This is a genomic window from Mesorhizobium shangrilense, assembly GCF_040537815.1.
GTDB lineage: Bacteria > Pseudomonadota > Alphaproteobacteria > Rhizobiales > Rhizobiaceae > Mesorhizobium > Mesorhizobium shangrilense.
On the sequence record NZ_JBEWSZ010000006.1, the window covers coordinates 1 to 54359 of the forward strand.

General features: G+C 62.6%; 61 protein-coding genes, 1 other RNA gene and 1 pseudogene (1 of these 63 running past the window's edge). 25 read left to right on the forward strand and 38 right to left on the reverse strand.

The genetic code is table 11. From position 1 onward, the window contains the following. Positions 1–176: 176 nt before the first annotated feature. The 9 genes from ftsH to ybgC all read right to left on the reverse strand — a co-directional run bounded on the left by ftsH (position 177) and on the right by ybgC (position 10196). Entirely contained in the window at positions 177–2105 is a 1929-nt protein-coding gene (ftsH, locus tag ABVQ20_RS33475; protein WP_354464104.1) for an ATP-dependent zinc metalloprotease FtsH, read from the reverse strand. 105 nt (positions 2106–2210) lie between these two features. Further along, positions 2211–3620, reverse strand: a complete 1410-nt coding sequence (tilS, locus tag ABVQ20_RS33480) for a tRNA lysidine(34) synthetase TilS (RefSeq protein WP_354464258.1) — start codon at positions 3618–3620, stop codon at positions 2211–2213. A gap of 51 nt (positions 3621–3671) precedes the next feature. Then, the gene (gene ybgF, locus ABVQ20_RS33485; protein WP_354464105.1) at positions 3672–4766 is read right to left on the reverse strand and encodes a tol-pal system protein YbgF; all 1095 of its coding nucleotides are present in this window, start codon (positions 4764–4766) and stop codon (positions 3672–3674) included. A 230-nt stretch (positions 4767–4996) separates the two neighbouring features. Then, entirely contained in the window at positions 4997–5503 is a 507-nt protein-coding gene (gene pal / locus ABVQ20_RS33490) for a peptidoglycan-associated lipoprotein Pal (protein ID WP_354464106.1), read from the reverse strand. A gap of 232 nt (positions 5504–5735) precedes the next feature. Further along, on the reverse strand, positions 5736–7040 hold the full coding sequence (gene tolB / locus ABVQ20_RS33495; protein WP_354464107.1) for a Tol-Pal system beta propeller repeat protein TolB: 1305 nt from the start codon (positions 7038–7040) through the stop codon (positions 5736–5738). A 39-nt stretch (positions 7041–7079) separates the two neighbouring features. Further along, the gene (locus ABVQ20_RS33500) at positions 7080–8237 is read right to left on the reverse strand and encodes an energy transducer TonB family protein (protein ID WP_354464108.1); all 1158 of its coding nucleotides are present in this window, start codon (positions 8235–8237) and stop codon (positions 7080–7082) included. Between the two features lie 7 nt (positions 8238–8244). Beyond that, positions 8245–8700 carry a protein TolR gene (gene tolR / locus ABVQ20_RS33505; RefSeq protein ID WP_354464109.1) on the reverse strand — a complete coding sequence of 152 codons (456 nt, stop codon included), beginning with the start codon at positions 8698–8700 and terminating at the stop codon, positions 8245–8247. A 9-nt stretch (positions 8701–8709) separates the two neighbouring features. After that, entirely contained in the window at positions 8710–9420 is a 711-nt protein-coding gene (gene tolQ, locus ABVQ20_RS33510; RefSeq protein ID WP_354464110.1) for a protein TolQ, read from the reverse strand. A 302-nt stretch (positions 9421–9722) separates the two neighbouring features. Beyond that, positions 9723–10196, reverse strand: a complete 474-nt coding sequence (ybgC, locus tag ABVQ20_RS33515) for a tol-pal system-associated acyl-CoA thioesterase (RefSeq protein ID WP_354464111.1) — start codon at positions 10194–10196, stop codon at positions 9723–9725. A gap of 133 nt (positions 10197–10329) precedes the next feature. On the opposite strand from ybgC, the gene ABVQ20_RS33520 reads away from it, so the two are divergent. Beyond that, the gene (locus ABVQ20_RS33520) at positions 10330–11580 is read left to right on the forward strand and encodes a glycoside hydrolase family 5 protein (protein WP_354464112.1); all 1251 of its coding nucleotides are present in this window, start codon (positions 10330–10332) and stop codon (positions 11578–11580) included. 24 nt (positions 11581–11604) lie between these two features. Here ABVQ20_RS33520 and ABVQ20_RS33525 read toward each other — a convergent pair whose 3' ends face one another. The 8 genes from ABVQ20_RS33525 to ABVQ20_RS33560 form a co-directional block, all read right to left on the reverse strand. After that, on the reverse strand, positions 11605–12501 hold the full coding sequence (locus ABVQ20_RS33525; protein ID WP_354464113.1) for a metallophosphoesterase: 897 nt from the start codon (positions 12499–12501) through the stop codon (positions 11605–11607). Between the two features lie 152 nt (positions 12502–12653). Next, a complete protein-coding gene (gene ruvB, locus ABVQ20_RS33530) occupies positions 12654–13691 on the reverse strand; it encodes a Holliday junction branch migration DNA helicase RuvB (RefSeq protein ID WP_354464114.1) in 1038 nt (345 codons plus the stop codon). 43 nt (positions 13692–13734) lie between these two features. After that, positions 13735–14352: a Holliday junction branch migration protein RuvA gene (gene ruvA, locus ABVQ20_RS33535; protein ID WP_354464115.1), complete on the reverse strand. Its 618-nt coding sequence runs from the start codon at positions 14350–14352 to the stop codon at positions 13735–13737. Positions 14353–14362: 10 nt separating this feature from the next. Continuing rightward, on the reverse strand, positions 14363–14782 hold the full coding sequence (locus ABVQ20_RS33540; protein WP_354464116.1) for a type II toxin-antitoxin system VapC family toxin: 420 nt from the start codon (positions 14780–14782) through the stop codon (positions 14363–14365). Further along, positions 14760–15029 (reverse strand): AbrB/MazE/SpoVT family DNA-binding domain-containing protein, encoded by a 270-nt coding sequence (locus ABVQ20_RS33545; protein WP_354464117.1) that lies wholly within the window; start codon positions 15027–15029, stop codon positions 14760–14762. The genes ABVQ20_RS33540 and ABVQ20_RS33545 overlap by 23 nt, the downstream gene beginning before the upstream one ends. 56 nt (positions 15030–15085) lie before the next feature. Further along, a complete protein-coding gene (ruvC, locus tag ABVQ20_RS33550) occupies positions 15086–15595 on the reverse strand; it encodes a crossover junction endodeoxyribonuclease RuvC (protein ID WP_354464118.1) in 510 nt (169 codons plus the stop codon). A 74-nt stretch (positions 15596–15669) separates the two neighbouring features. After that, on the reverse strand, positions 15670–16200 hold the full coding sequence (gene rcdA / locus ABVQ20_RS33555; RefSeq protein WP_354464119.1) for a protease adaptor protein RcdA: 531 nt from the start codon (positions 16198–16200) through the stop codon (positions 15670–15672). Positions 16201–16575: 375 nt separating this feature from the next. Continuing rightward, positions 16576–16953 (reverse strand): hypothetical protein, encoded by a 378-nt coding sequence (locus tag ABVQ20_RS33560; RefSeq protein WP_354464120.1) that lies wholly within the window; start codon positions 16951–16953, stop codon positions 16576–16578. Between the two features lie 349 nt (positions 16954–17302). Between ABVQ20_RS33560 and ABVQ20_RS33565 the strand changes: the two genes are divergently transcribed. Continuing rightward, positions 17303–17854, forward strand: a complete 552-nt coding sequence (locus ABVQ20_RS33565; RefSeq protein WP_354464121.1) for a DUF2269 family protein — start codon at positions 17303–17305, stop codon at positions 17852–17854. A 4-nt stretch (positions 17855–17858) separates the two neighbouring features. Here ABVQ20_RS33565 and ABVQ20_RS33570 read toward each other — a convergent pair. Together ABVQ20_RS33570 and ABVQ20_RS33575 are read right to left on the reverse strand one after the other, a co-directional pair. Beyond that, positions 17859–18622, reverse strand: a pseudogene (locus ABVQ20_RS33570) (sulfite exporter TauE/SafE family protein). A gap of 88 nt (positions 18623–18710) precedes the next feature. Further along, entirely contained in the window at positions 18711–19163 is a 453-nt protein-coding gene (locus ABVQ20_RS33575) for an Lrp/AsnC family transcriptional regulator (RefSeq protein WP_354464122.1), read from the reverse strand. Between the two features lie 132 nt (positions 19164–19295). Here ABVQ20_RS33575 and ABVQ20_RS33580 point away from each other — a divergent pair, with 132 nt between their 5' ends. The 10 genes from ABVQ20_RS33580 (at position 19296) to ABVQ20_RS33625 (ending at position 27909) form a co-directional block, all read left to right on the forward strand. Then, positions 19296–20201, forward strand: a complete 906-nt coding sequence (locus ABVQ20_RS33580; protein ID WP_354464123.1) for a DMT family transporter — start codon at positions 19296–19298, stop codon at positions 20199–20201. Positions 20202–20272: 71 nt separating this feature from the next. Beyond that, positions 20273–20869: a PH domain-containing protein gene (locus tag ABVQ20_RS33585; RefSeq protein ID WP_354464124.1), complete on the forward strand. Its 597-nt coding sequence runs from the start codon at positions 20273–20275 to the stop codon at positions 20867–20869. A 91-nt stretch (positions 20870–20960) separates the two neighbouring features. Further along, positions 20961–21608, forward strand: coding sequence for a thiamine phosphate synthase (locus ABVQ20_RS33590; RefSeq protein ID WP_354464125.1), 648 nt, complete (start codon positions 20961–20963; stop codon positions 21606–21608). Next, complete coding sequence (locus ABVQ20_RS33595; protein WP_435528476.1) at positions 21580–22653, forward strand: tetratricopeptide repeat protein; 1074 nt, start codon at positions 21580–21582, stop codon at positions 22651–22653. The genes ABVQ20_RS33590 and ABVQ20_RS33595 overlap by 29 nt, the downstream gene beginning before the upstream one ends. 103 nt (positions 22654–22756) lie before the next feature. Continuing rightward, the gene (gene efp / locus ABVQ20_RS33600; RefSeq protein WP_013529127.1) at positions 22757–23323 is read left to right on the forward strand and encodes an elongation factor P; all 567 of its coding nucleotides are present in this window, start codon (positions 22757–22759) and stop codon (positions 23321–23323) included. Between the two features lie 80 nt (positions 23324–23403). Beyond that, on the forward strand, positions 23404–24204 hold the full coding sequence (locus ABVQ20_RS33605) for an inositol monophosphatase family protein (protein WP_354464126.1): 801 nt from the start codon (positions 23404–23406) through the stop codon (positions 24202–24204). A 58-nt stretch (positions 24205–24262) separates the two neighbouring features. Continuing rightward, complete coding sequence (trhA, locus tag ABVQ20_RS33610) at positions 24263–24982, forward strand: PAQR family membrane homeostasis protein TrhA (RefSeq protein WP_435528477.1); 720 nt, start codon at positions 24263–24265, stop codon at positions 24980–24982. Between the two features lie 185 nt (positions 24983–25167). Beyond that, a complete protein-coding gene (locus ABVQ20_RS33615; RefSeq protein ID WP_354464128.1) occupies positions 25168–26193 on the forward strand; it encodes a MotA/TolQ/ExbB proton channel family protein in 1026 nt (341 codons plus the stop codon). A 1-nt stretch (position 26194) separates the two neighbouring features. Beyond that, positions 26195–27226 (forward strand): peptidoglycan -binding protein, encoded by a 1032-nt coding sequence (locus ABVQ20_RS33620; protein ID WP_354464129.1) that lies wholly within the window; start codon positions 26195–26197, stop codon positions 27224–27226. A 248-nt stretch (positions 27227–27474) separates the two neighbouring features. Next, positions 27475–27909 carry a hypothetical protein gene (locus ABVQ20_RS33625; protein WP_354464130.1) on the forward strand — a complete coding sequence of 145 codons (435 nt, stop codon included), beginning with the start codon at positions 27475–27477 and terminating at the stop codon, positions 27907–27909. A 167-nt stretch (positions 27910–28076) separates the two neighbouring features. On the opposite strand, the gene ABVQ20_RS33630 is transcribed toward ABVQ20_RS33625, so the two are convergent. Continuing rightward, positions 28077–28430 carry a DUF1304 domain-containing protein gene (locus ABVQ20_RS33630; RefSeq protein WP_354464131.1) on the reverse strand — a complete coding sequence of 118 codons (354 nt, stop codon included), beginning with the start codon at positions 28428–28430 and terminating at the stop codon, positions 28077–28079. 189 nt (positions 28431–28619) lie between these two features. On the opposite strand from ABVQ20_RS33630, the gene ABVQ20_RS33635 reads away from it, so the two are divergent. The 3 genes from ABVQ20_RS33635 to ABVQ20_RS33645 all read left to right on the forward strand — a co-directional run bounded on the left by ABVQ20_RS33635 (position 28620) and on the right by ABVQ20_RS33645 (position 31586). Then, on the forward strand, positions 28620–30107 hold the full coding sequence (locus tag ABVQ20_RS33635; RefSeq protein WP_354464132.1) for a carboxypeptidase M32: 1488 nt from the start codon (positions 28620–28622) through the stop codon (positions 30105–30107). Positions 30108–30187: 80 nt separating this feature from the next. After that, the gene (locus ABVQ20_RS33640) at positions 30188–30766 is read left to right on the forward strand and encodes a TetR/AcrR family transcriptional regulator (protein ID WP_354464133.1); all 579 of its coding nucleotides are present in this window, start codon (positions 30188–30190) and stop codon (positions 30764–30766) included. A gap of 76 nt (positions 30767–30842) precedes the next feature. After that, the gene (locus ABVQ20_RS33645) at positions 30843–31586 is read left to right on the forward strand and encodes a 3-oxoacyl-ACP reductase family protein (RefSeq protein ID WP_354464134.1); all 744 of its coding nucleotides are present in this window, start codon (positions 30843–30845) and stop codon (positions 31584–31586) included. A 22-nt stretch (positions 31587–31608) separates the two neighbouring features. Here the strand turns inward: ABVQ20_RS33645 and ABVQ20_RS33650 are convergent, their stop codons facing one another. Continuing rightward, positions 31609–33408 carry an ABC transporter transmembrane domain-containing protein gene (locus ABVQ20_RS33650; RefSeq protein WP_354464135.1) on the reverse strand — a complete coding sequence of 600 codons (1800 nt, stop codon included), beginning with the start codon at positions 33406–33408 and terminating at the stop codon, positions 31609–31611. Between the two features lie 206 nt (positions 33409–33614). On the opposite strand from ABVQ20_RS33650, the gene rpmE reads away from it, so the two are divergent. Further along, positions 33615–33836, forward strand: coding sequence for a 50S ribosomal protein L31 (gene rpmE / locus ABVQ20_RS33655; RefSeq protein ID WP_354464136.1), 222 nt, complete (start codon positions 33615–33617; stop codon positions 33834–33836). A gap of 103 nt (positions 33837–33939) precedes the next feature. On the opposite strand, the gene ABVQ20_RS33660 is transcribed toward rpmE, so the two are convergent. Next, complete coding sequence (locus ABVQ20_RS33660; protein WP_354464137.1) at positions 33940–34581, reverse strand: TetR/AcrR family transcriptional regulator; 642 nt, start codon at positions 34579–34581, stop codon at positions 33940–33942. Positions 34582–34690: 109 nt separating this feature from the next. Between ABVQ20_RS33660 and ABVQ20_RS33665 the strand changes: the two genes are divergently transcribed. Beyond that, entirely contained in the window at positions 34691–35524 is an 834-nt protein-coding gene (locus tag ABVQ20_RS33665; RefSeq protein WP_354464138.1) for an NAD(P)H-binding protein, read from the forward strand. A gap of 1 nt (position 35525) precedes the next feature. After that, positions 35526–36005 (forward strand): anthrone oxygenase family protein, encoded by a 480-nt coding sequence (locus tag ABVQ20_RS33670; RefSeq protein WP_354464139.1) that lies wholly within the window; start codon positions 35526–35528, stop codon positions 36003–36005. Positions 36006–36032: 27 nt separating this feature from the next. Here ABVQ20_RS33670 and ABVQ20_RS33675 read toward each other — a convergent pair whose 3' ends face one another. The 3 genes from ABVQ20_RS33675 to ABVQ20_RS33685 form a co-directional block, all read right to left on the reverse strand. Continuing rightward, positions 36033–36341 (reverse strand): Rdx family protein, encoded by a 309-nt coding sequence (locus ABVQ20_RS33675; RefSeq protein WP_354464140.1) that lies wholly within the window; start codon positions 36339–36341, stop codon positions 36033–36035. Then, positions 36338–37087: a YebC/PmpR family DNA-binding transcriptional regulator gene (locus tag ABVQ20_RS33680; RefSeq protein ID WP_115140860.1), complete on the reverse strand. Its 750-nt coding sequence runs from the start codon at positions 37085–37087 to the stop codon at positions 36338–36340. The genes ABVQ20_RS33675 and ABVQ20_RS33680 overlap by 4 nt, the downstream gene beginning before the upstream one ends. A gap of 214 nt (positions 37088–37301) precedes the next feature. Beyond that, a complete protein-coding gene (locus tag ABVQ20_RS33685) occupies positions 37302–37625 on the reverse strand; it encodes an ArsR/SmtB family transcription factor (RefSeq protein WP_354464141.1) in 324 nt (107 codons plus the stop codon). Between the two features lie 51 nt (positions 37626–37676). Between ABVQ20_RS33685 and ABVQ20_RS33690 the strand changes: the two genes are divergently transcribed. Then, positions 37677–38159, forward strand: coding sequence for an SRPBCC domain-containing protein (locus tag ABVQ20_RS33690; protein ID WP_354464142.1), 483 nt, complete (start codon positions 37677–37679; stop codon positions 38157–38159). Between the two features lie 20 nt (positions 38160–38179). Further along, entirely contained in the window at positions 38180–38542 is a 363-nt protein-coding gene (locus ABVQ20_RS33695; RefSeq protein ID WP_354464143.1) for a VOC family protein, read from the forward strand. A gap of 12 nt (positions 38543–38554) precedes the next feature. Here ABVQ20_RS33695 and ABVQ20_RS33700 read toward each other — a convergent pair whose 3' ends face one another. The 5 genes from ABVQ20_RS33700 to ABVQ20_RS33720 all read right to left on the reverse strand — a co-directional run bounded on the left by ABVQ20_RS33700 (position 38555) and on the right by ABVQ20_RS33720 (position 41575). After that, on the reverse strand, positions 38555–39316 hold the full coding sequence (locus ABVQ20_RS33700; RefSeq protein WP_354464144.1) for a TerC family protein: 762 nt from the start codon (positions 39314–39316) through the stop codon (positions 38555–38557). 78 nt (positions 39317–39394) lie between these two features. Then, on the reverse strand, positions 39395–40219 hold the full coding sequence (locus tag ABVQ20_RS33705) for a TIGR00282 family metallophosphoesterase (RefSeq protein WP_227344717.1): 825 nt from the start codon (positions 40217–40219) through the stop codon (positions 39395–39397). 63 nt (positions 40220–40282) lie between these two features. Next, on the reverse strand, positions 40283–40870 hold the full coding sequence (locus ABVQ20_RS33710) for a 5-formyltetrahydrofolate cyclo-ligase (protein WP_354464145.1): 588 nt from the start codon (positions 40868–40870) through the stop codon (positions 40283–40285). Positions 40871–40968: 98 nt separating this feature from the next. Beyond that, positions 40969–41124, reverse strand: a non-coding RNA gene (gene ssrS / locus ABVQ20_RS33715) — 6S RNA. A 25-nt stretch (positions 41125–41149) separates the two neighbouring features. Beyond that, positions 41150–41575, reverse strand: a complete 426-nt coding sequence (locus tag ABVQ20_RS33720) for a DUF4345 domain-containing protein (protein ID WP_354464146.1) — start codon at positions 41573–41575, stop codon at positions 41150–41152. Between the two features lie 139 nt (positions 41576–41714). Between ABVQ20_RS33720 and ABVQ20_RS33725 the strand changes: the two genes are divergently transcribed. Further along, positions 41715–42554, forward strand: a complete 840-nt coding sequence (locus ABVQ20_RS33725) for an AAA family ATPase (RefSeq protein ID WP_354464147.1) — start codon at positions 41715–41717, stop codon at positions 42552–42554. Here the strand turns inward: ABVQ20_RS33725 and ABVQ20_RS33730 are convergent. Beyond that, entirely contained in the window at positions 42532–44064 is a 1533-nt protein-coding gene (locus tag ABVQ20_RS33730; protein WP_354464148.1) for an MFS transporter, read from the reverse strand. The two genes, ABVQ20_RS33725 and ABVQ20_RS33730, sit on opposite strands and share 23 nt — an antisense overlap. Positions 44065–44205: 141 nt before the next feature. Between ABVQ20_RS33730 and ABVQ20_RS33735 the strand changes: the two genes are divergently transcribed. The 4 genes from ABVQ20_RS33735 (at position 44206) to msrB (ending at position 47286) form a co-directional block, all read left to right on the forward strand. Beyond that, entirely contained in the window at positions 44206–45069 is an 864-nt protein-coding gene (locus ABVQ20_RS33735; RefSeq protein WP_354464149.1) for a LysR family transcriptional regulator, read from the forward strand. A 64-nt stretch (positions 45070–45133) separates the two neighbouring features. Next, positions 45134–45580, forward strand: coding sequence for a GNAT family N-acetyltransferase (locus ABVQ20_RS33740; RefSeq protein WP_354464150.1), 447 nt, complete (start codon positions 45134–45136; stop codon positions 45578–45580). A gap of 7 nt (positions 45581–45587) precedes the next feature. After that, entirely contained in the window at positions 45588–46778 is a 1191-nt protein-coding gene (locus tag ABVQ20_RS33745) for a vWA domain-containing protein (RefSeq protein WP_354464151.1), read from the forward strand. Positions 46779–46881: 103 nt separating this feature from the next. Continuing rightward, positions 46882–47286 carry a peptide-methionine (R)-S-oxide reductase MsrB gene (gene msrB, locus ABVQ20_RS33750; RefSeq protein WP_013529102.1) on the forward strand — a complete coding sequence of 135 codons (405 nt, stop codon included), beginning with the start codon at positions 46882–46884 and terminating at the stop codon, positions 47284–47286. 102 nt (positions 47287–47388) lie between these two features. On the opposite strand, the gene ABVQ20_RS33755 is transcribed toward msrB, so the two are convergent. From ABVQ20_RS33755 to ABVQ20_RS33785, 7 genes are all read right to left on the reverse strand, one after another. Further along, positions 47389–47700: a hypothetical protein gene (locus ABVQ20_RS33755; RefSeq protein WP_354464152.1), complete on the reverse strand. Its 312-nt coding sequence runs from the start codon at positions 47698–47700 to the stop codon at positions 47389–47391. Between the two features lie 7 nt (positions 47701–47707). Then, a complete protein-coding gene (locus ABVQ20_RS33760; protein ID WP_354464153.1) occupies positions 47708–48148 on the reverse strand; it encodes a hypothetical protein in 441 nt (146 codons plus the stop codon). Positions 48149–48198: 50 nt separating this feature from the next. After that, the gene (locus ABVQ20_RS33765; RefSeq protein ID WP_354464154.1) at positions 48199–48459 is read right to left on the reverse strand and encodes a DUF2312 domain-containing protein; all 261 of its coding nucleotides are present in this window, start codon (positions 48457–48459) and stop codon (positions 48199–48201) included. A gap of 157 nt (positions 48460–48616) precedes the next feature. Beyond that, positions 48617–52075: a pyruvate carboxylase gene (gene pyc / locus ABVQ20_RS33770; protein WP_354464155.1), complete on the reverse strand. Its 3459-nt coding sequence runs from the start codon at positions 52073–52075 to the stop codon at positions 48617–48619. Between the two features lie 300 nt (positions 52076–52375). Further along, positions 52376–53491 (reverse strand): branched-chain amino acid ABC transporter substrate-binding protein, encoded by a 1116-nt coding sequence (locus ABVQ20_RS33775; protein ID WP_354464156.1) that lies wholly within the window; start codon positions 53489–53491, stop codon positions 52376–52378. Positions 53492–53628: 137 nt separating this feature from the next. Further along, on the reverse strand, positions 53629–53976 hold the full coding sequence (locus ABVQ20_RS33780; RefSeq protein WP_354464157.1) for a DUF6867 family protein: 348 nt from the start codon (positions 53974–53976) through the stop codon (positions 53629–53631). 18 nt (positions 53977–53994) lie between these two features. Then, positions 53995–54359: the 3' portion of an ABC transporter ATP-binding protein gene (locus ABVQ20_RS33785; protein WP_354464260.1), read on the reverse strand. It continues 364 nt past the right edge of the window; the window shows 365 of its 729 coding nt (coding positions 365–729); its start codon lies off the right edge, out of view — the gene reads right to left on this strand; the stop codon is at positions 53995–53997.

Below are 54359 nucleotides of genomic sequence, written 5' to 3' on the forward strand. Positions count from 1 at the left end.
CAGCGGCCGGAGTGGGGGGCTGGCGCCGCCACATGCGATTGCCTGCCCGCAAGGGGGAAATTGGCCATCGCTCCGGCTTTCGCCAATCGCCGACGTTGCAGGTCGCGGGCTCTCCGACCTCCAAAACAAAAACGCCGCGGACAAGCCGCGGCGTTTGAAACGAATGAGGTACCTGCTCAGCCCAGCGGCTGCGGCTCCATGCCGCCTTCCGGCTCCGGGCCCTTCTTGCGCCGGCCACCCGACTTGGGCACGGCCGAGCCACGGCTCGGCGGCGTATCGTCGCCAAGGTCGCGCGCGGGCTTCTGGCCAGCGATCAGCTGCTTGATTTCCTCGCCGGAGAGCGTCTCGTATTCGAGCAGCCCCTGCGCCAGCGTGATCCATTCCTTCTTCTTCTTTGTCAGGATGGTCCTCGCCGTCGAATAGGCCTCGTCGATCAGCCGGCGCACTTCGGCGTCGATGATCTGCGCCGTCTCTTCCGAGACGTTCTGCGTACGCGCCACCGAGTGCCCCAGGAACACTTCCTCCTGGTTGTCGCCGTAAGCGACATGGCCGAGCTTGTCGGAGAAGCCCCAGCGCGTGACCATGGCGCGCGCCAGCTTGGTCGCCTGCTCGATGTCGGAGGAGGCGCCCGAGGTGATGTTCTCCTTGCCGAACTTGAACTCCTCGGCAACGCGGCCGCCCATCATGATGGCCAGACGCGAGATCATGTACTTGTAGCTCATCGAATAGCGGTCGCCTTCCGGCAGCTGCATGACCATGCCCAGCGCGCGGCCGCGCGGAATGATGGTCGCCTTGTGCAGCGGATCGGCCGACGGCACGTTCAGCGCCAGGATGGCGTGGCCGGCCTCGTGGTAGGCGGTGAGCTCCTTCTCGGCCTGCGTCATGGCCGACGAGCGGCGCTCGGCGCCCATCATGATCTTGTCCTTGGCGTCCTCGAACTCGGCCATGGTGACGAGACGCTTGTTGCGGCGCGCCGCCATCAGTGCGGATTCGTTGACGAGGTTCATCAGGTCGGCGCCGGAGAAGCCCGGCGTGCCGCGTGCGATGACCTTGAGGTCGACATTCGGCGCCAGCGGCACGTTGCGCACATGCACCTTCAGGATCTTCTCGCGACCGACGATGTCGGGGTTCGGCACCACCACCTGGCGGTCGAAGCGGCCTGGTCTGAGCAGCGCCGGATCGAGCACGTCGGGCCGGTTGGTGGCTGCGATCAGGATGATGCTCTCGTTGGATTCGAAACCATCCATTTCGACCAGCAGCTGGTTCAGCGTCTGTTCGCGCTCGTCATTGCCGCCGCCGAGGCCGGCGCCGCGATGGCGACCGACAGCGTCGATTTCGTCGATGAAGATGATGCAGGGCGCATTCTTCTTGGCCTGGTCGAACATGTCGCGGACACGGCTGGCGCCGACGCCGACGAACATTTCGACGAAGTCCGAGCCAGAAATGGTGAAGAACGGCACATTGGCTTCGCCGGCAACCGAGCGCGCGAGCAGCGTCTTGCCGGTACCTGGAGGGCCGACGAGCAGCACGCCGCGCGGAATCTTGCCGCCCAGCCGCTGGAACTTCTGCGGATCGCGCAGGAACTCGACGATCTCTTCAAGATCTTCCTTGGCTTCATCGACACCGGCGACGTCCTGGAAGGTGATGCGGCCGTGCGCCTCGGTCAAGAGCTTGGCCTTCGACTTGCCAAAACCCATGGCGCGCCCGGACCCGGATTGCATCTGGCGCATGAAGAATATCCAGACGCCGAGGATGAGGATCATCGGCAGCCACGAGATCAGGTAGCCGAACAGCGAGTTGGAGCCGTCGGTCTCAGGCCGTGCATTGATGGTGACGTTCTTGTCCTGCAGCCTCTGGACCAGCTGGGGATCGCCGGGCGAATAGGTCTGGAAGCCGCTGGAATTGTCGGTGTAGGTGCCGGAGATGCGGGCGCCCGCAATGGTCACCGTCTTGACCCGGCCCGCCGCGACATCCTGCAGGAACTGCGAATAGGGCACATCGCTCGACGCTCCACGCGTCTGCGGCGTCTGGAACAGATTGAACAGGGCTATGAGCAAGACCGCTATGATCGCCCAGAGCGCTAGGTTGCGATAGTTCGGATTCATCAATTGTCCCGTTGGCGTCCGCGGGCGGACACGTGTCTTGAGAGGAAACTTGAGCCTAACATAGGGAGAGCGCCTCCCCTTGCCAAGCATAACAGCACGTCTCGGTTAAGCTTTCGCCCATGATCGGCCGGCACTGTGGCCACTGAAAGGCAAGGGCGGAATGGAGGGTGCGCCGGTCAGCTCCGCAACGGCACGCGCCGGGGCCAGATCGAAGGACGGCAGGAAGCGGGCGAAAGGCGCGACGGCCGGTCGCACCGCGATTGCCGCCAGATCCGGTTTGCTTCCGGGCAGGCCAAGGCATTGGCCGGCTCGCCAAAGCGCCGGTTCGGCGGCCAGCCCAGCCCGCAAAAGTCCCGGCGGCCCATGATCTTCCGGCACGACGATCTTTCTTGCCGCCATCATGCCGAGCGGCGCGATCAAGAATGCGCTGTTGGTGTCGCCCAATGTGATCCGCCGGCGCCCATCCCAAGACGGTCCATCCCAGGACGAAATGTCCGAAGCAGCGGCAGGGAGTGGCAGGCCGCGAATCTCACGCCGCAACCACACGCCGTTCCGGCGCGCGTCGATGACCGTCCGCGACAATGTAGCGCAAAAAGAGCCGTCCTTCAGCCGGTCGAAAAGCGCTTCGCCGCGCATCCGGTCCGGCAGGAACGAAACCCCGCCAACGGTCGCCAGCAGGATGCGCAGTGCATAGACAGCCGCCCGGTCGTCGCCGGATCTGGCAAAGTCGGGATCGAGGCGGACAAGCCCAGGGCCTGGCTGGCTGGCAAGGTCGCGGATCAATGCAGCCGCACGAAGCCCAAGTGCCGTGCGTCCGGTCGCGGCGCTGGCGGCCACCGCCATTGCATCGCCCCATGCTGCCTTGTCTTCGGCAAGGATCGTCCGGATGCGCGGCCGCTCGAAGGTTTCATCGGCATTGGTCGGATCGTCTGCCCAGCCGACATGCTGGCGCCGCAGGAAGTCGCGCAGCGCCTGGCGTCTCGTGCCCAGAAGCGGCCGCAGAATCCAGCATCGCCAGTCGTAAAGCGTGGCTGGCGCCATGCCTGCCAACCCACGCCCCTCTTCGCCGGCCGGCCCCCCTTCGCCTGCCAGTCCCTTCCCTCGCGCTTGCCGCATCAGCACGGTCTCGGCCTGGTCATCGGCGGTATGGCCGGTCAGGATCAGGCCGATGCCCTCCGATCCAGCGGCCTCGGCCAGCAACCTGTAGCGTGTCGCGCGCGCGCGCGCCGGCAAGCCGGTCGAAGGCTTGCGGCCGGACCAGGTCAGCGTGCGATGGGAGATGTTGCGCGCTGCGCAGAGCTTTGCCACGGCCTGCGCCTCCGCCGCCGAGGCCGGCCGCAGATTATGGTCGATCGTCACCGCCAGCAGCTTAGTCGCCGGTGCGGTGCGGTACAGGTAGTCTTTGAGAAGGAGAAGAAGGGCGGTCGAATCGCTGCCGCCGGACACGGCAACAACGGCGCCGCTGGTAAAATCGATCTTCGAAAGATCCGAAATGTCAGGCCCGGTGTCGAGCATCAATGCATGTCGCCCAAAAATGGTCCCGGTTCTGGGACAACGGCATGCAGGCTAGCACGCCGCGAGCGCTCTTTCCTGCTTCACCCGCTCCTTGAGCGTCGGCGATATGTCTGGGTAGCGCTTGCCGATCTCGCTGAAGGTGGCGCAGGCCACATCGTGCTGCTTGAGGCCAACCAGCGACACACCGAGCTTGAGCAGCATGTCGGGGGCCTTCTTGGCCTTTGGATAGTCCTTGCTGGCGGCCAGGAAAATCTCGGCCGCATCGCGGTATTTTTGCTGGCCTAGCAGCGACTCGCCCAGCCAGTAATGCGCATCCGCCGTTCTCGGGTCCTTTGGGAAGCGGGTGATGTGGTCGCGAAAGCCTTGCTCGGCGGTGCCATAGTCGCCCGACAGGATGAACTGGTAGGAGTTGCGGTACAATTCCTCCGCGCTGTTGGTGGTGGGCAACGCCGCAACCACCGTGCCGTCGGACTTGCCGGTCTTGGCCCCACCGGCGGCGGCACCCGCGGCCGGTGCCTGCGCCGGCGCTCTGGCCTGGCTGTGGCCTTCGGCATCGATGACGTTGCCGTTCTTGTCGACGGTGATGGAGCCGAACGTCTTGGCCGGCGCTCCCGTTCCAGGAATGACCGTGCCGGGATCGCCGCTGGGCGATTCGACGATGACGTCCTCGATGGTCTGTCCGCCGCCCGACGCATTGCCTGCATCGGCTGGCGCCTGCGTCGCGGGTGCCGCCGCGACGTTCTGCTCGCTGTCGGTTGTCGCGTCGGATTTCTTCTGCGGATCCGTCTTCTTCCCGGACGCCGGCTGGCCGCCTTGCGCGCCACCTTCAAGCTGCTGGAAGCGGAACTCGTTGTCTTCCTGCTGCTTGCGGATCTGCTCCTGCATCTGCAGGACCTGGAAGTTGAGTTCCTCGATCTTGCCGTTCATCTGCCGCAGCTGGTCTTCCAGCGAGGCTGTACTGGCTGACTGTGCGAGCTGAACCTGGTCCGGCTGCTTCTTCTCGCCAAGGATGCCGGGCAGCTGGATCGTCGGCAGGTGGAAGGAAAAGCCGCTGTCTGCTGGTTGCCCTGTGCCACTGGCCAGGGCGGTGACGCCTGATAGGAGCAGCAGCGCAAGCGTGCCGCTCAAGACCGATCTGAAATGCATGTGCCTCTCGCCGTAGAATCGTTAGCCTGTTTTTGCGCCCTTCCAATCAGAATAGGACCAGCCAAGCGCCCTCGGCTCATAGCAGGACGTGAGACTTCGGCCAAATTTTGTTTCAAAGGCCCCGACAAGAAAAAGGCGGCCTCACGGCCGCCTTTCGCATCACTGTGTTGCATTTTTGCCGACATCGGCGCCACGCGTCCCATTGGACGCTGAAGCGCTGGGATTGCGCGTTAGGAGCCAGCGCCACTGAGGGTGGTGACGGCGCGACGGTTCTGCGACCAGCAGGAGATGTCGTCGCAGACCGCGACCGGACGCTCCTTGCCGTAGGAAATGGTCTTCAGGCGGTTGGACGCAACACCCTTGGAAATGAGGAAGTCGCGAGTCGCGGCGGCGCGGCGGGCACCGAGCGCCAGATTGTATTCGCGGGTGCCGCGCTCGTCGGCATGGCCTTCGACGACGATGGCGTACTGCCTATACTTGTTCAGCCACTGGGCCTGGCGCGCGAGTGTCTGTTGGGCGTCGGCCCGGATCGAGGTCGAGTCCGTGTCGAAGAAGATACGGTCGCCGATGTTGACGGTGAAGTCCTGTGCCGAGCCGGGCGTTGCCGCGCCGGCGCCGTTGAGGCCGAGATCACCGGGGTTGTTCAGCGTCTTCTTCGAGGCGCAACCCGTGATGGCGAGCATCGCCACCAGCGCGATCATGGCCGGGTTTCTGGTAAGTGCTGCGATACGGCCCATGCCGCCTCTCCTTCGCAATTCGAGTGAATTCATTGATCAACCAGTAACCACGTTTGGGTTAACCGACGCTCAAGGAACACGGTTAATATTCTGTTTCGGCTGCCGTCCGCAGCCGGTCCAATCGAGGTCACATTTGGCGCGGACCGTAGGCGTAAATGCGGCCAAAACGCGACCAAGGCATGGAAAGAGGCCCGAAAGGGCCCTTTCCGAAGTCATTGTGCTTTTTGGCAAACTATTCCAGCAGCGGTGACCAGGCCGGATCCGATGCGAAATTGGCGGTCGGGATCGGCTGTTCATTGCGGCCGGTGAGGTCGACCGAAACAAGCTTCGGACCGCCGCCGGAGTCGCGGAAGAACATCAGCACGCGGCCATTCGGCGCCCAGGTCGGTCCTTCCTGCTGGAAGCCGGAGGACAGGATGCGCTCGCCAGAGCCGTCGGTCTTCATGACGCCGATCTGGAATTCGCCGCCGGTCTGCTTGGTGAAGGCGATGAGGTCGCCGCGCGGCGACCATACCGGCGTCGAATAGACGCCGTCGCCGAAGGAGATGCGGGTCTGGCCGGAGCCGTCAGCGCCCATCACGTAGATCTGCGCGCGTCCGCCACGGTCGGAGGTGAACACCACCTTGCTGCCGTCCGGAGAATAGGATGGCGAGGTGTCGATGGCGGTCGAATTGGTCAGCCTCGTGGTCGAGCGGCTTCTCAGGTCCATGGCGAAGATGTTGGAATTGCCGTCGTCGCGCAGCAGGCTCATGATCACCTTCTGGCCGTCGGGCGAGAAGCGCGGCGCGAAAGTCATGCCGGGAAAATTGCCGACCAGTTCGCGCTGCCCGGTCTCGATCTGCAGGAGATAGACCCGAGGCTGGCCGCTTTCGTAGGACATGTAGGTGATTTCCTGCCGGTTCGGCGAGAAACGCGGGGTCAGCACGATCGCTTTGCCATCCGAGAGGTAACGCACATTGGCGCCGTCCTGGTCCATGATGGCAAGACGCTTCTTGCGCGCGTTCTTGGCACCGGATTCGTCGATGAAGACGACGCGCGTGTCGAAATAGCCCTTCTCGCCGGTTAGCTTCTCATAGATCGCATCGGCGATGATGTGAGCGACACGGCGTTGATTGGCGTCATTGGCGAAAAACTGTTCACCAGCCATCTGCTGGTTACCAAAAATATCCCAAAGTCGGTATTGAGCGCGGATGCGGCCATCGGCCTCCTTGCTCACGCTGCCTGTCACCAACGCTTGCGCATTGATGATCTTCCAGTCGTCAAAACGGGGTGGAGCATCTGGGTTGGTAATCTTTTCGACAAACGCGCTCTTGTCGATCGGCGCGAACAGTCCAGATCGTTTCAGGTCGGCTGTGACGATCTCCGATATCTGCGCGCCGAGCCCTCCCTGAAAGTCGGGGATGGCGATCGGCATCGGCTCGACATTGCCTTTGTTGACGTTGAGCTCGAGGGTTGCTCGAGCAGGCAAGGTGACCACAGCATTGATGCCCATCGCCATCGCGGCGACCATCAGGAGCGGCTTGAGGATGGATTTCATGTCTTCTCGCTTCTCTTGCTGATTTTTTGGGTGCTCGGGCTACAGGCCAAGCATCGCTCTTGGATCGAAGTTGACGCGAACATCGGACCATATGTCTTGCTTTCCTGCAGGAACCTGCAGCCCAGTGACATCGCATTTCTGCACGGCGCGAATTGCACTGCTGTCGAACTGGGCATTGCCGCTGGATTTCTCGACAGTCGGGCGGCCCTCCAGCTTGCCGGAGGCATTCAGGCTGAAACGAACCACCACGGTGAAATTCTCCGAACCTTCCAAGCCAACTGGAAGGGTCCAGCAACCACCGAGCTGATCTTCCAATGCCCCTTGCTCGGACTTCGATAGCTTCTGGCCCTGGTTCTTGTCAGCGCCGAGAGACGCTTGCTGGGTCGAGCGCTTGGCGCCGCCGCCGGACGGCTTCTGCTTGTCGAGGAGAGCTGAAATCTCATTGGCGTTGAACTGCTTGTCGTCCGACTTCGGCTTCGACGATGCTTCCTTGACCGGCTTGTCGGCGTCCTTGCGCTCCGGCGCCTTGGCGCTTTCGGCCTGTGCCGGCTGCGGCTTCGGGCGGGCCTCTGGCGCGGGCGCGGAGTCCGGCAGCTTTGTGGTCTCGGTGGGCGGATCCTGTGCTATCGCCTCGGCGACGGCATCCGGCTTGACCTGCGGCGTCGGCTGGATCGCGGCGGTCTTTTCATCCGGAGGGGTCTGCGCCGGCTGCTTGGCCGGTGTCGGCTTGGGGTCCGTCTGCTTGACCGGCTCGGGCTTGACCTCTTGCTTCGGCTGCGGCGCCGGCGCCACTTCCGTTGCCGGAATGGGCTTCGGCTTTTCCTGCGGCTTCGGCACGTCCTCGGGCTTCGGCTTCTCGACCGGGGTCGGCGCCGGCGGCGGAGCCGACGTCGTGTCGACCGGCTTCGGCTTGGCTTCCGGCGTTATCGGCTTGTCGGTATCGACGCTGTTCTCGCCAACCTTCTGCGCGTCCGGCACGATGTCCGGGCGCTGGGTTGGCGTCGGTGCGGGCTTTTCATGCACGACCGCTTTCTTGTCGCCCTGCAGGACCTGGGCGACGGCCTCCACCGGCACGATGTCGACAGCGATCGATTCGACATCCGACGGAGGCAGCGCAGCCGGAGCCGACAGCGTGAACAGGCCAAAGACCAGCACCGCCGCATGCATGATCACCGATGTGGTGAGGCCCGTCCTCATCTTGCGTCTATTGACCCTGTTCCTGCAGTGAAACCAGACCGATGTTCTTGTAGCCGGCCGCCGAAATGCGGGCCATTACCTTCATCACCGTGCCGTAGTCGGCGCTCTTGTCGCCGCGTATGAAGATACGCTCCTCATAGCCGGTCTTGGAGATTGCCTGAAGTTTCGCCACGACCTCTTCGATCGGAATTTCTGTTTCCTGAAGATAGACCTGCCCTGCCTGATTCACCGAAACCGTTATCGGCTGGGTGTCGGCGTTCATGGCCTTGGCTTGCGTGTCCGGCAGGTCGATCGGCACGCCGACCGTCAGCATTGGCGCGGCGACCATGAAGATGATCAGCAGCACCAGCATCACGTCGACCATCGGCGTGACGTTGATTTCCGACATCAATGCGTGGTGGCGGCCGCGCCGTCTGTGACCGCGTCCGCCACGTCCACCACCTGCGCCCAATGACATTCCCATGATCGTCCCTCAGGCCTTCGGCGCGACTTTTTCATCGATTTGGCGCGAGAGTATGGCGGAGAACTCGTCGGAGAACCCTTCCATGCGCACCGCGATCTTGCTCGCGTCCGACGACAGCTTGTTGTAGGCGATGACGGCGGGGATGGCGGCGAGCAGGCCGATGGCCGTCGCCAGCAGCGCTTCGGCGATGCCGGGCGCGACCACGGCAAGGCTGGTGTTCTTCGATCCGGCGATCGCCTGGAACGAGGTCATGATGCCGATGACCGTGCCGAACAGGCCGATGAAGGGTGCGGCCGAGCCGGTGGTGGCGAGGAAGCCCAGACGCCCCTCCAGCTTTTCCATCTCGCGCGTCAGTGCCAGGTCCATCGCCTTGTCGATGCGCGTCTGCAGCCCGAGTGGCGTTTTCGCGCCCTTCTCGAAGCTTTTCTTCCATTCGCGCATCGCAGCGACAAAGATCGCGCCCATGCCGGTGGTCTTGCGGTCGGCCAGCGTCCGGTAAAGCTCTTCCAGCGACTGCCCCGACCAGAACACCTGCTCGAAGCGATTGAGCGCCACGCGCATGCGGGCATAGGAGACGAGCTTGTCGACAATGATCGCCCAGGTCCATACCGAGGCGCAGAGCAAGCCGATCATGACCAGCTTGACCACCCAGCTGGCCTGCATGAACAGCGCCCAAATCGACAATTGCGCGCCCGGTTCGGCGAGTGCGATATTTTCCATGGTAACGTCCTTAAGATTTTCCGGGCATCGCTGGCGGCTGGCCCATGGGCATCCCTTGTGGTCCGTTCGCGTCAAGCTTGCGGAATAACCCCAAAATGCACCGTTGGCGGCCTTTTCGGGGCAAATGTTGGTGAAAGGAAGGCGTTTGGATTCCGCCAATCTTCACCAATCTCTTCATGAACCGTTATGGTTAAGGATGGGTTAGTTCATAAGGCGCGACGCATTGACGCGCCTTGCGACCATCGCGGCACCGGCGATCATCCGCTCAAGCCGGCATTGTGCGGCCTGCAATGGGAAGAATTCTAGCTGGCGGCCTTGGGCATGAACGCTTGCACCCATTCCTTGGGAAAGCGCCGGGGACGGCCGTTCTCGCCGATGATCGCCGCCTGGACCCGCGCCTCGACCAGCACCTCGTCGCCGCGTTTCAGCTGCTGCGCCATGAAGATGCGCGCGCCGGAAATGTCTTCGGTGCGCGTGTCGATGGTCAGGATGTCGTCGATAACAGCCGAGCCGCGGAAATCGATCTCCATGCGCCGCACCACCCAGACGATCTTTTCGCCATGCCTGCCGTCTGCAAGCTCGGTGTGATGGACACCGGTCAGCCGCAGATAGTCGGAACGGCCGCGTTCGAAGAATTCGAGATAGCGGGCGTGATAGACGACGCCCGAGAAATCGGTGTCGGCATAGTAGACCCGCGCCATCAGCCGATGGCCGAATTCCGTCAGCGCTCCGGAAAGGCCTGCCGACAGCGTCGCCGATTCACCATGATCGCCCATAGCGCTTCCCTTTTTGATCCCGACGGGGCACCTAAAGCGCGTCGCGCTCCAGGTGGTTTCCTCTGTGCATGTCGTTGCCCAAGACCGCTGCACATGTTTGGGCGACACGCACTGGCTTGGCGCAGGAACCCGGATGACACTGTTGACGGTGATGATCAAGACCTTGTTGGCCGCGCTTTTGCTGCTGACCGCTTTGACGCTGCCCGGCCACGCGGCGACGTTTTCGATGAAGCGCGGCCTCAATCTCGACCAGTGGACGACATGGGTGGGCGAGGAGCAGTGGAGCGATCCCAAGGCTATCCTGCCCTACCCGGAATGGCGCAAGTTCCTCAAGGATGAGGACCTCAAGGCGCTCAAGAACGCCGGCTTCGATTTCCTGCGCATGCCGGTCGACCCTTCGCCCTTCCTGTCCGACAAGACGCTGGCGCTGCGCGACGATCTCTATGCCAGCGTGCTGGATTCGGCGCGGATGATCAACCGCGCCGGGCTGAAGGTGATCGTCGACATGCACCTGATCCCGTCTGGCGGCAGTCGCAAGGTCGGCATGGCCGAGGTGATGGACGACCCACGGATCTTCGACGCCTATGTCGAGATGACCAGGAAGATGGCGCGCACCCTGGCCGCGGAGGACCCGACGCAAGTGGCCTTCGAGCCGATGAACGAGCCGATCGTCGATTGCGACACCGACGGCACAAACCTCTGGCCGGAACGCCAGCAGAGACTGTTCGCGGCCGCCCGCTCCTCGGCCACGAAGCTGACCTTGATCCTGACCGGCGCCTGCTACTCCAGTTCGACGGCACTGGCGAAGATCGACCCCAAGGCAATTCCCGACGACAACGTCATCTGGACCTTCCACTCCTACGATCCGTTCCTGCTCACCCATCAGGGTGCGACCTGGGCCGGCGATTTCATTCCCTACGTGACCGGCCTGCCCCACCCGCTCAGCGTGGTGCCACGCGCCGAACTCGACGCCACGCTCGACACGATCCGCGCCCGCATGAAGGCCAAGGCGCCCTGGCTGCGGCAAAGCGGCTTGCTCGCCTATCTCGATGAACAGGTCGCCAGCATGGACAGCCCCGACAAGCTGCTGGCCCTGATGGACGCGCCGTTCGAGCGCGTCGAGGCCTGGGCCAAGGCCAACGGCATCAAACCGGAAAACATCACGCTGGGCGAATTCGGCATGATCCGCCAGGAATACGGCAATCCCTACGTCATGCCCGCCCAGTATCGTGCGGCCTATGTGAAGGACATGATCGCACGCGCCGAAGCGCACGGTTTCTCATGGTCGGTATGGAGCTATGGCGGCGCCTTCGGCATCGTCGATGCCTTTAACGGCGAGAAGGCCGAGCCGGACGTGATGGAGGCGATCAAGGGACTTCGCTGACGCGCCTTCGTTGGACCGGGAAGGTCAGCCCAGATCGATCGACAGGATCTCAGGGCGCACGCCGAACCGCACCGGCAATGTGCTGAAGCCCAGTCCACCCGAGACGATCAGGTTGCGGCCTGACTCCACGACATGGCCATAGGCATAACGGTTACCGAAACGGGAAGGCACAATCGGCGAATAGCCGAAGATCCGCACCTGCCCGCCATGGGTATGGCCGCAGAGGGTCAGCGAAATTCTGGACGACACCTTCGGAAATATATCCGGCTCATGCGCGAGCAGAATGACCGGCGACGTGTCGGTCACCTTGGCCATCGTGCCATCGAGGTCGTCCAGTCCCTTGACCCTGCTGCGATCCCGGCCGGGCAGCAAGGCCATCTGATCGGCAAGTCCGGCAAGCCAGAGGCCATGACCGTCCTTTTCGAGGCGCACGACGTCGTTTTCCAGGACGGGGATGCCAAAGCTCTCGAGCGCCGTGCCCCCCACTGTCGGTCCTGCACCCGCCTGCTGTGCTACAGGGTCCTCCCACCAATCATGGTTGCCCAGGACCGACCAGACACCGAGCGGCGCCTTGAGACCGGACAGGGCCGAGGCCCACTCGGATGCCGCCACCGGCTCCGCCATCAAGCGCATGCCGGCGATGTAGTCGCCAAGCAGGACGATCACGTCCGGCTGCAACGCGTTCGCCTGTTCGGCAAGGAAAGCAATTCGCTCGGGCGACATCCACGGCCGGCAGGCATGGATGTCGGCAAGTGCCACGACACGCAGCCGCAATCCGGCCGGCCAGTTTGGCGGCGTCAACGCATAGCGCTTCACATGGGTCAGCAACATCGGCTCGATGCCGACAGCATAGGTGCTGAATGAGGCGACGGAAAGCAATGACCCGCTGATAAAGCGCAGGAACCCGCGTCTGGTCATCATGGCTCGGCCCCCGCCCCAATCGGGGCCAATGCCCCGACAATGAGCACCGTTAAAACCGACGAATGCGCCAGCAAACCGGCGGGGATTGGGAGATTTTGCGCAGGCTCCTCACCGAGGCTCCCGCCGGATGGACCGCTCGACCAGTCGCTCGGTTATTCTTCCTGGAACAGGTTGATCTGCTGTTGCGCCAGATCCTTCGGCGCGTCGAGCCCGAGGTGACGCCAGGCATTGGCCGTCAGCACGCGTCCACGCGGCGTGCGCTGGATGAACCCCTGCTGGATCAGATAGGGCTCGATGATGTCCTCGATGGCGTCACGCGGCTCCGACAGGCCGGCGGCGATGGTCTCGATACCGACAGGGCCGCCGCCAAAGTTGCGGGCGATCATCGACAGATAGCGGCGGTCGAGCGAGTCGAGGCCGAGCGCGTCGACTTCGAGCCGGGTCAGCGCCTCGTCGGCGACCTGCCGGTTGACATGACCATCGCCGGCGACAGAGGCGAAATCGCGCACGCGACGCAGGAGCCGCCCGGCGATGCGCGGCGTGCCGCGCGCGCGCCGCGCGATTTCCAGCGCGCCGTCGTCGCCGAGCGGCATCTGCAGGATGCTGGCGCCGCGCCGTACGATCTGCTCCAGTTCCTCGACCGTGTAGAAATTGAGCCGCACCGGGATGCCGAAACGGTCGCGCAACGGATTTGTGAGCAAGCCAAGCCGCGTGGTGGCGGCAACAAGCGTGAAGCGGGCAAGGTCGATCTTGACCGAGCGCGCCGCCGGCCCCTCGCCGATGATCAGGTCGAGCTGAAAATCCTCCATTGCCGGGTAGAGGATTTCCTCGACCGCCGGACTGAGCCGGTGGATTTCATCGATGAACAGCACGTCGCCTTCTTCGAGGTTGGTCAGCAGCGCAGCGAGATCGCCGGCCTTGGCGATGACCGGCCCGGAGGTCGAGCGGAAATTGACGCCGAGCTCGCGCGCCATGATCTGCGCCAGCGTGGTCTTGCCGAGGCCGGGCGGCCCGACGAACAGCACATGGTCGAGCGCCTCGTTGCGGCCCTTGGCGGCCTCGATGAACACCTTGAGATTGGCCCGCACCGCCGCCTGGCCGACAAAATCGGCGAGCGTCTGCGGGCGCAAGGTCTGGTCGGCGTCCTCGCCGCGTTTCTCGGGAGCAATCAGACGGGGCGAAAGGCTCATGCCGCCTTCCTTGCATACGGCAGGGAGCGGAACAAGCGACGGCTCACCGCGCCAGTTCCTTCAGGCCGAAACGGATCAGCTTCGATGCATCCGCATCTTCGCCGGCCGTCTTCAATGCTGCCGCCACCGCATTGGCGGCGGTGTCGCGCGAATAGCCGAGATTGACCAGCGCCGAGACGGCATCGGCGATCGGCGCCGGCGCCACGCCCTCGCCCAGTTCCTGCTTCAGGCCGATGGTGCCGGAGGCGGTGCCTGCATAGGCCGGCGCCTTGTTCTTCAGTTCAGTGACGATGCGCTCGGCCACCTTCTTGCCGACGCCGGGTGCCCGGCTGACCATGGCGATGTCGCGCAGCGCAATGGCATTGGCGAGATCAGCTGGCGCCAGCGTCGACAGCATGGCCAATGCCACTTTGGCGCCGACGCCCTGCACGGTCATCAACAGCCGGAACCACTCCCGCTCCAGCGCCGACTGGAAACCGTAGAGCCGCAGCATGTCCTCGCGCACATAGGTTTCGATGAACAGCACCACCGCCTCGCCGGGACCGTGCAGCGACGCCAGCGTACGCGCCGAGCAATAGGCGACATAGCCGACGCCATGCACATCGACGATGCAGTGGTCCTCGTCGATCTCGTCCAGCGTGCCCTTGAGTTTGCCGATCATGCGCCAGCTTTCATGGATGGGATTCCGGAGAGATGATCTCAAGGTCCGGGAAGTAACTACGATACCGAGCGGCGTCGCGGGTCAACAAACGATGCCCGGCAACGGTCGCATGAGCACCGATAAAGAAATCGGGCAAGGTTCTTTCCCGAACACCACCGGCCCGGCGATAGCGGGAATGCGTGACGCCTGCAAGGAATGCGGCGTCCCAAGGTACAAGTTCGCGATCCATCTCCAGCATATCGACTGCTTTTCGCAACGCCGTCTCCGTCGCGATCAGCGGCGCCAACTCAGACCAGACGATGGTATTGACCACCAACGCTCCGTCGCGGCGGCAAACGGTAATTGCAGACGCTGACCATTTTGTCAGCGGTCCGGTCGGTCCCCAGACGTCGAGGAGGACATTCGTGTCAATCAACGTCGAGATCTTCACGCGGGCCCCTCAACCACTCCATGTACTGATCGGTGGTCATGCCTCCCAGATCCAATGTCCCCTCCATTCGGTCAAGGACATCGTTGAACCTGCGCAATTTCTCCTCCTCAGAGAGGTTCTCGTTGACGGCAATCAGTTGAACGCCCCCGTTGGTGGCCACGAATTCCACCTCGGAACCCGGGCCGATGCCCAAGTGATCCCTTATCGGTTTGGGGATTGTGACTTGCCCCTTGGTGGTGACGCGCATGGTAATACCTCGTGGGTATTACCTATCTCAGGAAAGAGAACAAGTCAAGAACATCGCTAGCCGGCAAGCGCCATCCGGTAGGCGACGCTCTGCCGATGATGCGCGTGGCAGATGGCGATCGCCAGAGCGTCGGCGGCATGTTCGGTATCGAAGGTCGCCTTCGGTAGCAGCACCTTCACCATCATGTGGATCTGCTTCTTGTCGCCGTGGCCGACGCCGATCACCGCCTTTTTGACGGCATTGGGGGCATATTCGGCGACGACCAGGCCCGCGCGCGCCGGCACCAGCATGGCAATGCCGCGCGCCTGGCCAAGCTTCAGCGTCGCCACCGCATCCTTGTTGACGAAGGTCTGTTCGACGGCCGCCTCGTGCGGCATGGCAGCATGCACGACCTCGGCGAGCCCATCATGCAACTGGCAAAGGCGTGTCGCCAGCGCCGCCTTGTCTTCGGAACGCACGGTTCCGGAGGCAACGAAGCGCAGCGAATTGCCGAGGCTCTCGACAATGCCCCAGCCGGTGCGCCTGAGCCCCGGATCGATACCTATGATGCGAATCGCTTCCGCCATCTGCCAACTTTACCTCCGGTGGGAAGCGATGCCAGCGAAATGTGAACAAACCGGAAACGAAGAGGCGATTGAGCTCAGCCGCGGCCGAAAGCGGTGTTCAAAAGCGTGATCTGGTCGGAGACGGGGTTGCTGCGGCGGGCCGCGAACGACGCATCGACCAGGGCGCCGCCGTAGATTTCCTCATCCATGCGGCGCACCAGCGCCTGCAGGCGCAGCGAGCGGGTGACGAGGTCGAGAAAATCCTCGGGCAGTTCGGCCCAGCCAGCCGCTTCATCATGGGCGGAAGCGGTATCGAGGCGGACCTTGGACTTTTCGGAAGCAACCTGATCGCGCGTCATCTCGCCGGAGTTCGCCGCACGCTGCAACAAAAGCCAGGACGCGACCTGCATCAGCCTGGTGGTCAGCCGCATCGATTCGGCGGCATAGAGTGTCGCCGCCAGCCTGGACAGTTTCTTCGCCTCGGCCCGGCCCTTGCCGTCGAGATATTCGGCAGCCTGTTCGACCAGGCCCATACCTTCCTGGTAAAGGGGCTTGAAGGATTGGGAAAAGACACGGCGTTCCGCCAGCTTGACGGTGTTCGCGCTTGCCTTCGAAGGCTCGTTCATCAATACGCCCCTGCACTTCCAACAGCTGGCTGGTCAGGCTTCATTGCCGTCGCGCCCAGCACCCTATACGACTGAAGCATTGAAAATGCGCCTCGTAGTTGGCGAAGGCAAGCACATGTTTAACAAACGGTTAACGGCGGGGAAACAGTCGGAAACCAGACAAAAAAAGAGCCGCGGGTAAGGCGGCTCTCAGGAGTTTAACAGGGAGGCGTCAAACAAAGTGGCTCCAACCACTCGGTAAGAATCCAGATCACTGGATGGGTATAGTAAACGCTTGTAAAGCTTAATGAACCCTTAAGGGCGCCAACATTTTTTGATGAAACGGCACCTGGCTGTACCGGAACAGCACACCCATCGCTTCCCCGGGACCCTGCGTCAGTTCTTCCAGATCGCCGGCAATGCGATGAAGGCAAACAGCAGCATCCCCGCGTAGAAGGCCATCGACGATATGCCCAGCACCGGTTCGATGGCCGGGTGGCCGGCAAGCATGACGTACAGCCCGATCATGAGCCCGATGCCGCTGATTGCCGTCAGCCAGAAATGGACAACGGCAAGCGTCTTTTGCGCCACAGCCGGAAACAGGTGGTAGAAGAAGGCGAACACCGCCGACATCAGCCACCCCGCCACCATCGTGTGGGCGTGGGTTGGCATCTGGCCATGGTCCGCGCTGATCGCCATGTGCAGGCCGAGCGCCATCCCGCACAGCGAATAGATGATGGCCAGCGTGAAGAAATTCCTAGCTACCCCTTGCATCGTATGGTCCCCCGAATTGCCTTTTCCCGCTCTGGGAATGGGTTGAACAGGGCGGTCGTTCCGCCACCGGGTCTCCGGCACCGGCGCACTAGCATCGGCCATGTTTCTGCATGATGACGCCCCGCGCCCGGCCTCGCCCGGTGTTGTTACATTAGCAGAGAACAACACAACGCACTGAGGCAATCGTCGACCTGAATATCGATCCGAAGCTGCGGTGCAGGCCGAAACAAATCCGGCTTGCGCGCGACATCGTTCCGAAACGGGAGTCGCGCAAAAGCCAATTCATCGAAAGTGAGGACGAGCAAAGTCCTGCACTCTTCGCGATCATGGGCAACATTCGGGGAAATCCATGGACTGGTATTCCATCGTCAAACTCCTGCACGTCGTTTCGGCCACCGTCTGGGTGGGCGGCGGATTCACGCTGATGCTGCTGGCATTCCTCGCCGATCGCGCGGGCGATCTGCCGGGAACGCTTCAGGCGATGCGCGCCACCGGTGAGCTCGGCGGCAAGCTGTTTGCGCCACTGTCGATTCTGACCCTCGCCTTCGGCCTGGTCATGTGCTGGTTCTGGGTCGGTTTTTCCGAGCTGTGGATCATCATCGGTCTTGCCGGCTACTTCACCACCTTCTGCGTCGGCATGTTCATCTTCAAGCCGACAGCCGAAAAGATGGCTGAGATGATCGACAGGGACGGCGTGACGCCGGGAGCCCTTGCCCATGGCCAGCGCATTCTCACCGCCGCGCGCTTCGACTATGCGGTGATGCTGGTGATCATCGCCGACATGGTGCTGAAGCCAACGCTGCACGACATCGCCATCCTTGCCGCCATGCTGATGATCCTGGCGATCGGCCTCGCTCTGTCTCTCGGCGGCGCACGGCGACTGACGCCGCGCGTCGCCTGATCGCCTACATCAGGCCAGCGATCCCGTCCCACAGCAGCTTCACCGCCACGACCGCCACCGTCGCATAGGTGAACGGGTAGAAGATTTCCGGCCGCATGGGCCGCACCAGCCAAGCGTCGGCAATGGTCGAGAGCGGCGCCAGCGGCATCAGCACCGCTGAAGCCGTCAGGTTGGCGGTGTCGAACTGGCCGAGCGCGAAATAGGGGATGAGCTTCAGCGCGTTGGTGGCGGCAAAGAAGATCGCGGCGGTCCAGACAGCACCTTCGGGTCGAGCCGGATCGGCAGCGCGTAGACCTGGAAGGGTGGGCCGCCGACATGGGCGACGAAGCTGGTGAAGCCGGCGACCGTGCCCCAGGCCGCCGCGGCCACCCGGTTGGGCTTGGCCGCGTGATCGGAGCCGTGGCGGAACTGCAGGTAAAGCCAGCGCAACACGAAGATGATGGCGACCGCGCCGACGATCAGCCGCACCGCTTCTTCCGTGACCAGTGCCGCCGTCAGCCAGCCAAGGCCGATGCCGATGACGGCGCCGGGCATCATGTCGACCAGCATCCTGCGGTCGCTCCACCATGTCCACACCGAGACGATGTCCATCAGGCAAAGGATCGGCAGCAGGATGGCGGCTGCCTGCACCGGCGGTATGGTCAAGGCCATCAACGGCACGCCGACAAATCCGACCGCGCCGCCAAAGCCGCCTTTCGACAAGCCAACGAGAATGACCGCCGGAATGGCCGCGGCATAGAACCACGGATCGGCGAGCAGACCTGTCATGGAAAGAGAAGGGCTGGAGGGAAGCGTATCCACGCCTGAATACCCCAGAAGCCGCGATGCCGCGACTGCAAATGTCAGCGGGGGACTGTCACATATCCAGGACGGGGGCGAGCGGCGGCGGTCGTCGCCGGATCGGCTGCGCCTTGATGATGGCGGTGCTGGTCTCGGCCTTGTCGGCGATGCGGTCGAGGATGCCGTCGAGGTCGCCGATGGAGCGCACGAACAACCGGGCGACGAAGCAGTCATCACCCGTCACCTTGTCGCATTCGCCGAATTCGGGGATCTCCTCGATCAGCTTCTGGACGATATGCAGCTTGCCCGGCAAGGGCCGGATGCGAACGATCGCCTGCAGCGTATAGCCGAGAGCCTGCGGATCGATGTCGATGGTGAAGGCCCTGATGACGCCGCGCTCCTCGAGGCGCCGAAGCCGTTCCGAGACACTTGGTGACGACAGCCCAACCTGGGCCGCAAGATCCTTGAGCGAGGTTCGCGAATCCTTGAGCAGGATATCGAGCAGCTTTCTGTCCGGACCATCGAGCATTTTACATTCCACAGAAGATAGCAGTTATACCTTATATAATTAGGTACAATCTTGATATCACCTTGCCAGAATTATGGGAAGCGCCAACCGCACATGAGATTATCAGGGCTCCGGCAGCTTCAGGAGCATCCCATGGACAATACGGTACGCGGCACGATCGAGATGACGGCGGCGATGGCGATCCTCGGCACGATCGGGTGGTTCGTCGTCCTCTCCGGCCAACCCGTGCTGGACGTCGTGTTCTGGCGTTGCGCTTTCGGCGCGATGACGCTGATGGTCATCTGCGCGGCGCTGGGATTGTTGCGCCATGCACTGTCGCTACGCATCATGACGATGGCGGCTCTCGGGGGCGCCGCCATCGTCATCAACTGGCTCTTGCTTTTCGGCTCATTCTCGCGCGCATCGATCTCGATCGCCACAGCGGTCTACAACACCCAGCCCTTCATGCTGGTGGCCTTTGGCGCCTTGTTCTTCTCCGAACGGCTGACCCTGGCAAAGCTGACCTGGCTGGGGATCGCTTTTGCCGGCATGGTGCTGATCGTGCAGGCCAAGCCTGATGCCGGCTATGGCGGCACGAATTATTTTCTCGGAATCCTGATGGCGCTCGGCGCGGCCTTCTTCTGGGCCGTCGCCGCCATCGTCACCAAGAAACTCAAGGGCACGCCACCACAGCTGATCGCCCTCATTCAGGTCAGCGTCGGCATTGTCATGCTCGCGCCCTTCGCCAACCTCGCCCATCCGCCGGCCGATGCGCGGAGCTGGATCATGCTGGCCATACTCGGCATCGTCCATACCGGGCTGATGTACATATTGATGTATGGCGCCATCCAGAAACTGCCGACATATCTGCAGGGCTCGCTGTCCTTCATCTATCCGGTGGTGGCCATCCTGGGCGATATCGTCGCCTTCGGCCATCGGCTGCAAGCGGTCCAGATCGTCGGCGCCCTGGCCATCCTGATCGCCGCGGCCGGCATGAACCTCGGCTGGTCCTTGTGGAAATCGAAAACGCCGGGGCAAGCCGTTGAGGCCAGCAGGTGAAGCACCGCGGATTTGCACGGGAAGCAGGACTCATGCGATGAAAGCATAAGGCGCATACGAGGGGCGGTGGCGTGGACGTCGTGACCTTTCAAAGACGGCTATTGCCCCGCGAACGCATCTTGTGGAGCGGTATTCCCGCGCAGGGTGTGCTGTTCACCGGTCGCGATGTGTTCCTCATTCCGTTCAGCCTGCTCTGGTGCGGCTTTGCAATTTTCTGGACCTATACGGCGAGAAGGCAAGGCGCGCCGCTTTTCTTTGATGCATGGGGAGCGATGTTCATCTGCATTGGGTTGTTCTTTGTCTTTGGCAGATTTGCAGTCGACGCATGGTTGAGACGGCGTATCTCCTACGCGGTCACGGACAAGCGCATTCTCATCATGCGCGCCGCCCCCTTCTCCAATTTCACAGCGATCGACCTGGAGCGTCTTCCCGATATCCAACTTACCGGCGAGGGAGCAAAGCGTGGCAATTTGCGCTTCGGCGCAGCGGCATCATTCTTCGGAAGCCCGGGCGGCTGGTCTCGGGGCCGTTATCAGAATTTTGGCAGCTGGTCGCCGGCTCTTGACCCTGTCCCGCAATTTCTCGGCATCGAAGAGCCGTCGAAGGTGTTTGACCTCATAACCAAAGCCAGCGATGCTCTTCGCTCCGATCGGCGGTTGTCATCCTGACAGCTAGCGCCTGTTCAATTCCCGCGCTTTGCTCTATGCCGCAATCCAACCATCTTCGCCCGGCATAGGCGAAAACCGGGATCGAAAAACAATGAATGACGCAACGCCCCCTAATCGCTGCCGCATCGTGCTGATCGTGCCGCCCGACGCCTCCGCCGCCCGTATAGGCGCGGCATTCGATGGCGGCGACATCGCATCGCTTATCCTGCCGGAGAATGGCATGGACGAGGCGTCCTTCCAGGCCTTCGCCGAAAAGATCGTGCCGGCCGCCCAAGCCGCCGGCATCGCCGTGATCATCGCCGGCGACACCCGCATCGCCGGCCGCGTCCAGGCCGACGGCATCCATGTCGAGGTCGGCAAGGCCGAACTCGCCGAAACCATCGAGCATTTCCAGCCACGGCTGATGGTCGGCGCCGGCGGCGCCAAGACCAGGGACGACGCGCTGGAGCTCGGCGAAACCCGGCCTGACTACATCTTCTTCGGCCGCTTCGGCTACGACAACAAGCCGGAGCCGCACCCGCGCAACCTGTCGCTTGGCCGGTGGTGGGCCGACATGATCCAGATCCCCTGCATCGTCATGGCGGGATCCGACATCGCCTCGGTGGAAGCGGTGGCCGCCACCGGCTGCGAATTCGTGGCTCTGTCCAGCGCCGTCTTCGCCGAAGGTGTCGATCCGAAGGCGGCGATCGCCAGCGCCAACGTGCTGCTCGATGAAACCGCGCCGCGTTTCGAGGACTGACGTGGCCTCGGCGACGCTTCCCCTGCAGGCCCTGCTTGCGCTGTTCGTGGTGCAGGCCGCCAGTGCCGCGGAACCAGTAACGCAGCCGCAGGCCAAACCCGAAGCCGGCGTGCACACCGACAAGCCGATCGACACGCCGCTGCCGCAGCCCGCCACCACCACCGAGCCGCCGCCGCTGCCGTCGATCGATGCGATCAACCCCGACCGCTTTGGCGCGAAACCGGCGGACCAGGCTTACGGGGCCTTCCAGCGCGGGCTTTACAAGACGGCCTATGATCTGGCGCTGCCTCGTGCGCAGAACGGCGATCCGGCGGCCCAGACTCTGTTGGCCGAAATACTGTCACGCGGCCTGGGCGTGCCGCAGAACGCGGCAGAAGCAGCGAAGTGGTACGCGCTTGCAGCGGAACAAGGGGTGCCGGAATCGCAGTTCCAGTATGCGCTGATGCTGCTCGACGGCCGCTACGTGAAGAAGGACGAGAAGGGCGCCTATGCGCTGATGCAGGCGTCGGCGGAGGCCGGCAACCCGCTGGCGCAATTCAATTTCGCGCAGCTGCTTGTCCAGCAGGATCCCGGCGATGCCGGCATCGGCAAGGCCGTGCCCTACTACGAACGCGCCGCCACGACCGGCCTTGCCGATGCGCAATATGCGATGGCCCAGATCTATGCCAACGGCGTCGGCGGTAAGCAGCGCGACGACGCCCAGGCCCGCCGCCTCCTGGCGCAGGCCGCGCGCCAAAACTACGATACGGCGCAGATCGATCTCGGCGCCTGGATGATCGAGGGCCGTGGCGGTCCCCGCGACCTGAAGTCCGGCTTCGGCTGGATGAAGCAGGCGGCCGAAGGTGGCAATGTCGCCGCCCGGAACCGCCTCGCCAAGCTCTACATGAACGGCATTGGCACCGATCCAGATCTCATCCTTGCCGGTGCCTGGTATATCGTCGCCCGACGCGCCGGCCTCATCGATCCGGACATGGACAGCTTCCTGCAGGGCCTGTCGGACGACCAGACGAAGCAGGCGCTGCAGAAGGCGAATCGCCTGCCGTGACAGCCGGCGTCTCGCCTGGCTCCCTTGCCTCTTCCAGCGATTTGTGGTCTTGGAGGCCAAAATCGCCTTCCCCGGCGACCATCTCACTCCGGATTCAATCACAATGGCCAAGATCAACGGCAACGAAATCCGTCCCGGTTACGTCATCGAGCACGATGGCGGGCTGTGGGTCGCGGTCAGGACCAACACTGTCAAGCCAGGCAAGGGCGGCGCCTACAACCAGGTCGAGCTGAAGAACCTCATCAACGGCACCAAGCTCAACGAGCGTTTCCGCTCGGCCGAGACCGTCGAGCAGATCCGCCTCGACCTCAAGGATTTTTCCTTTCTCTACGCGCAGGAAGACGCGCTTGTGTTCATGGACACCCAGAGCTACGAGCAGCTCGAACTGAACAAGGACTTCGTCGGCGACCGTGCCGCCTTCCTGCAGGACGGCATGATGGTGACGGTCCAGCTCTATGAAGAGAGGCCGATCGGCATCTCCCTGCCCGACTACGTGACGCTAACCATCACCGAGGCTGACCCGGTGGTGAAGGGCCAAACGGCGGCATCGTCCTACAAGCCGGCGATACTGGAGAACGGCATCCGTGTTCTGGTGCCGCCATTCATCGGTGCCGGCGAACGCATCATCGTCGACACCAACGAAATCACCTACGTGCGCCGCGCCGACTGACGCATGTCGCCCGGCCCCGGTTTCGGGTCACCGACATGCATCAGGACAGAGCTTAAAGCGCAGCAGCAGGAAGAAGCACTATGGCACGCTCCGCACTTCTCAACGTCATGGTTCAGGCCGCCATGAAGGCCGGCCGCTCGCTGTCGCGCGACTTCGGCGAGGTGCAGAACCTGCAGGTCTCGCTGAAGGGCCCCGGCGATTATGTCAGCCAGGCCGATCGCAAGGCCGAGGACATCCTTTTCACCGAACTGTCGAAGGCGCGGCCGGGCTACTCCTTCCTGATGGAAGAGCGTGGCGTGGTCGAAGGCGACGACAGCCAGCACCGCTGGATCGTCGACCCGCTCGATGGCACCACCAACTTCCTGCACGGCATTCCGGTCTTCGCCATCTCGATTGCCCTGGAACGCCAGGGCCAGATCGTTGCCGGCGTCATCTATAACCCGGCGATGGATGAGCTCTATACAGTCGAACGCGGCGGTGGCGCTTTCATGAACGATCGCCGCCTGCGCGTCGCCGGCCGCGCCAAACTGGTCGACGCGGTGATCGGTTGCGGCGTGCCGCATCTCGGACGCGGCCAGCACGGCAATTTTCTCATCGAACTGCGCAACGTCATGGCCGAGGTTTCGGGCATCCGCCGCCTTGGCGCCGCCTCGCTCGACCTCGCCTATGTCGCCGCCGGCCGGATGGACGGCTTCTGGGAAACCGGCCTTTCGGCCTGGGACATCGCGGCCGGCCTTCTGCTGATCCGCGAGGCCGGCGGCTTCGCGTCGGACATGGCCGGCGGACAGGACATGCTGGAGAACGGCTCGGTGGTTGCCGGCAACGAGGTCATTCACCGCGCCTTGCTCAAAACCGTGAAGAAGCCGCTCGCGCCGCGCTGAAGCGCCGCAGTCGCAAAACCGCAACCAAACCTTGAAATACTGCCCTGCGACCGCCCAGATGAGGGTGACGCAGGAAAACCAGGCCGTGAGCAACAGCCAGCAAAATCCCGACATTCCCATTCCGTTCGTCGGACGCTGGCATTACTCGCGCGCTGAAATGATCGCCGACGGCATCGTCCACGCGGTCGGCATCGTGCTGGCAATATCAGCCGGTTCGGCGCTGCTGGCGCTGGCTGCCTTTCACACCGGGCCCGGCGAGTACATCGCGGCAGCCTTCTATGTGATCTCGCTGCTCACCGTGCTGTCGGTCTCGCTGGCCTACAATCTGTGGCCGGTATCCTCCCCGGCCAAGTGGATATTGCGGCGCTTCGACCATGCCGCGATCTACCTGCTGATCGCCGCGACCTATACGCCCTTCCTCGCCCAGCTCGACAACTCGCCGCTGGCCAGGTGGATGATCGTCCTTGTCTGGACGGCAGCCGCGATCGGCATCGCCATCAAGGTCGCTCTCCCCGGTCGCTTCGACCGGCTGGCGATCGTCTTCTATCTGGCCATCGGCTGGAGCGGCATCGTCCTGGTGAAGCCGCTCGTCCAGACGCTGCCGACGACCTCGATCGTGCTCATCGTTGCCGGCGGCATCGTCTATTCCTGTGGCGTCATCTTCTTCGCCTGGAAGGCGCTGCGCTTCCACAATGCGCTTTGGCATGGCTTTGTCGTCACGGGCGCCGGCCTGCATCTTGCAGCCATGGTCGACTGCCTGGTGATAAACCGGTTCTGATCCCGGCCGTGGTGCAGCGCGTTCTGGCCTTGAATCCGAGGTTCGTTCGCGGCACTGCTACAGAATGATGCGGATTTGGCAATCGCCACTCAGGTGGGCAATATTGCCAAGCGCCATTCAATTTGGTCACAATTGCGTTTAGAGTCACGTTCGACGTGATCGGCGGCATCGGAAACGGGGCACGGATGGCTTTACTCAAATCCTTCGGCATGGGCAGGCGCTCCGACGTCCTGATCTATGATCCCCATAAACTGTCGAGCCCGCAGGTCTTTCTTCTGACCATGGTGATCTTCCTGGTGATCGTCGCGTTCATCGCCGCGATCCTGACCCGCCAGATCTCGACCGCCTTTGTCACCAATCCCGGCCTCAATGGCCTGATCATCGGCGTGCTCGTCGTCGGCATCCTGCTGGCCTTCGTCCAGGTCGGGCGTCTGTTTCGCGAAGTGCGCTGGGTCAACTCCTTCCGTGCCGGTTCCGAGACCACCGAGCCGGTGCTGCTGGCGCCGATGAAGGCGATGATCGGTCGCTCGTCATCGATGGCCTTCTCGACCAGCTCGATGCGCACCATGCTCGATTCCATCGCCACCCGCCTCGACGAAAGCCGCGACACGTCGCGCTATCTCGTCGGCCTGCTGGTGTTCCTCGGCCTGCTCGGCACTTTCTGGGGCCTTTTGAACACCATCGCCTCGATCCGCGAGACCATCGAGTCGCTCGATCCCGGCACCGGCGACGCCGCCGCGGTGCTCGATTCCCTGAAGCAGGGGCTTTCGGCGCCGCTGGCAGGCATGGGCACGGCGTTCTCGTCGTCGCTGTTCGGCCTGTCGGGATCGCTGGTGCTCGGCTTCCTCGACCTGCAGGCGGGTCGCGCGCAGACGCGCTTCTACACCGAGCTTGAAAACTGGCTGTCCTCGGTCACCGACCTGTCGTCCGACATAGTCGTCTCCGATCCGGCCAAGACTGAATCCTCCGACGAGATCCGCGTCCTGTCGGAAAGGTTGCGAAGCATGCAGGAAAATGGCGGCGGTTCAAATCCGCGCGTTGCCACCGCCATGGCCAATCTTGCCGACGGCATTTCGGGCCTGGTCAAGAACATGCGCTCGGAACAGCAGATCATGCGTGACTGGGTCGAAGCCCAGTCCGACGAACAGAAGGCCATGCGCAACACACTGGAGAAGATCGCCGACGCCCTGAAGAAGCCTGGGGTGCATTGACGTGGCCTTGGCACGTGGCCGGCGTACCGATCGCCGCATCGACTACTGGCCAGGCTTCGTCGACGCGCTGTCGACGCTGCTCCTGGCGATCATGTTCCTGCTCACCGTCTTCGTGCTGGCGCAGTTCCTGCTCGGCCGCGAAATCTCCGGCAAGGACACGGTGCTCAACCGCCTCAACTCGCAGATCAACGAACTGACCCAGCTTCTGGCGCTGGAGCGCTCGACGGCGCAGGACAAGGAAGATTCGCTTGCCAACATGCAGGCATCGCTGTCGGCGGCCGAAGCGGAAAAAAGCCGGCTCGAACAGCTGCTGTCGCAGGGTGCCGGCGCCGGTGACGCGGCCAACCAGCGCGCCACCGCGCTGACGGGCGAACTCGACAGCCAGCGCCAGATCAGCCAGCAGGCGCTGAGCCAGGTCGAGATCCTCAACCAGCAGATCTCGGCGCTGCGCAAGCAGATCGGCGCGCTCGAGGATGCGCTCAACGTCTCCGAAACGCGCGACCGCGATTCCAACACCAAGATTGCCGATCTCGGCCGCCGCCTCAACGTCGCGCTGGCGCAGCGCGTGCAGGAATTGAACCGCTACCGCTCCGATTTCTTCGGCCGCCTGCGCGAAATCCTCGCCGATCGCGAAAACATCCGCATTGTCGGCGACCGTTTCGTCTTCCAGTCCGAAGTGCTGTTCCCGACCGGCTCCGAAGTGATCAACGACGCGGGCAAGGTCGAGATGAAGAAGCTCGCCGACGCCATCATCGAGCTGCAGAAAGAGATCCCGCCGGAGATCAACTGGGTGCTGCGCGTCGATGGCCATACCGACAACAAGCCGCTGTCGGGCACCGGCCGCTACCGCGACAACTGGGAATTGTCGACGGCGCGATCGACCTCCGTGGTGAAGTTCCTGATCGAAAACGGCGTGCCGGCCAACCGGCTGGTCGCCGCCGGCTTCGGCGAGTTCCAGCCGCTCGATCCCGCCGACACCGACGAGGCGCGCAACAAGAACCGCCGTATTGAACTGAAGCTCACCGAACGTTGATCCATCATCCCGCGATATCACGCGAATTTGTTCGTCAACGCAACCCTAGGGCGCAGATCACGATCGGCAAGACCTGAAAACATTATCTTTTTTTAATTACACATCGTTGCGGAGTGGTCCTAGCTTCCCCTTGGGCCGAGAACCGCCGGCGATGGCTCCCATCATCGCGACGCGACGGAACCGGACGGCCCGCGGCCGGGAGGCAACGGGAGCAACCGCCGCCTTCCACAATCAAGGGAGACGCAGCCATGCGCTCTTTCACGTCCAAGACCTCGCTCAAGACTGCAACTGTCGCTGCGTTCCTCGTCGCCATTCCGTTTGCCGGCGCCTATGCGGCGGGCCACCACAAGGGTGCCCTCGATGAGACCGCCCCGATCGTGTTCAACGGCCCACGTGTCGATGGCATTATTGGCCAGCTGCAAGGCATCGATAGCGGCATCAAGGACGCCGAGCAGCAGAAGCTGATCACGCCAGCCGAGGCGCACAGCCTGCAGATGCGTGCCGCCGACATCAGCAGGGTTGCTGAAAGGACGGCGGCCTCGGACAATGGTCGGATACCTTCAGCGCAATATCATCAGCTCCTGCGCCGCGTCGACCATCTCGACCAGCGGCTCATGATCGACACCGGCAGCGGCTTCAACATGGGCGACGGCTCCGATGGCGGGAACTACCCGAACGGCTGATGGCGAATAGAGCAATTTCAGGAAAAGTGTGAAGCGGTTTTCCGTCCGGAATTGCGTCAAACAAAGAGATAGAGCGGTTCTTCGTTTCCGTGAAACGACGAACCGCTCTAATTCAGGAAGGGACCAACTGGCGCCCTCGGGACATTTCGTCCTGCTGGCGCCTTTTTTCACCAGCCCAGCCAGACCGCGATCAAGGCAAGGACAGCCGGCACAGTCTGGATGTAGAGGATTTTCCTGCCCACCGTCGCCGCGCCGTAGAGGCCGGCAATGGCCACGCAGGCAAGGAAGAACACCTTGATCTGGAAACCGGCCGCACCGAGATACAGGCCCCAGATCAGCCCGGCGGCGAGAAAACCATTGTAGAGCCCCTGATTGGCGGCCAGCACCTTCGAGGCGCCGGCAAATTCCGGCGTCAGCCTGAACGTCTTGTGGCCACGCGGCGTGTCCCACAGCACCATCTCCAGATAGACGATGTAGAGATGGATCAGGGCCACCAGCCCGACCAGAATGCTGCCGATCATCTTCTCTCCCCTCCAGGGCGCGCCTACACCGACAGCCAGCATTCCACGCAGGTCCTCGCCTGCGCAAGCAGCATTCCACCGGGCGGGGCGGGCAGCGATCGAGGTACCGCCGCAAGCCATGACTGCATGGCTTGCCATCGACCGCGCATTGGTATCTTTTCCCGCCGTCCATAGTCAGCGGAACCAGCCATGTCCTTTCAGAAACTCGATGATCTCGGCCACAAGCTCGAAGCGCTGGAGCATGCGCTTTCCATTCTCGGCGCGGACGAAGCCACGCACATGGCCGTCGGCGGCGGGGAAAAGCGCGCTGAGGCCATGTCGGCCCTTGCCGGCATGCAGCACGCCCGCGCGACCGCGCCGGAGATCGCGGACTGGCTCGCGGCGGCCGAAGACGAGGCGTTGAACGAGGAACAGAAGGCGGCGGTTGCCGAGCTGCGCCGGCAGTATACCAACCTGACCTGCCTGCCGGTCGAGTTCGTCGAGCGCCAGACCACGGCGCGCATGCGCTGCGAACAGCTTTGGCGCGACCTGCGCGCGAAGAACGATTGGGCGAGTTTCCGCCCGGCGCTGGAAGGCATCGTTTCGCTGGTGCGCGAAGAAGCAGCCCTGCGCGCCGACGTGCTCGGCCTCGATCCCTATGACGCGTTGATGGAGCAGTACGACCCCGGCAATCGCACCGCCGACATCACCCCCGTCTTCGCCGACCTGAAGGCTTTTCTGAAAGACTTCGTGCCGGAAGCCTTGGCCGAGCAGGAAGAGCGCCTGGCAAAGCGCCCGCTGAAGCCGCTTTCAGGCACTTACGCGATCGACAAGCAGCGCGAGCTTGGCCTGGCCATGATGGCCGCGGTCGGTTTCGATCTCACGCATGGCTCGCTGTCCGTATCGCATCATCCCTTCTGCGGCGGCGTGCCAACCGATGTGCGCATCACCACCCGCTACAAAACGACCGATTTCCTCTCGGCGCTGATGGGTGTTCTGCACGAAACCGGCCATGCACTGTATGAGCAGAACCTGCCGAAGGCCTGGGCCCACTGGCCGCTCGGCAAGGCGCGCGGCATGGCCATGCATGAAAGCCAAAGCCTGTTCGTGGAAAAACAGCTCGGCCGCAATCCGGCCTTCTGGCACTGGGCGTTGCCGGTCGTCGAAAAGCAGCTCGGCGAAACCTGGTCCATCGACGACATCCTGCCGCATGTGCATCGGGTCGAGCGTGGCCTGATCCGTGTCGATGCCGACGAGGTCACCTATCCGCTGCATGTGATCCTGCGCTACGAACTGGAACAGGACCTTGTCTCTGGCAGGCTGGACGTCGCCGAACTGCCCGAGGCGTGGGACGCCAAGATGCGCGAGTATCTCGGCCTCTCCACCATCGACAACCCCGCCGACGGTCCGATGCAGGACGTGCATTGGCCGGGTGCCGCCTTCGGCTATTTCCCGTCCTACACGCTGGGCGCGATGATGGCGGCGCAGCAATGGGCAGCGCTGACCAAGCAGAATCCAGCCGCTGACCGAGACCTCGCCAAGGGCGATTTCACGGCAATCAACGACTGGCGGCGCGAAAAGATCTGGTCGCAAGGGTCGCGCTGGTCGACGCCGGACCTGCTCGAACGCGCCACCGGCGAGAAACTGAACGCCGCGCATTTCACCAGCCATCTGAAGCAGCGCTACGGGGCTGCTTAGCCATCCGGGATGGTTTTCCAACCGCTGATTCGGTCAAAATAATTCTGGACAAATCAGTCCATAATTCCTAGATCAGTGCCATGGCACGCCCCAAGGAATTCGACCGCGAAATCGCCCTTAGAGAGGCCATCGGCGTCTTTTCGAACCATGGCTACGAAGGGACTTCGACAGATGAGCTGCTGAGAGCGATGCGGATCAGTCGTCAAAGCCTGTATGATACGTTTGGCGACAAGCGGCGGCTCTATCTTGAAGCCTTGCAGCGCTACAATGCCGACAGCGTCTCCGAGCTGATCGGAACTATGAGCGCGTCATCCTCACCCCTGACGGGGCTGGAATCCGCGATGGTTGCGCTTGCAGCCAGACCCCTCCCGCAAGGCGGAGTCGGCTGCCTTGGGGTCAGCGCAATCTGCGAATTCGGCGTTTCGGACCGAGACGTCGTCCTGCTGGGCGAGGCGGCGGGCAGAACGTTGCTGTCGGCGCTCGAACGCCTGATCGCTCAGGCCAAGGCGGCCGGCGAGGCCGACGCGCAACTGGATGCTCACGCCGCCGCGCAATTCATCGCCGCCACCCTCTCCGGCATCAAGGTATCCGCGCGAGGCGGCGCTTCATCACAAACGTTGCGCGGCATCGTGCAAATGGCCATCCGCAGCTTGCGCTAGCAGGATTTACGAGACGGTTTCGGCTATTCAGTTTGCCAAATTATAGACTAATTGGTCCAGAACAAGAAAGAAAACCATGACAAGATCCCTCTCCGGCAAGGTAGCACTGGTTGCTGGCGGCTCGCGCGGTATCGGCGCCGCCATCGTGCGTCGGCTTCATGCCGATGGCGCGATTGTGGCTTTCACCTATGTCAGCTCGGATGCAAAGGCTGCCGAGCTTGTTAAATCGCTAGCCACTCCCGAAGGGCAGCCGCTGGCCATCAAGGCCGACAGCGCCGACCCCGAAGCGATCCGGCAGGCTGTCGAAAAAACCGTCGAAAAGTTCGGCAGGCTCGACATTCTTGTAAACAACGCCGGCATCCTGATTCACGGAATGGTCGACGATGTTTCGGTCGCGGACTTCGACAGGATGGTCGCGATCAACGTGCGCGCCGTATTCTTCGCGGCACAGGTTGCCGTGAAATTCATGGGTGACGGTGGCCGCGTCATCACCATTGGCAGCGTCGTTGCCGATCGTACGGGGTTTCCGGGTTCGTCGATCTATTCGATGACCAAGTCCGCGATTGCCGGGCTGACCCGTGGTCTCGCCCGCGACCTTGGCCCGCGTGGCATCACCGTCAACAACGTCCAGCCGGGGCCAACCGCCACCGATATGACGCCAGCCGATGCATCGGTTGCGGACAAGGTCCGCTCGCTGATAGCGCTTGGACGCCTCGGCGAAGATCGCGAGATCGCCGGACTGGTCGCTTATCTTGCCGGACCGGAATCAAGCTTCATCACCGGTTCAAGCCTCACCATCGACGGCGGTTATCTCGCGTGAGCCGAACCACGGTTGCGGCGCACTACTCCGCCGCACCCCTGAAGGCACTCGCACCGGTTTCGAACTGCAGTTTGGCCAGCCGCGCATAGATGCCGCCCCTGGCGACGAGGCTCTGATGCGTGCCTTCCTCGACGATGCGGCCGCCATCCATGACCAGTATGCGGTCAGCCTTGAGCACCGTCGCCAGCCGGTGCGCGATGACGATGGTCGTGCGGCCCTGCATCAGCCGTTCCAGCGCCGTCTGCACCAGCGTCTCGCTTTCGGCATCGAGCGCCGAAGTCGCTTCGTCGAGCAGCAGGATCGGCGCATCGCGCAGGATGGCGCGGGCGATCGCCACACGCTGGCGCTGGCCGCCGGATAGTGTCACGCCGCGCTCGCCAACCTGGCTGTCATAGCCGTGTTCGAGCTTCAGGATGAATTCGTCGGCAAGCGCGTCCTTGGCCGCCGCCTCGATCTCGGCCTCGCTGGCGCCCGGCCGGCCAAAGCCAATATTGTCGCGCGCGGTTGCGGCAAAGATGGTGACATCCTGCGGCACGATGGCGATACGCTCCCTGACTGCAACCGGATCGGCATCGCGCACGTCGACGCCGTCGATCATGATCTTTCCGGTTTCCAGGTCATAGAAGCGCAGGATCAGCGAAAAGACAGTGCTCTTGCCGGCGCCGGAAGGGCCGACGATCGCCACCGTCTCGCCGGGCTTGACCGAAAAACTCAGGCCGTGGACAGCGGCGCGGTCGGGTCTGGCCGGATAGGAGAAGGAGACATCGTCAAAGCTGATCGCCCCCTTGACCACGGCCGGCAGCGGTTTTGGATCGGCGGGCGGCTGGATCGCCGGCTTTTCCGCCAGGATCTCGGTCAGCCGCTCGGCGGCGCCCGCTGCCTGCGCCATTTCGCCCCAGACTTCCGACAACGCGCCAAGCGCACCGGCAGCGAACACCGAATAGAGCAGGAACTGGCCGAGCGTGCCCGGCGACAGCGTGCCTTCGAGCACGTCGCGCGAGCCGAACCACAGCACCGCCACCACCGAGGAGAAGATGGTGAAGATGGCGAAGAAGGTGAGGAAGGAACGCGCGAAGATCGAGGAACGCGCCGCCTGGAAGGCGGCTTCCACCGCGCCCGCGAACTTCCCCGTCACCAGCTTCTCGTTGGTGAATGCCTGCAGCGTGCGCACCGCGCCGATCTGCTCACTGGCATAGGCCGTGGCATCAGCCAGCGTATCCTGCGCTTGCCTCGACTTTCGCCGCACCGAACGGCCGAAGGCGACCAGCGGCAGCACGATGACCGGAATGGCTGCAATGACCAGGCCGGACAGTTTGGGGCTGGTGACAACCATCATCCCCAACGCACCGAGGCCAAGGATCACATTGCGCAGCGCGACCGAAGCCGTGGCGCCTACCGCCGACTTGACCTGCGTGGTGTCGGCCGCGAGCCGCGACACGATTTCGCCCGACTGGGCGGTATCGAAGAAGGCCGGCGACAGCGTCGTCACATGGGTAAAGACATCGCGCCTGATATCGGCCACGACGCGCTCGCCGAGCGTGATGACGAAATAATAACGGCCGGCCGATGCCGCCGCCAACACGGCCGCCATCGCCACCAAGGCGGCGAAATATTCGGCGATGAAGGTTGTGCTGGACGACGAGAAACCATGATCGATCATGCGTCGTACCGCCAACGGCAGCGTCAGTGTCGTTGCCGCGGCGATGACCAGCGAGATGATGGCGCCGATGACAAGCGTGCGATAGCGCGTGATATAGGGGAACAGGCGCCTGAGCGGCTTGAGCGAGCGCCGGCGCTCATCTGCGCTGCTGATTTGCGCCATCCCAGTGTTTCCTCCAGCCGCTTCAGGGTATGCGCTTCAATATGCGCTTGCCGCGGCCTTGTGATTCAATTCCGGCTGATGTATAGGCTCGCCGACCGTTTTAGAAGCCGTGGCTCCTCAATAGCTGCGGCTTCGAGTTTTAAAAAGGGGCGCATCGACGCAGGCAATTTGCCCGTCAGCGGCGCCGGCAAGCCAGGAACAGAGCGATGAAGACCGACATCCATCCCGATTACCACACCATCAAGATCGTCATGACCGACGGCACCGAATACATGACCCGTTCGACCTGGGGCAAGGAAGGCGATACGATGAACCTCGATATCGACCCGACCACGCACCCGGCCTGGACCGGCGGCCAGCAGACCCTGCTCGACCGCGGTGGTCGCCTGTCGAAGTTCAAGAAGCGTTTCGAAGGCTTCGGCATCTAAGCCGCATAAGTTTTCAGAGAATCAAAAACCCGCCCTTGAGGCGGGTTTTTTGTTGCCTGGGATTCGATTTGGAACACTGGCGGTAGCTTGCCGTCGAATGGCTTTACTCGTCAAGCAACTCCCGCAGCGCCATGCGCTTGTAGGTCTCGACGAACCCGTCGCCCTCGGTGCGCCCGACCGCGACCGCGAGACGCACCGCCGTTTCGCCGAGTTGCCAGACCAGGAAGGCCTTCGCCTCGAGCGCAGCCGAATCGTCTTGCGGACGCAGCCGTTTCAATACAGCAGCCAGGAACGCGCCGCTGGCACGGCTATCGGCCAGTTCGAGTTCGCGCAGCGCATTGTCGGCCTGCGTCCCCGACCAGATGTCACGCATCACCGGCTCCGCCAGGAACAGCCGGTAATAGATATCCACCAACTCTGAAAATGCCCGCCGCAGGCCTTCGGCATCAGTGACGTCAGCCAGCGCGGCCGCGATGCAGGCCTGGCTTTCCGCCGTGTACCGCTCAGCCAATGCCCAGACGATCGCCCTTTTGTCCGGGAAGAACTGGTAGAGCGAGCCGATCGACACGCCGGCCCTTTCAGCCACCTCGCCCATGCGCATGGCATCGCTGCCTTGCTCGGCGATCAGCACTGAGGCCGCCGCGAGCATGCGTTCGACCCGCTCGCGGCTGCGTTGCTGGCTCGGTGTCCGGCGCGGCGATGCGACCTGTCCATCCTGCGAGCCCGATAGCGCACTGCCTTCCATGACCGTCTCCCGACACATTTGCCGGCAGCCCGGCTTGACTCTCAAAATACGAGGATTTATCACGTTTAGCAAATGTGAGTATTATTCATATTTTGAGAGGAAAACCACCATGAACGACACAGCATCGAAACCGATCCTGATCCTCGGCGGCACCGGCAAGACCGGCCGCCGCCTCGCCGAGCGCCTCGCCGCACGCAACCTGCCGGTACGGCTCGGCTCGCGCTCCGCCACACCCGCCTTCGACTGGGAGAACACCGCGACCTGGGAACCGGCTTTGGATGGCGTGGGTGCCGTGTACATCAGCTACTATCCGGATATCGCTGTGCCGGGCGCGGCCGAAACGGTGGGGGAATTCGCCTCTCTCGCCGCGACAAGGGGCGTGCACCGGCAGGTGCTGCTGTCGGGCCGTGGCGAACCGGAAGCGCAACGCGCCGAAGAGATGGTCAAGGCATCCGGAGCCGTCTGGACCATCCTGCGCTGTGCATGGTTTGCCCAGAATTTTTCTGAGAGCTTCCTTCTTGATCCGCTGCTCGACGGTGAGGTGGCGCTGCCGGTCGGCGCCGTTGGAGAGCCTTTTGTCGACGCCGACGACATCGCCGACGCCGCCGTGGCGGCGCTGACCCAACTCGGGCACGAGAACCAGCTTTACGAACTGACCGGGCCGCGATTGCTGACCTTCGCCGAAGCTAGCGCCGAGATTGCCAGGGCCGCCGGTCGCGAGATCCGATACGCCCAGATTTCCCATGCCGCCTTTGACGTCATGCTGCGGGAACAGCACGTGCCTGCCGAAATCGTCGGCCTGCTCAACGAGCTTTTCACCGAAGTTCTGGATGGCCGCAATTCCCATCTGACGGACGGTGTCCAGCGCGTGCTTGGCCGCTCCCCCAAGGACTTTACCGCCTACGCAAACGAAACCGCCGCGACCGGCGTGTGGAGCAAATGAGATGATCCCGAAATTTCTGCCCGCCCTCACCTTCGTCGCAGCACTCGGCTCGGGTGTCGTCGCCGGCGTCTTCTTTGCCTTTTCCAGCTTCGTCATGCCGGGCCTTGCCCGCATGCCGGCCGCAGGCGGCATCGCGGCGATGAACTCGATCAACGTCACCGCGGTCACGCCGCTGTTCATGACGGCTTTGTTCGGCACGGCACTTGTGTGCCTCGTTGTCGGCATCGGCGCGGCGATGGGCTGGAGCCATTCGGGTTCACTGTGGCTGGTTGCCGGCAGCCTGATCTATCTGGTCGGCATCGTGCTGGTGACGATCGTCTTCAACGTACCGCTAAACGACGCGTTGGCCGCCGTCGATCCGGCAAGCGCCAACGGCGCCAGCCTGTGGTCGCGATATCTGGATGAATGGGTGATGTGGAACCATGTCCGTGCCATCACCGGCATCGCCGCGCTGGCCTGCTTCATCACCGCATGGCGATGAGCGGAAGTTCGAGGCAAGGGCTCCGCGTCAGGCGGGGTCCTTGGCCTTGTGTCCCCTGTCGGAGTGACCGAGGTCGCGGTCCGGATCAATGACATCGCGGACCAATTGCTTGAGCTTCGCGGCTTCGGGAAAGCCGCCGTCGCGCTTGCGGTCCCAGACCAGCGTGTCGTTGCAGCTGATGGTGAAGATCCCGCCCGTGCCCGGCACCAGCGTGACCGCGCCCAGATCGGTGCCGAAGGTCGACAGCAATTCCTGCGCCATCCAGCCGGCACGCAGCAGCCATTGGCACTGCGTGCAGTAGGTGATGCGGACGGTTGGCAGGGGCTGTTCGCTCATGCCGCGCTGAGCTTGGCCAGGGTCTCGTCGTCGACTTCGAAATTGGCGTAGACGCTCTGCACGTCATCGTCATCCTCGAGTGTCGCGACCAGCTTCATCAGCGACTGCGCCCGTTCCTCATCGACCGGAACATTGTTCTGCGGCTGCCAGATCAGCTTCACCGATTCCGCTTCGCCGAGCGAGGCTTCCAGCGCCTTCGACACTTCACCGAGATTCTCGAAGGCACAATAGATGGTGTGGCCTTCCTCATCCGTTTCGACGTCATCGGCGCCGGCCTCGATCGCCGCCTCCATGACCTTGTCGGCGCTGCCGGCGGAGGCCGGATAATAGATCTCGCCGACACGGTCCCACATGAAGGACACCGAGCCGGTTTCGCCCATTGCCCCGCCAGCCTTTGTGAAGGCGGCGCGCACGTTGGATGCCGAACGGTTGCGGTTGTCGGTCAGCGCCTCGACGATGACGGCAACGCCGCCCGGCCCATAGCCTTCGTAGCGCACGGCTTCATAGTTTTCGGCATCGCCCATCGAGGCCTTGTTGACGGCACGCTGGATGTTGTCTTTCGGCATCGACACGGCCTTGGCGTTCTGGATGGCCAGGCGCAGGCGCGGGTTCATCGATGGATCAGGTGTCCCGCTCTTGGCGGCAACGGTGATTTCGCGCGCCAGCTTGGAAAACATTTTCGACCGCACGGCGTCCTGACGGCCCTTGCGGTGCATGATGTTCTTGAACTGTGAATGGCCAGCCATGGCACCCCTGTCGTGTTCGGCTAGAGCATCCAGCGACCGGACGGGATCGCCCGGCATTTCGCCAAAATGCTCGAATTCAAAATTTCAGAGCGTCCCTGGTGCAACTCGCGGAAGCACGGCGTTCTCTGTCGGAATGGCCGGCTTATAGATAAATCGGCTCAATTCGTCCAGCCACACCGCATGCGTGGCGCACGATACGGGCTGCAGCAGCCGCTCACGCTTCGAGCTCGGATTTCAGCCGATCGATGATGCTGAGCGCATGGCCTGCATACTGACTGATCCAGCGATCGTGGATCTGCTTGATCGGCAGCGCATTGAGATGGTTCCAGCGCTCGCGGCCCTCCCGCCTGGGAACGACGAGATCAGCCTCCTCCAGCACCTTGAGATGCAGCATCACGGTGCAGCGATCCATATCGGGAAAGGCATCGCAAAGCATGCCGGTGGTCTTCGGCGTGTCCTTCAGCTGATCCAGCAACTCACGCCGGCGCGGATGCGCCAGCGCCTTGAAAACATTGTCGTCCTGCGATCGGCTCGACATGTTATATTTCTATAACATGTCGTCGGATCGATCAAGCAAGGAGCTGTGGATATGTCTCTTGGATTCAGTGTTTCCGGACGCATCGGTAAACCGGTCGCCGAAGTCTTCGACGCCGTCGTCAATCCGAAGAAACTCAGCGGCTATTTCACCACGATCGGCGGCGCCAGTGCGCCGCTGGTGGCAGGCGCTGGCGTGGTCTGGTGGGGCAAGGTGCCGGTTGAGGTCGATGAGGTAACGAAGGACCGCCGCATCGTGCTGCGTTGGGACGCCACCGATGCCGACGGCAAGCCGGCCTACAAGACCCGCATCGAGATGAATTTCGAGCCGCTGGACGACGGCGGCACCTTCGTCACCATCGCCGAGAGCGGCTGGCAGGAAGGCGCGGTCGGCCTGAAGAAATCCTACCTCAACTGCGAAGGCTGGTCACAGATGCTGGCCTGCATGAAGGCCTATGTCGAATACGGCATCAATCTGCGCGACGGCTACTACCGCAGCGAGATGAAGGGCGAACCCGCCAGCGAAAACAACATCTGACATTCAACAAAGGAGCCAGCATGACCACGAGATTCACCGGCGGCATCAACATCGCCATGAAGGTACCGCCGCACCAGTATGAGGCGACGATCGCCTTCTACCGCGATGTCGTCGGCCTGAAACCATTCACCGACAAGGCACCGGCCATCGGCTTCGAGCTCGGCCCCAACCGCCTGTGGATCGACGAAGCGCCGATGATGAGCCAGGCCGAGGTCTGGCTTGAGCTGTTCACAGGCGATTTTCCTGCCGCCGCTGACCACCTCGCCAAGGCTGGCGTCGTGCGCTGTGATGCAATCGAGCACTTGGGCGAGGGTTTTCGAGGTGGCTGGATCACCAATCCAGCCAACATCGTCCACATGCTGCGCGAACCCGACGCCTGGTAGGCGCGACCGGCCTCAATGCCCGCCGCCGGACCTCTTCCGGCGTCGCGCCAGCATGTTGAGCCCCTCGACCAGCGCCGAGAAACCCATGGCCGCGTAGATGTGGCCCTTGGGCACATGGTAGCCCATGCCGTCGGCGATCAGCGTCATGCCGATCATCAGCAGGAAGCCCAGCGCCAGCATGACGATGCTGGGGTTCCTGGCGATGAAGTCGGCCAGCGGTCCGGCCGCCAGCATCATCACGCTCACCGCAACGATGACGGCGATGTACATGATGGCGATCTCGTCGGTCATGCCGACAGCGGTGATGATCGAATCAATCGAGAAGACGAGGTCGAGCAGCAGGATCTGGAAGATCGCGCCGGCGAGCGAGATCTTGAGCGTCCCGCCCAGCATCGTGTCCTGATGATCCTCGGGATCGACCGTGTGGTGGATTTCCTTTGTCGCCTTCCACACCAGGAACAAGCCGCCGGCGATCAGGATCAGGTCGCGCCAGGAGAAACCGTGGCCGAAGGCGTTGAACACCGGCGCCGTCAGCTGGACGATGATCGAGATGGTGGCCAGCAGCACAAGCCGCATGATCAGCGCGGCCGAGATGCCGAGCCGTCGTGCCTGTGCCCGCTGCCCCTCCGGCAACTTGTTAGTCAGGATCGAGATGAAGATGAGATTGTCGATGCCGAGCACGATCTCCAGCACCACCAGCGTCAGCAGTGCAATCCACGCGGTCGGATCATGGACAAAGGCAAAGTAAGGCGCCAGAAATTCGATAAGCTGCATGGAGGTCGTCGTCCCCTCTTGTAACGATCTGAAGCAGATGTCGCCGGCAATTAGGTACTACGCACGCCTATATCAATGTCATGACCAGAAAGAAGGTGCGGTTTCTTCCAGCCGGGGGCCGCGACGAAACGGCGCGATCCTCTCCGTCAGCCCCGTGCGGTCGGAAATATCGACCCCGACGCCGCACAATGTCGCCGGTCCGGTTGCCGCCTCGAAACGCCCTTTCGGCACTTTCGACAGGAAACGGTTGAGCGGCTCCTCCTTGTCCATGCCCAGCGAGGAATCGTAGTCACCGCACATGCCGGCGTCCGACATGTAGCCGGTGCCGCCGTTGAGGATCTGATGGTCGCCGGTGGGTTGGTGCGTATGGGTGCCGATGACGAGGCTGGCGCGGCCGTCGACGAAATGCGCGAAGCACATTTTTTCCGAGGTTGCCTCGGCATGGAAGTCGATGATCACCGCGTCGGACTGCTCGCCAAGCGGACAGGCGGCGAGCTCGCGCTCGCCGGCCTGGAAGGGATCGTCGAGTTCGGGATGCATGAACACCCGCCCCATGATGTTGGCGACCAGCACCCGCGCGCCGTTTTTGGCGATGTAGACACCGGAGCCTCGCCCAGGTGTACCCTTGGGAAAATTGGACGGACGCAGGAACCGTTCCTCGCGCGGCGCGAACCCCAGCGCGTCGCGCTGATCCCAGACATGGTTGCCGGTGGTGACGACATCGGCACCGGCCGCGATCGTCTCGCGGAAGATATCCTCGGTGATGCCGAAACCGCCGGCGGCGTTCTCGCCGTTGACGATGACGAAGTCGAGTTTGAAGTCGGAGATCAGGCCTGGCAGCTGTTCCCACACCGCCGTGCGTCCCGTTTTACCGACCATGTCGCCGAGGAAGAGAAGTCTCATCTACGCCTGATCCCGAAAAGCTGCATGACTTTTCGGCAAAGATCATGCGTTCCAAAAAACTATCTACAGTTCCGGCGCGAACCGGCGCAACCCGCTCTCGGTCAGTATTTCTTGAATGATCACGTCATGCGGCTCATCCGGCACCAGCGCCACCTCCTGGCAATCGAAGGCAATGCCAACCAGCCTGGGTGATTGTCCCTTGTCGATCAACCTGGCTATCGCGCGGTCGTAATAGCCGGCGCCATAGCCGATGCGATGGCCGCGCGCATCGAAGGCGGCGAGCGGGATCAGCATCACCGAGGGGTCGAGCACGTCGGCTTCCTCATGTGGGCCGACCGTGCCGAAGCCCATCTCGACCATCGGCGCGCCCCGCACCAGTTCGCGAAAGACGATGGTTGTCTTGTCGAGGATAGCCGGCAGGCAGAGCCTTGCCCCTTGCTCGCGCAAGGCGAACATCAGCGGCCTGACGTCGACTTCCGAGCGCATCGGCCAGAAGCCGGAGACGATCTGGCCGGATTCGATCCCGAGGCGATCACGCGCCGTTTCGGCCATTTCGAGCGCGGCTTCCACCCGCCAGAATTCATCGAGCGCGTCACGGCGGCCGAGTGCTTCCTTGCGAAGGTGTTTTTTCAGCTCTTTGGGAGAAGTCATGCGGCCACGGTAGAAAAGGTCGGATATCGATGGCGTTGCGGAAGCGACGTTTTCCACCGAAGGATCCACCAAAGCGCGAGTGGATCCTTCGCGTTGAGTGACGATCCACACAACCGGTGGAGAGAGCGATCCCGGGAACCTACAAAGTAGGTGGGCGCCGTATGAGAAAACCCACGGGTCTTCCCAGGGACAGCTCCCTAGGGATGATTAAGGCCCCGGGGAAAATGTTCTCCTGCCGGGAAGCACAGATCGTCTCCCCTGATATAGGCCTGTTGCAGCCTATAGACCAGATGCCCGAGCATTCTCCGCGGCTTTATTCGCGACGCGCCCCTGCCACCAGACCAGGGCCGGCACCGCCAGCAACTCGACGCAAAGCCCGGCCATGTGCCCAACCGACGGCTCACCGGCGGTGAGCAGCGAGAAAAGCCGCGCCAGCCCGCCGGCGAATGTGCAGGCCGCAAGCAGCCGAAACCGCTCGGTCCTGGTCTCTATGCCGGGAATGCAGGTATACCAGGCGATGCCGATGGCGAGGAAGAAGCCGGACAGGAAGCGGAAATGGCTGTCCAGGTCGACCGGCCACGGAGCCGTGACATTCAGGAAGTCCGGCCCCGACAGGATGCCTTCGAACCCGACCAGCACCGGCGTCGCCGCCAGCACCCCGACCACCACTTGCAACTCCATCTTGCCAAATGTTCCTTGCTTCACCGCTGCCGCCCCCGGGTCCGGCATGGACCTGACATAGAAACGAGGATTCCGCCGCGAGGTTTCACATCCGCTTCACCGCGGCGCCTTGCGCAGGCCAAATCGTCTCCTTACGGTCGCCGGAACGAACCGAGGAGCAAAAATGCGTTTCGAAGGCACGGCGGCCTATGTCGCCGACAAGGATCTGATGGTGGCCGTCAACGCGGCGATCGCACTGGAGCGGCCCTTGCTGGTCAAGGGTGAGCCTGGCACCGGCAAGACGGAGCTCGCCAGGCAAGTGGCGGCCGCGCTGGGCCTCGATCTGATCGAATGGCACGTCAAATCGACCACCAGGGCACAGCAAGGGCTCTACGAATATGACGCGGTCTCGCGGCTGCGCGACAGCCAGCTCGGCGATATCAGGTTCAACGACATCGCCAATTACATCAAGCGCGGCAAATTGTGGGAGGCATTCGCAGCCGGCAGGAAGGTCGTGCTTCTGATCGACGAGATCGACAAGGCCGACATCGAGTTCCCCAACGACCTGTTGCAGGAACTCGATCGAATGGAGTTCTTCGTCTACGAAACCGGAGAGACGATTCGCGCCGCGGTCAGGCCGATCGTCATCATCACCTCCAACAACGAAAAGGAACTGCCGGACGCTTTCCTGCGCCGCTGCTTCTTCCACTACATCCGCTTCCCGGATGTCGAGACCCTGCACAGAATTGTCGATGTCCACTATCCCGGCATCAAGCAGAATCTGGTGCGGGCGGCGCTGACGCAGTTCTACGAGATCCGCGATGTGCCCGGCCTGAAGAAGAAGCCATCGACATCCGAGGCGCTCGACTGGATACGCCTGCTGGTCGCCGACGACATCGCGCCGGAAGATTTGCGCGCCGACCCCAAGAATGCGCTGCCCAAACTGCACGGCGCACTCTTGAAGAACGAACAGGATGTCCATCTGTTCGAACGGCTGGCGTTCATGGCGCGAAGGCAGGGGTGACTCGGCCTCTGACGCCGAAGATCATGAAGCTGATGACGGCAAGGGCAAGAACGCCGATCCCGCAATAGAGCATCACCCAGCCAAACCCGTTGACCAGAGCGGCATGCACGATGGCGCCGGATGGATCGAGGGTCGCGAGCCTGGGCGAATATTGCGAAAGGCCAGCGAGATTTCCGGTGGCGATCCTTTCCGCCAGGGCGCTGAGTTCATTCGCATCGAGGGCCGCGCCAAAAACGGTCCGCAGATAAGAAGCGATGCCCTGCGTCAACAGCAGGCCCAGCACCGCGATGTTGATCGCCAGCGTGATCAGGCGCGCGCTGATGTCGATGCCCGAGGCCATGCCGGCACGGTCAGCCGACACCGAGCCTGTCGTGGTGTTGGTGGTTGGCGAATTGGTCAGGCCGATGCCGATGCCGGCGATCAGGGTACCGGGCAGCATGGTCAGCCAGTTGGCTCCCTCGAGCCCGGAGCCTATCCTCATGGCGATGAAGCCGATCCCCAGCGTCAGCAACCCCAGTGGGATCGCGACGCGCGCCTGGTAGCGCGCACGAATGCGCTCGGCGATCGCGGGCATCAGCATGAAGGGCAGCGTGTAGACGAGCAGCAACAGGCCGGTCGTCGTGCTGTCGTAGCCGAGAACGCCCGAGAAATAGATCGGCAGATAGATGATGAACGGCCAGTAGCTGAAATTCATGCCGATGCCGCCCATGATCGCTCCTGAAAACTGGCGGATGCGGAACACAGAGAAATCGAACATCGGATAGGGGCTGGTCTTCTCGGCAACGAGGAACGCGATGAAGGCCAGCACGGCCGCGATGGTCACGCCGATGCGGGCGCCGGCCCCAAGATCAGCCCCTTGCGTGATCAGATAGGAGAAGCCGAACACCGCGAAGGAGAGCGTCAGGATGCCGGCCCGATCGAGCTTCTGGGCGTTGGCGTCGCGCGATTCGGTGACGCCGGCGCCGATGAAGACCAGGGCAAGGATCGCCAGCGGCACATGGATGAGGAACACCCACTCCCAGCTCGACAGCGCTACGATCAACCCGCCAATGGCGGGACCGAAACCAAGCCCGATGCCCGAGACTACGCTCCAGGCCACGAAAGCCTTGCTCCGGTCACGACCGTCTTGAAACTGGTGGGACAGCACGGCGACGCTGCAGGTAAACATCGCGCCCCCCGCAAGACCTTGCAGGAAGCGCGCGACGATCAGAAGCGGAGCGCTGGGTGCCAGGCCGCACAGCAAGGAGGTGACGCCGAACGAGATGGTGGCGATCACCATCACGCGTTTGCGGCCGAAACGGTCGGCCAGTGTCCCCGTCGCCATCAACACCGTGGTGCAGGCAATGGTGTAGGCGTTCATGATCCATTGCAGATCCCTGAAATCGGCGGCGAGCACGCTTTCGAGTTTCGGAAGGATGACCGGCACGCTGGAGATTTCGAGGCCAAACAACAGAGAGGCAAGGCAGACGCCCGCAAGCGCAACGGTGTTTCGGTCAATTTGAAACGACATATCCATCACTTTCTATGGGAGCATTCAGAGAGGCTGGAAGTGGCGCTCTTCAAACTGCGGTCGAGATGAGATAGACGAGCCTTGACCATGAAAAAAGACGATGCATCTCTATTTCAGAGATGACAAAATGGAATAGTCGAAATGACGAGCCTCGATGTCGACGCTGTACGCATCTTCGTGATGGTGGCCGATCTGCAGAGCTTCACCCGTGCGGCGGTCGCGCTGGGAAGTACCCAGGCCACGATCAGCGTCAAGCTGCGCCGCCTGGAAGAGAAGCTTGGCGCGCGGTTGATCGAACGAACACCACGCCGCGTGGCGCTGTCGGCACGGGGAGCCGTTTTCCTCCCCGCGGCGCGCGAATTCCTGGCCTCCCACGAACGCGCCCTCACGGAGTTCTCGGCGGCGTCGTGCAGGCTTGCTCTCGGCTTTGTCGACCATGTCGCGGGGCCGGAACTATCCACGCTGATAGCCCAGCTTCATGCCCATGATCCCTCACTGGCGCTCAATGTCAGGATCGATACCAGCTCCTTGCTGGAAGAAGCGTTCGATCGCGGCGAACTCGATGCGGTCATCGTGCACCGGGAAGATGGCGGCCGCCGTGGCGAAACCCTGTCGCGCACCCATTATGGCTGGTTCGCCGCCCCGACCTTCGAATGGCGACCCGACACGCCGTTGCGCCTCGCTCTTCTGAGCATGGTATGCAACTGCCCGGATCGTCTGCGGGCGATCGAAGCGCTGGACAAAGCGGGCATCGCCTGGAACGAGGCTTTTGTCGGCGGCGGCGGCGCGGCCGTCAACATCGCGGTGTCGGCCGGCTTCGCCGTTTCGGCCCTTGCTTACCGTGTCGTTCCCCCCGGCCTGGTCGAGGTGGGCCGCAAACTCGGCCTGCCACCCATTCCCCCGTCCGAGATCATCTTGCATTCGCATGCTTTGACGCCTCACGCGAGAGAGGCCCTGCACATGCTCACGACCGCTTTTCGCGAGTATGATTTGCCGGCAGGATAGGTAGAGATATTTCCGATCCGATTCTGCTGGATGGATCGGGTTCCAGACTTCAGAGGAAAATGAAATGACTGACATCACCGTCCGCCCGCTCGCACAGCCCGACCATGCCGACTGGCGGCGGCTGTGGACCGACTACCTCACCTTCTATGAGACCAAGCTGCCGGAAGAGGTCTATGCCGTCACCTGGAAGCGGCTGTTCACCGAAGGTGAATTCGAGCCGAAGGGTTTCATCGCCACGCTCGACGGCAAGGCCGTCGGCCTCACCCACTACCTCTACCACCGCTCCGGCTGGTCCGAGAAAAACAACTGCTATCTGCAGGACCTGTTCGCCGACCCGGACGTGCGCGGCAAGGGCATCGGCGCGGCGCTGATCAAGGCGGTGAAGGAAGAGGCTGCAAGGATTGGCGTCAAGAACGTCTACTGGATGACGCACGAGACCAACGCCACCGCCCGCAAGCTCTACGACCATGTAGCGCGGCGCACGGGCTTCATCGAGTATGATCTGCTATAGATAGACCATGTTCATCCCCTTCTTCCTCGAACTGAAGGCTGCACGCGTTCCCGTCTCGCTGCGGGAATATCTGTCACTGCTGGAAGGCCTGGAAGCCGGGCTGGTCGATTACGACGTCGAGGGTTTTTACTATCTCGCCCGCACTGCGTTGGTGAAGGATGAGCGCCACATCGACCGCTTCGACCAGGTGTTTGCGCATGTCTTCAAGGGCATCGAGGCGCTGGGCGGCCCGGATGCCGTTGATGTCACGAATATTCCCGAAGAATGGCTGCGCCGCCTCGCCGAGAAGCATCTGACCGACGAGGAGAAAAAACTGGTCGAGGCTCTCGGCGGTTTCGAAAAGCTGATGGAGACCTTGAAGCAGCGGCTCGAAGAGCAGAAGGGCCGCCATCAGGGCGGCTCGAAATGGATCGGCACCGGCGGCACCTCGCCCTTCGGCGCCTATGGCTACAATCCCGAGGGCGTCCGCATCGGCCAGCACGAGAGCCGCAATCGCCGCGCCGTGAAAGTCTGGGACAAGCGCGAATTCAGGAATTTCGACGATGCCGTCGAACTCGGCACCCGCAACATCAAGATCGCGCTGAAACGCCTGCGCCGCTGGGTGCGCGAGGGCGCCGAGGAGGAGTTCGACCTGCCCGGCACCATCCACGCCACCGCCGAGCACGGCTATCTCGACGTGCGGACGCGGCCCGAACGGCGCAATGCCGTGAAGCTCTTGATGTTCTTCGATGTCGGCGGCTCGATGGACGACCACATCAAAAGCGTCGAGGAGCTGTTTTCAGCCGCCCGCGCCGAATTCCGACAGCTCGAATATTTCTACTTCCACAACTGCCTCTACGAGGGCGTGTGGAAGGACAATCGCCGCCGCCATGCCGAGGTGATCCCGACCTTCGACCTCCTCCACAAATACGGCCCGGACTACAAGGTGATCGTCGTCGGCGATGCCTCGATGAGCCCTTACGAGATCGCGCATCCCGGAGGTTCGGTTGAGCATTGGAATCCGGAGGCAGGCAGCGTCTGGCTCGGCCGCCTGCTGCAGCAATGGCCGAACGCAGTATGGCTCAATCCGGAAAACCAGAAGAATTGGGGTTATACCCATTCCATCGCGATGATCCGCGATATCTTCGGCGGCCGGATGTTCCCGCTGACTCTGGCGGGGCTGGAAGGCGCGACGAAGCAGCTTTCCAGGAAACATTGATCTTGTAGAAGGCCCGCTGCTGGGCGAACCTGTAACAAACGCCTATCTTCATGCGAATATGAGGTTGCAACCAATAACGAGCCGCCAAGGCTGAGGAGATCAAATGGACACCCACACCTATCCCGTCACCCGCACCGATGCCGAATGGCGCGCCCGGCTGACGCCTGAGCAGTATGCCGTCATGCGCGGCCACGGCACCGAGCGGCCGGGAAGCTGCGCCCTGCTCTATGAAAAGCGCGCCGGCACCTTTTCCTGCGTCGGCTGCGACCAGCCGCTGTTCGAATCCAAGCTGAAGTTCGAGAGCGGCACCGGCTGGCCGAGCTTCAACGATCCGGTTCCCGGCTCGGTCGAGAACACGGTCGACCGCAGTTACGGCATGGTTCGCACCGAATGCCACTGCGCCCGCTGCGGCAGCCATCTCGGCCATGTCTTCGAGGACGGCCCGCCGCCGACCGGCCTGCGCTACTGCATCAACGGCGTGGCGCTGAAATTCGAGCCGGCGGCTTGAACAGCAATCTGATTGTTTGATCGTAAAGGGGCGGCTTCGGCCGCCCTTTTCATGTGCTGAGCTTGCAAGGCGTCCCATTCTGCACCGGCCGCCAGAACTGCCTCAGATCACCACCGTCAGGATCAACCACAGCGCCGCGCCCAAAGTCATCATCCAGGCCTTGGCGCTGGGAAATTTCTCAGCGGTTCGCCAGACTGCCAGTGTCAGGAACAGATTGTAGGGCACCGGCGCGAAATGCATCGCCAGCACCATGGCGAGCGGCATCTTCAGCCCGAGCAGGACAAGCGCCACCACCGACGACGCAACGCTGATTGCGGTGCCGACAAGAACCAGGTCACGCCAGAACAGCCGGCTCAGCGGCACGGCGCCTTGCCAGCGCAGGCGAAAGAAGGATGTGACGGCTTCGGAAACCACCGGCGCTCTATCCCTGCCCGAGAATCTCGGTCACGGCGCGTTCGACCCGTGACGCCTCCGTCACCAGCCAGTCGGCCATCGCCGGCCAGTTGTCCTCGGCAAAGCAGTTGACCCGCCAGAGCGAATTGATGCCGAGGCCCTCGGCACTTTGTCCCGGCCCGAGCTTCAGCCTGTCTTCGATCGCCGGCTGGAAGGGTTTCAATCGCGACCAGCTTTGCGTGGCGCCGAACTTCTCATTGCGTCCGAAGAAGACGCCGACATGGTTCTGCGCCGGCGCGACATACATGGAAATGACCAATGCGAAGTCGGGCAGCCCGCGCTGCCAGAACCAGGGTCCGCGCCGCGCCAGCCGGGCTTTCTCTTCAGGATGCCGTCCGGCGAACAGCGACCAGAAGCCGCGATGGCGGAATTCCGAGGCGCGGCGGCCGCCGAAGTCGAATTCGCTCATGGTCCAAACCGTTTATCCGGCAACCGCATCGGATGCCGGGCCGGCTAGTCTTACACCATGCCGAGAGCGGCCATGTACAGATCGAGGATGGCATCCTCTTCCTGGCGCTCGGCCTGGTCCTTCTTGCGCAGCCGGATGATTGTCCGCATCGCCTTGGTGTCGAAGCCGGTGCCCTTGGCCTCGGCGAACACTTCCTTGATATCCTCGGAAATGGTCTTCTTCTCTTCCTCGAGCCGCTCTATGCGCTCGATGAAGGCGCGCAACTGGCCGGCGGCAACAGTCTGGCTGGTGTCTGTGATGTCGTCGGCCATGTTTTTCTCCAAATCTGTTTTCACCGCGACTCGGGGTATGCCCCGGCGCTTTTGCAGGCGGTTCGATGCCCGACCGGGAACGGCGGGTCAAGCCGTTATCGATGCGGCATGAAGGGCTGCCGCCAAACACCGACAGCCCTGTTTCGGCAATGACCAATTATCCGAAGGCGATCAGCAGATCCTTGGCATCGATCTGGTCGCCGGCCTTGACCAGAACTTCGATGATTGTGCCGTCGCGCTCCGCATGCAGCGCCGTTTCCATCTTCATCGCCTCGATGGAGAGCAGCACGTCGCCCGCCTTCACCGCCTGGCCGGCGGCAACGGAGAGCGCGGAGACAACGCCCGGCATCGGCGCGCCGACATGTGCCTCATTGCCCGGCTCGGCCTTGCGCCGCGCCTTGGCCGCGGACGCGCCATGCGCCCTGTCTGGCACCTTCACGCGGCGCGGCTGGCCGTTGAGCTCGAAGAACACGGTGACCATGCCCTTGTCATCGACATCGCCGATGGCGAGGCAGCGCACGACCAGCGTCTTGCCCTTTTCGATATCGACAAAAATCTCGTCTTCCGGCTTCATGCCGTAGAAGTAGGTCGGCGTCGGCAGCACGCTGACCGGTCCGTAGGTCTCCTGCGCCCCGGCGAAATCCGAGAACACTTTTGGGTACATCAGCCACGAGGCGAATTCGAACTCGCTGAGCTTGCGCTCGAGTTTCTCCTCGATCTCCTTGCGGCTAGCCTTGAGGTCGGCGGGCTTGAGCAGCGATCCCGGCCGCACGGTGATCGGCTTCTCGCTCTTGAGCACCTTCTGCTGCAGCGCCTTCGGCCAACCGCCCGGCGACTGGCCGAGATCGCCGCGCAGCATCGAGACGACCGAGTCCGGGAAGGCGATATCCCTGTCCGGATTCTCGACATCGGCAACCGTCAGGTCCTGGCTCACCATCATCAGCGCCATGTCGCCGACCACCTTGGACGACGGCGTCACCTTTACGATGTCGCCGAACATCAAATTGACGTCGTGATAGGTCTGCGCCACCTCGTGCCAGCGTGTCTCGAGCCCGAGCGAACGCGCCTGTTCCTTGAGATTGGTGAACTGTCCGCCCGGCATTTCGTGCAGGTAGACTTCGGAGGCCGGCCCCTTGAGATCGCTTTCGAAGGCGGCGTACTGGTTGCGCACCGCCTCCCAGTAGAACGAGATGTTCCTGATCCATTGCGGGTCGAGGCCCGGATCGCGGTCGGTGCCCTTGAGCGCCTCGACGATCGAGCCCAGGCATGGCTGCGAGGTGTTGCCCGAGAAGGAATCCATCGCCGCGTCGATGGCGTCGACGCCGCTCTCCACCGCCGCCAGCACCGTCGCCGCCGACAGGCCGGACGTGTCATGCGTGTGGAAATGGATCGGCAGGTCGGTTGCCTCGCGCAGCGCCTTGAACAGCACGCGCGCGGCGGAAGGCTTCAGCAGCCCGGCCATGTCCTTGACCGCGATGATATGGGCGCCCGCAGCCTGCAATTCCCTGGCCAGTCCGATATAATATTTGAGATCGTACTTGGCGCGCGCCGGATCGAGTATGTCTCCGGTGTAGCAGATCGCCGCTTCGATCAGCTTGCCCTCGGCACCGACAGCGTCCATGGCGACGCGCATGTTCTCGACCCAGTTCAGGCAGTCGAAGACACGAAACAGGTCGATGCCGCCGGCAGCTGCTTGGCGGACGAAATGCTGCACGACATTGTCGGGATAGTTGGTGTAGCCAACGCCATTGGCGCCGCGCAGCAGCATCTGCAGCAACAGATTGGGCGCCGCCTCGCGCACCAGCGACAGCCGCTCCCAGGGGTCTTCGGTGAGGAAGCGCATGGCGACGTCGAACGTCGCGCCGCCCCAGCATTCGAGCGACAGAAGCTGTGGCAGTGCCCGCGCGTAGGTGCCGGCGATGCCGGCAATGTCATGCGTGCGCACGCGGGTCGCCAGCAGTGACTGATGTCCGTCGCGCATCGTCGTGTCGGTGACCAGCACCTCTTTCTGCTCGCGCATCCAGGTCGCGAATTTCGCCGGACCGAGCACATCGAACTTCTGCTTGGAGCCGCTCGGCACATTGCCGTTGAGATAGGGCACCACGGGCGCGGCCGCGTCGGCCTTGGGTTGCGGCCGCCCACGCGTCTCGGGATGGCCGTTGACCGAAACATCGGCAAGGTAGTTCAGAAGCTTGGTGGCGCGGTCCTGCCGCTTGACCTGCTGGAACAGTTCCGGCGTCGTGTCGATGAACTTCGTCGTATAGGAATTGTCCGCGAAGCTCGGGTGGTTGATGATCGCTTCGAGGAAGGTCAGGTTGGTCGCCACGCCGCGGATGCGGAATTCGCGCAGCGCCCGGTTCATGCGGGCGATGGTTTCGGTCGGCGTCGGTGCCCATGCCGTCACCTTCTCCAGCAGCGGATCGTAGAAGCGGGTGATGACCGCGCCCGAATAGGCGGTGCCGCCATCCAACCGGATGCCGAAGCCGGTGGCGCCGCGATAGGCGGTGATGCGGCCATAGTCCGGAATGAAATTATGCTCGGGGTCTTCCGTGGTGATACGGCACTGCAAGGCATGGCCGTTCAGCCTGATGTCCCTTTGCGCCGGTACGCCCGACTCTGGCGTGCCGATGGCGAAGCCGTCGAGGATGTGGATCTGCGCCTTGACGATGTCGATGCCCGTTACCTGTTCGGTGACGGTGTGCTCGACCTGGATGCGCGGATTGACCTCGATGAAGTAGAATTTGCTGGTATCGGCATCCTGCAGGAACTCGACCGTTCCGGCGCCGATATAGCTGGTCTCGCGGGCGATCTTCAGCGCGTGGCCGCAAAGCTCCTCGCGCTGTGACATTTCGAGATAGGGCGCCGGCGCCCGCTCGACGACCTTCTGGTTGCGGCGCTGGATCGAGCAGTCGCGTTCGAACAGATGCACGGCGTTGCCATGTGTATCGCCCAGCACCTGCACCTCGACATGGCGGGCGCGTTCGATCAGCTTTTCGAGATAGACCTCGTCCTTGCCGAAAGCGGCTTTTGCCTCGCGCTTGCCTTCCGTCACCTCGCGGGCAAGATCGGCCTCGGAACGAATGGCGCGCATGCCGCGGCCGCCGCCGCCCCACGATGCCTTCAGCATCACCGGATAGCCGATCTCCTTGGCCAGTTTCTTCACCGCGTCCATGTCGTCCGGCAGAGGATCGGTGGCGGGAATGACGGGCACGCCGACCTCGATGGCAAGATTGCGCGCGGCGACCTTGTTGCCGAGCCGGCGCATCGTGTCGGGCTTTGGCCCGATGAAGGTGATGCCGGCCTCGGCGCAGGCGTCGGCGAATTCGGGGCTTTCCGACAGAAGCCCATAACCAGGGTGGATCGCATCGGCACCCGAAAGCCTGGCGACACGGATCACCTCCTCGATCGACAGATAGCTCTCGATCGGGCCCATGTCCTTGGTCAGGTGCGGCCCACGCCCAACCTGGTAGCTCTCGTCGGCCTTGAAGCGGTGCAGCGAATATTTGTCTTCCTCGGCCCAGATCGCCACGGTTTTGAGGCCTAGTTCATTGGCCGCGCGAAAGACGCGGATGGCGATTTCTGACCGGTTGGCGACGAGGATCTTCGTGATAGCCAAGGACTGGGCTCCAGTAACGGAAGGGACGGGAAATCGGCGCAATGATTAGCGCGAAAATGCTGCAGTGCAAACAAAATCGATGCACGACTAAATCGATTTAAGTCGATTCCTCGCTTGGCACCGGACTGTCTCGGTTCGAAAGCCGTGCATCATGACTTCGATTGTCACCCGAACATCGATATTCTGCCGGCGAAGGACTGCTTGAAAAGCGCCATTCAACCGTCCAGCCACGCCAGTGGCCAAAGAAAATGCCCGGCGCGTTGCGCCGGGCATCATTGATATCAGACCTGCCAGAGCAGCTTATTTCGGGAACCAGGAATACTTTCCGTCGTCCTTCTTCTTCCACTCGTACATGATGTAGCCCGGCAGCTTCGGATCGCCCTTGGCATCATAGGCAAGATCGCCCAGAACCGTGGGGAACGGGCCGCTTCCATGCATCGCCTTGGCAACGGCCTGCGGGTCGTTCGACTTGGCGGCCGTCGCGGCTTCCGCTATCGCCTGCACGGCAGCGTAGGCGTAGAGCGTGTAGGCTTCCGGCTCAAAGCCCTGCGCGCGGAACTTGTCGACGAGTTCCTTGTTGGCCGGGATCAGGCGCGGGTCGGGGCCGAACGTGTTGAGCGTGCCGGCGACGGCGTCGCCCGCGATCGCGGCAAGCTCGTCCGTCACGATGCCGTCACCCGACATCATCGGGGCCTTGAGGCCCTGGTCCGCGGACTGGCGGATGATCAGGCCGGCTTCGGTATGCAGGCCGCCCCAGTAGATCAGCGTGACGCCGGCTTCCTTCATCTTGGCGATGAGCGCCGAGAAGTCCTTGTCGCCGACATTAACGCCTTCATACATGACTTCGGTGACGCCGGCGGCGTTCATTGCCTTCTTGGTTTCATCGGCGAGGCCCTGGCCATAAGGGGTCTTGTCATGAATGACGGCAACCTTGGCACCCTTGAAATTCGCGGCGATATAGGCGCCGGCGATGCTGCCCTGCTGGTCGTCGCGTCCGCAGGTGCGGAACACGTTCCACAGACCGCGCTCGGTGAACTTCGGATTGGTCGCGGCCGGCGTGATTTCGACGATGTTGTTTTCCGCGTAGACTTCCGAGGCCGGGATCGACACGCCCGAGTTGAAGTGGCCGATCACGAACTTGACGCCGTCGCCGACGAACTTGTTGGCAACCGAGATGCCCTGCTTCGGATCGGAGACGTCGTCGCCGACTTCGAGCTTGATCTGCTCGCCATTGATGCCGCCCTTGGCATTGATCGCGGCGACGGCCGCCTCGGCGCCCTTCTGCAGCTGTGCGCCGAAGGCCGCGTTCGGACCGGTGATCGGGCCGGCAACGCCGAACATTACGTCAGCCCACGCGTTGCCACCGAACGCGACGAGCGCGGTCAGGGCAACGGCGGACAATAGTGACTTTTTCATTTAAACGCTCCCATTAACGGAGTGGGCGTGGATGAAGCTTTCATGCGATGCCCACTCTTATCGCAGAAAGCATAGTGTGCCCATTTTCAGGCTCTTGTCACGCCGATTCATCCCCGAAACGGCGTTAATGATGAACGTCAACCTTTCGGTTTCCAGCTCAAAAGCGAAGCTCTTTCATAGAGCCAGTTATACTGAGTAACCATTTGATTTGTGCGCGTGTATTGGTAGCCGACGAAGCCCAGGATCATCAGTACAATAGTGTCCACGATATAGTAGTGAAGCGAGAACATCGTGCCGTTGAACAGCGCGTGGTGGATGAACCTGATACCGATGCCGAGGCCCAGCATATAGGCGAACAGCTGCGGGAAACTGCGCCAGGTCTGGGCGCTGGCCTTGCCTGTCATCCATGCCGCCCAGCCGCCGAGCAGGCAGGTGACGAAGAAGAACTGCCAGATCGACGGTTCCTCGTAGAGAATGCCTTGCATGATTGATGTCTCCTGGGATCAGTGATGCCCGCCTTCGAGATAGGCGGCGCGCACTTCCGGATTGGCGAGCAGTTCCTTGCCGGTACCGCTCATCGTTACATTGCCGTTGACCATGACATAGCCGCGCGTGGCGAGCTTCAGCGCGCCAAAGGCGTTCTGCTCGACCAGGAACACGGTTAGCCCCTGCGTGCGGTTCAGCTCGCGGATGGCATCGAAGATCTGCTTGACGATCAGCGGCGCCAGGCCCAGCGACGGTTCGTCGAGCAGAAGCAGTTTCGGCCGCGCCATCAGCGCACGCCCGATCGACAGCATCTGCTGTTCGCCGCCCGACAGCGTACCGCCACGCTGGGCGATGCGCTCCTTCAGGCGCGGAAACAGCGTGA

Excerpts from the sequence above, each read along its gene's own strand:
- ybgC (WP_354464111.1), bottom strand. The coding sequence starts at position 10,196 with ATGGGCGATCATGGTGAATCGGCGACGCTGTCGGCAGGCCTTTCCGGA.
- ABVQ20_RS33700 (WP_354464144.1), bottom strand. The coding sequence starts at position 39,316 with ATGCAGCTTATCGAATTTCTGGCGCCTTACTTTGCCTTTGTCCATGAT.
- ABVQ20_RS33560 (WP_354464120.1), bottom strand. The coding sequence starts at position 16,953 with ATGCAAGGGGTAGCTAGGAATTTCTTCACGCTGGCCATCATCTATTCG.
- ABVQ20_RS33640 (WP_354464133.1), top strand. The coding sequence starts at position 30,188 with ATGGCACGCCCCAAGGAATTCGACCGCGAAATCGCCCTTAGAGAGGCC.
- ABVQ20_RS33520 (WP_354464112.1), top strand. The coding sequence starts at position 10,330 with ATGACACTGTTGACGGTGATGATCAAGACCTTGTTGGCCGCGCTTTTG.
- tilS (WP_354464258.1), bottom strand. The coding sequence starts at position 3,620 with ATGCTCGACACCGGGCCTGACATTTCGGATCTTTCGAAGATCGATTTT.
- ABVQ20_RS33685 (WP_354464141.1), bottom strand. The coding sequence starts at position 37,625 with ATGTCGAGCCGATCGCAGGACGACAATGTTTTCAAGGCGCTGGCGCAT.
- ABVQ20_RS33525 (WP_354464113.1), bottom strand. The coding sequence starts at position 12,501 with ATGATGACCAGACGCGGGTTCCTGCGCTTTATCAGCGGGTCATTGCTT.
- ftsH (WP_354464104.1), bottom strand. The coding sequence starts at position 2,105 with ATGAATCCGAACTATCGCAACCTAGCGCTCTGGGCGATCATAGCGGTC.
- ruvB (WP_354464114.1), bottom strand. The coding sequence starts at position 13,691 with ATGAGCCTTTCGCCCCGTCTGATTGCTCCCGAGAAACGCGGCGAGGAC.
- ABVQ20_RS33630 (WP_354464131.1), bottom strand. The coding sequence starts at position 28,430 with ATGATCGGCAGCATTCTGGTCGGGCTGGTGGCCCTGATCCATCTCTAC.
- ABVQ20_RS33595 (WP_435528476.1), top strand. The coding sequence starts at position 21,580 with ATGAAACCGCGCCGCGTTTCGAGGACTGACGTGGCCTCGGCGACGCTT.
- ABVQ20_RS33650 (WP_354464135.1), bottom strand. The coding sequence starts at position 33,408 with ATGGCGCAAATCAGCAGCGCAGATGAGCGCCGGCGCTCGCTCAAGCCG.
- ABVQ20_RS33710 (WP_354464145.1), bottom strand. The coding sequence starts at position 40,870 with ATGACTTCTCCCAAAGAGCTGAAAAAACACCTTCGCAAGGAAGCACTC.
- ABVQ20_RS33740 (WP_354464150.1), top strand. The coding sequence starts at position 45,134 with ATGACTGACATCACCGTCCGCCCGCTCGCACAGCCCGACCATGCCGAC.
- rcdA (WP_354464119.1), bottom strand. The coding sequence starts at position 16,200 with ATGAACGAGCCTTCGAAGGCAAGCGCGAACACCGTCAAGCTGGCGGAA.
- ABVQ20_RS33665 (WP_354464138.1), top strand. The coding sequence starts at position 34,691 with ATGAACGACACAGCATCGAAACCGATCCTGATCCTCGGCGGCACCGGC.
- ABVQ20_RS33625 (WP_354464130.1), top strand. The coding sequence starts at position 27,475 with ATGCGCTCTTTCACGTCCAAGACCTCGCTCAAGACTGCAACTGTCGCT.
- ABVQ20_RS33670 (WP_354464139.1), top strand. The coding sequence starts at position 35,526 with ATGATCCCGAAATTTCTGCCCGCCCTCACCTTCGTCGCAGCACTCGGC.
- ABVQ20_RS33745 (WP_354464151.1), top strand. The coding sequence starts at position 45,588 with ATGTTCATCCCCTTCTTCCTCGAACTGAAGGCTGCACGCGTTCCCGTC.
- ruvA (WP_354464115.1), bottom strand. The coding sequence starts at position 14,352 with ATGATCGGCAAACTCAAGGGCACGCTGGACGAGATCGACGAGGACCAC.
- ABVQ20_RS33765 (WP_354464154.1), bottom strand. The coding sequence starts at position 48,459 with ATGGCCGACGACATCACAGACACCAGCCAGACTGTTGCCGCCGGCCAG.
- rpmE (WP_354464136.1), top strand. The coding sequence starts at position 33,615 with ATGAAGACCGACATCCATCCCGATTACCACACCATCAAGATCGTCATG.
- ABVQ20_RS33705 (WP_227344717.1), bottom strand. The coding sequence starts at position 40,219 with ATGAGACTTCTCTTCCTCGGCGACATGGTCGGTAAAACGGGACGCACG.
- tolQ (WP_354464110.1), bottom strand. The coding sequence starts at position 9,420 with ATGGAAAATATCGCACTCGCCGAACCGGGCGCGCAATTGTCGATTTGG.
- ABVQ20_RS33660 (WP_354464137.1), bottom strand. The coding sequence starts at position 34,581 with ATGGAAGGCAGTGCGCTATCGGGCTCGCAGGATGGACAGGTCGCATCG.
- pal (WP_354464106.1), bottom strand. The coding sequence starts at position 5,503 with ATGGGCCGTATCGCAGCACTTACCAGAAACCCGGCCATGATCGCGCTG.
- ABVQ20_RS33575 (WP_354464122.1), bottom strand. The coding sequence starts at position 19,163 with ATGCTCGATGGTCCGGACAGAAAGCTGCTCGATATCCTGCTCAAGGAT.
- msrB (WP_013529102.1), top strand. The coding sequence starts at position 46,882 with ATGGACACCCACACCTATCCCGTCACCCGCACCGATGCCGAATGGCGC.
- ABVQ20_RS33690 (WP_354464142.1), top strand. The coding sequence starts at position 37,677 with ATGTCTCTTGGATTCAGTGTTTCCGGACGCATCGGTAAACCGGTCGCC.
- ABVQ20_RS33675 (WP_354464140.1), bottom strand. The coding sequence starts at position 36,341 with ATGAGCGAACAGCCCCTGCCAACCGTCCGCATCACCTACTGCACGCAG.
- ABVQ20_RS33775 (WP_354464156.1), bottom strand. The coding sequence starts at position 53,491 with ATGAAAAAGTCACTATTGTCCGCCGTTGCCCTGACCGCGCTCGTCGCG.
- ABVQ20_RS33680 (WP_115140860.1), bottom strand. The coding sequence starts at position 37,087 with ATGGCTGGCCATTCACAGTTCAAGAACATCATGCACCGCAAGGGCCGT.
- ABVQ20_RS33545 (WP_354464117.1), bottom strand. The coding sequence starts at position 15,029 with ATGCGCGTCACCACCAAGGGGCAAGTCACAATCCCCAAACCGATAAGG.
- ABVQ20_RS33725 (WP_354464147.1), top strand. The coding sequence starts at position 41,715 with ATGCGTTTCGAAGGCACGGCGGCCTATGTCGCCGACAAGGATCTGATG.
- efp (WP_013529127.1), top strand. The coding sequence starts at position 22,757 with ATGGCCAAGATCAACGGCAACGAAATCCGTCCCGGTTACGTCATCGAG.
- ABVQ20_RS33635 (WP_354464132.1), top strand. The coding sequence starts at position 28,620 with ATGTCCTTTCAGAAACTCGATGATCTCGGCCACAAGCTCGAAGCGCTG.
- ABVQ20_RS33605 (WP_354464126.1), top strand. The coding sequence starts at position 23,404 with ATGGCACGCTCCGCACTTCTCAACGTCATGGTTCAGGCCGCCATGAAG.
- ABVQ20_RS33590 (WP_354464125.1), top strand. The coding sequence starts at position 20,961 with ATGAATGACGCAACGCCCCCTAATCGCTGCCGCATCGTGCTGATCGTG.
- ABVQ20_RS33500 (WP_354464108.1), bottom strand. The coding sequence starts at position 8,237 with ATGAGGACGGGCCTCACCACATCGGTGATCATGCATGCGGCGGTGCTG.
- ABVQ20_RS33735 (WP_354464149.1), top strand. The coding sequence starts at position 44,206 with ATGACGAGCCTCGATGTCGACGCTGTACGCATCTTCGTGATGGTGGCC.
- ABVQ20_RS33780 (WP_354464157.1), bottom strand. The coding sequence starts at position 53,976 with ATGCAAGGCATTCTCTACGAGGAACCGTCGATCTGGCAGTTCTTCTTC.
- ABVQ20_RS33615 (WP_354464128.1), top strand. The coding sequence starts at position 25,168 with ATGGCTTTACTCAAATCCTTCGGCATGGGCAGGCGCTCCGACGTCCTG.
- ABVQ20_RS33565 (WP_354464121.1), top strand. The coding sequence starts at position 17,303 with ATGGACTGGTATTCCATCGTCAAACTCCTGCACGTCGTTTCGGCCACC.
- tolR (WP_354464109.1), bottom strand. The coding sequence starts at position 8,700 with ATGGGAATGTCATTGGGCGCAGGTGGTGGACGTGGCGGACGCGGTCAC.
- ybgF (WP_354464105.1), bottom strand. The coding sequence starts at position 4,766 with ATGCATTTCAGATCGGTCTTGAGCGGCACGCTTGCGCTGCTGCTCCTA.
- trhA (WP_435528477.1), top strand. The coding sequence starts at position 24,263 with ATGAGGGTGACGCAGGAAAACCAGGCCGTGAGCAACAGCCAGCAAAAT.
- ABVQ20_RS33695 (WP_354464143.1), top strand. The coding sequence starts at position 38,180 with ATGACCACGAGATTCACCGGCGGCATCAACATCGCCATGAAGGTACCG.
- ABVQ20_RS33580 (WP_354464123.1), top strand. The coding sequence starts at position 19,296 with ATGGACAATACGGTACGCGGCACGATCGAGATGACGGCGGCGATGGCG.
- ruvC (WP_354464118.1), bottom strand. The coding sequence starts at position 15,595 with ATGGCGGAAGCGATTCGCATCATAGGTATCGATCCGGGGCTCAGGCGC.
- ABVQ20_RS33760 (WP_354464153.1), bottom strand. The coding sequence starts at position 48,148 with ATGAGCGAATTCGACTTCGGCGGCCGCCGCGCCTCGGAATTCCGCCAT.
- ABVQ20_RS33730 (WP_354464148.1), bottom strand. The coding sequence starts at position 44,064 with ATGTCGTTTCAAATTGACCGAAACACCGTTGCGCTTGCGGGCGTCTGC.
- ABVQ20_RS33645 (WP_354464134.1), top strand. The coding sequence starts at position 30,843 with ATGACAAGATCCCTCTCCGGCAAGGTAGCACTGGTTGCTGGCGGCTCG.
- tolB (WP_354464107.1), bottom strand. The coding sequence starts at position 7,040 with ATGAAATCCATCCTCAAGCCGCTCCTGATGGTCGCCGCGATGGCGATG.